This window comes from Spirochaeta thermophila DSM 6192 (assembly GCF_000147075.1).
Lineage (GTDB): Bacteria > Spirochaetota > Spirochaetia > Winmispirales > Winmispiraceae > Winmispira > Winmispira thermophila_A.
This window is the reverse complement of the sequence record NC_014484.1, coordinates 56,987-114,657: the sequence shown is the minus strand read 5'-3', so window position 1 is coordinate 114,657 and position 57,671 is coordinate 56,987. Positions and strand designations below refer to the sequence as shown.

45 protein-coding genes (2 of these 45 running past the window's edge) are annotated in these 57,671 nt (G+C 62.4%); 7 read left to right on the top strand and 38 right to left on the bottom strand.

The features are described 5' to 3' along the window. Both STHERM_RS00470 and STHERM_RS00465 read left to right on the top strand, forming a co-directional pair. Positions 1 to 883 carry the 3' portion of a glycoside hydrolase family 130 protein gene (locus STHERM_RS00470; protein ID WP_013312911.1) on the top strand. The gene continues 299 nt to the left of window position 1, outside the view, so only the last 883 of its 1,182 coding nucleotides appear in the window; the start codon falls outside the window, past its left edge; its stop codon occupies positions 881 to 883. A 105-nt stretch (positions 884 to 988) separates the two neighbouring features. Further along, a complete protein-coding gene (locus STHERM_RS00465) occupies positions 989 to 2,002 on the top strand; it encodes a LacI family DNA-binding transcriptional regulator (protein WP_013312910.1) in 1,014 nt (337 codons plus the stop codon). A gap of 40 nt (positions 2,003 to 2,042) precedes the next feature. Here the strand turns inward: STHERM_RS00465 and STHERM_RS00460 are convergent, their stop codons facing one another. From STHERM_RS00460 to STHERM_RS00425, 8 genes are all read right to left on the bottom strand, one after another. After that, positions 2,043 to 3,857, bottom strand: a complete 1,815-nt coding sequence (locus STHERM_RS00460) for a discoidin domain-containing protein (protein WP_013312909.1) — start codon at positions 3,855 to 3,857, stop codon at positions 2,043 to 2,045. 45 nt (positions 3,858 to 3,902) lie between these two features. After that, positions 3,903 to 4,523: a hypothetical protein gene (locus STHERM_RS00455; RefSeq protein WP_013312908.1), complete on the bottom strand. Its 621-nt coding sequence runs from the start codon at positions 4,521 to 4,523 to the stop codon at positions 3,903 to 3,905. 21 nt (positions 4,524 to 4,544) lie between these two features. After that, positions 4,545 to 5,402, bottom strand: coding sequence for a carbohydrate ABC transporter permease (locus tag STHERM_RS00450; RefSeq protein WP_013312907.1), 858 nt, complete (start codon positions 5,400 to 5,402; stop codon positions 4,545 to 4,547). After that, positions 5,402 to 6,331 carry a carbohydrate ABC transporter permease gene (locus STHERM_RS00445; RefSeq protein WP_013312906.1) on the bottom strand — a complete coding sequence of 310 codons (930 nt, stop codon included), beginning with the start codon at positions 6,329 to 6,331 and terminating at the stop codon, positions 5,402 to 5,404. The genes STHERM_RS00450 and STHERM_RS00445 overlap by 1 nt, the downstream gene beginning before the upstream one ends. Positions 6,332 to 6,387: 56 nt before the next feature. Continuing rightward, complete coding sequence (locus STHERM_RS00440) at positions 6,388 to 7,665, bottom strand: ABC transporter substrate-binding protein (protein ID WP_013312905.1); 1,278 nt, start codon at positions 7,663 to 7,665, stop codon at positions 6,388 to 6,390. Between the two features lie 33 nt (positions 7,666 to 7,698). Beyond that, positions 7,699 to 8,700 carry a glycoside hydrolase family 130 protein gene (locus STHERM_RS00435; RefSeq protein WP_041623079.1) on the bottom strand — a complete coding sequence of 334 codons (1,002 nt, stop codon included), beginning with the start codon at positions 8,698 to 8,700 and terminating at the stop codon, positions 7,699 to 7,701. 221 nt (positions 8,701 to 8,921) lie between these two features. Continuing rightward, on the bottom strand, positions 8,922 to 11,333 hold the full coding sequence (pbpC, locus tag STHERM_RS00430; protein WP_237223305.1) for a penicillin-binding protein 1C: 2,412 nt from the start codon (positions 11,331 to 11,333) through the stop codon (positions 8,922 to 8,924). A gap of 1 nt (position 11,334) precedes the next feature. Next, a complete protein-coding gene (locus STHERM_RS00425; RefSeq protein WP_013312902.1) occupies positions 11,335 to 16,854 on the bottom strand; it encodes an alpha-2-macroglobulin family protein in 5,520 nt (1,839 codons plus the stop codon). Between the two features lie 142 nt (positions 16,855 to 16,996). Between STHERM_RS00425 and STHERM_RS00420 the strand changes: the two genes are divergently transcribed. Beyond that, positions 16,997 to 17,986, top strand: a complete 990-nt coding sequence (locus STHERM_RS00420) for a beta-ketoacyl-ACP synthase III (protein ID WP_013312901.1) — start codon at positions 16,997 to 16,999, stop codon at positions 17,984 to 17,986. Here STHERM_RS00420 and STHERM_RS00415 read toward each other — a convergent pair. The 5 genes from STHERM_RS00415 to STHERM_RS00395 form a co-directional block, all read right to left on the bottom strand. Then, a complete protein-coding gene (locus STHERM_RS00415) occupies positions 17,976 to 21,434 on the bottom strand; it encodes a UvrD-helicase domain-containing protein (RefSeq protein WP_013312900.1) in 3,459 nt (1,152 codons plus the stop codon). The genes STHERM_RS00420 and STHERM_RS00415 overlap by 11 nt on opposite strands. Continuing rightward, the gene (locus tag STHERM_RS00410; protein ID WP_013312899.1) at positions 21,431 to 24,043 is read right to left on the bottom strand and encodes a PD-(D/E)XK nuclease family protein; all 2,613 of its coding nucleotides are present in this window, start codon (positions 24,041 to 24,043) and stop codon (positions 21,431 to 21,433) included. Before STHERM_RS00410 ends, STHERM_RS00415 begins: the two co-directional genes overlap by 4 nt. 120 nt (positions 24,044 to 24,163) lie before the next feature. Next, positions 24,164 to 25,279 carry a hypothetical protein gene (locus STHERM_RS00405; protein WP_041623077.1) on the bottom strand — a complete coding sequence of 372 codons (1,116 nt, stop codon included), beginning with the start codon at positions 25,277 to 25,279 and terminating at the stop codon, positions 24,164 to 24,166. Between the two features lie 30 nt (positions 25,280 to 25,309). Beyond that, positions 25,310 to 26,941 carry a hypothetical protein gene (locus tag STHERM_RS00400; protein ID WP_013312897.1) on the bottom strand — a complete coding sequence of 544 codons (1,632 nt, stop codon included), beginning with the start codon at positions 26,939 to 26,941 and terminating at the stop codon, positions 25,310 to 25,312. Between the two features lie 3 nt (positions 26,942 to 26,944). Next, on the bottom strand, positions 26,945 to 28,105 hold the full coding sequence (locus tag STHERM_RS00395) for a hypothetical protein (protein ID WP_237223303.1): 1,161 nt from the start codon (positions 28,103 to 28,105) through the stop codon (positions 26,945 to 26,947). A gap of 110 nt (positions 28,106 to 28,215) precedes the next feature. Here STHERM_RS00395 and STHERM_RS00390 point away from each other — a divergent pair, with 110 nt between their 5' ends. Beyond that, a complete protein-coding gene (locus STHERM_RS00390) occupies positions 28,216 to 29,979 on the top strand; it encodes a putative glycoside hydrolase (RefSeq protein ID WP_013312895.1) in 1,764 nt (587 codons plus the stop codon). Here the strand turns inward: STHERM_RS00390 and STHERM_RS00385 are convergent. Then, positions 29,976 to 30,872 (bottom strand): GGDEF domain-containing protein, encoded by an 897-nt coding sequence (locus STHERM_RS00385; RefSeq protein WP_013312894.1) that lies wholly within the window; start codon positions 30,870 to 30,872, stop codon positions 29,976 to 29,978. The genes STHERM_RS00390 and STHERM_RS00385 overlap by 4 nt on opposite strands. Positions 30,873 to 30,923: 51 nt before the next feature. Between STHERM_RS00385 and STHERM_RS00380 the strand changes: the two genes are divergently transcribed. Beyond that, positions 30,924 to 31,487 carry a manganese efflux pump MntP family protein gene (locus tag STHERM_RS00380; protein WP_041623075.1) on the top strand — a complete coding sequence of 188 codons (564 nt, stop codon included), beginning with the start codon at positions 30,924 to 30,926 and terminating at the stop codon, positions 31,485 to 31,487. Here the strand turns inward: STHERM_RS00380 and STHERM_RS00375 are convergent. The 23 genes from STHERM_RS00375 to STHERM_RS00285 form a co-directional block, all read right to left on the bottom strand. Next, positions 31,471 to 32,187 carry a phosphatase PAP2-related protein gene (locus STHERM_RS00375; RefSeq protein ID WP_013312893.1) on the bottom strand — a complete coding sequence of 239 codons (717 nt, stop codon included), beginning with the start codon at positions 32,185 to 32,187 and terminating at the stop codon, positions 31,471 to 31,473. The two genes, STHERM_RS00380 and STHERM_RS00375, sit on opposite strands and share 17 nt — an antisense overlap. Further along, the gene (locus STHERM_RS00370) at positions 32,184 to 33,761 is read right to left on the bottom strand and encodes a P-loop NTPase (protein ID WP_013312892.1); all 1,578 of its coding nucleotides are present in this window, start codon (positions 33,759 to 33,761) and stop codon (positions 32,184 to 32,186) included. Before STHERM_RS00370 ends, STHERM_RS00375 begins: the two co-directional genes overlap by 4 nt. A 39-nt stretch (positions 33,762 to 33,800) precedes the next feature. Continuing rightward, positions 33,801 to 34,184: a response regulator gene (locus tag STHERM_RS00365; RefSeq protein WP_013312891.1), complete on the bottom strand. Its 384-nt coding sequence runs from the start codon at positions 34,182 to 34,184 to the stop codon at positions 33,801 to 33,803. 45 nt (positions 34,185 to 34,229) lie between these two features. After that, positions 34,230 to 35,375, bottom strand: a complete 1,146-nt coding sequence (locus tag STHERM_RS00360) for an aldo/keto reductase (RefSeq protein WP_013312890.1) — start codon at positions 35,373 to 35,375, stop codon at positions 34,230 to 34,232. A 57-nt stretch (positions 35,376 to 35,432) separates the two neighbouring features. Beyond that, on the bottom strand, positions 35,433 to 35,903 hold the full coding sequence (locus STHERM_RS00355) for a GtrA family protein (RefSeq protein ID WP_013312889.1): 471 nt from the start codon (positions 35,901 to 35,903) through the stop codon (positions 35,433 to 35,435). Positions 35,904 to 35,914: 11 nt separating this feature from the next. Further along, positions 35,915 to 36,595, bottom strand: coding sequence for a CDP-alcohol phosphatidyltransferase family protein (locus STHERM_RS00350; RefSeq protein ID WP_013312888.1), 681 nt, complete (start codon positions 36,593 to 36,595; stop codon positions 35,915 to 35,917). A gap of 227 nt (positions 36,596 to 36,822) precedes the next feature. Beyond that, a complete protein-coding gene (locus STHERM_RS00345) occupies positions 36,823 to 37,299 on the bottom strand; it encodes a hypothetical protein (protein ID WP_013312887.1) in 477 nt (158 codons plus the stop codon). A gap of 164 nt (positions 37,300 to 37,463) precedes the next feature. Then, positions 37,464 to 37,997 (bottom strand): hypothetical protein, encoded by a 534-nt coding sequence (locus STHERM_RS00340; protein WP_041623073.1) that lies wholly within the window; start codon positions 37,995 to 37,997, stop codon positions 37,464 to 37,466. A gap of 116 nt (positions 37,998 to 38,113) precedes the next feature. Further along, on the bottom strand, positions 38,114 to 38,263 hold the full coding sequence (locus STHERM_RS11665; RefSeq protein ID WP_158304540.1) for an RHS repeat-associated core domain-containing protein: 150 nt from the start codon (positions 38,261 to 38,263) through the stop codon (positions 38,114 to 38,116). 20 nt (positions 38,264 to 38,283) lie between these two features. Then, positions 38,284 to 38,790, bottom strand: a complete 507-nt coding sequence (locus STHERM_RS00335; RefSeq protein WP_013312885.1) for a hypothetical protein — start codon at positions 38,788 to 38,790, stop codon at positions 38,284 to 38,286. After that, on the bottom strand, positions 38,787 to 38,954 hold the full coding sequence (locus tag STHERM_RS11825; protein ID WP_158304539.1) for a hypothetical protein: 168 nt from the start codon (positions 38,952 to 38,954) through the stop codon (positions 38,787 to 38,789). The genes STHERM_RS00335 and STHERM_RS11825 overlap by 4 nt, the downstream gene beginning before the upstream one ends. Next, a complete protein-coding gene (locus STHERM_RS11660; RefSeq protein ID WP_148223837.1) occupies positions 38,944 to 39,477 on the bottom strand; it encodes a hypothetical protein in 534 nt (177 codons plus the stop codon). The genes STHERM_RS11825 and STHERM_RS11660 overlap by 11 nt, the downstream gene beginning before the upstream one ends. A 261-nt stretch (positions 39,478 to 39,738) precedes the next feature. After that, positions 39,739 to 40,020, bottom strand: a complete 282-nt coding sequence (locus STHERM_RS00330) for an Imm74 family immunity protein (RefSeq protein WP_041623071.1) — start codon at positions 40,018 to 40,020, stop codon at positions 39,739 to 39,741. A gap of 27 nt (positions 40,021 to 40,047) precedes the next feature. Next, positions 40,048 to 40,656 (bottom strand): hypothetical protein, encoded by a 609-nt coding sequence (locus STHERM_RS00325; RefSeq protein ID WP_148223836.1) that lies wholly within the window; start codon positions 40,654 to 40,656, stop codon positions 40,048 to 40,050. Next, positions 40,634 to 40,795, bottom strand: coding sequence for a hypothetical protein (locus STHERM_RS11820; protein ID WP_013312882.1), 162 nt, complete (start codon positions 40,793 to 40,795; stop codon positions 40,634 to 40,636). The genes STHERM_RS00325 and STHERM_RS11820 overlap by 23 nt, the downstream gene beginning before the upstream one ends. A gap of 99 nt (positions 40,796 to 40,894) precedes the next feature. Next, a complete protein-coding gene (locus STHERM_RS11815) occupies positions 40,895 to 42,595 on the bottom strand; it encodes a hypothetical protein (RefSeq protein ID WP_013312881.1) in 1,701 nt (566 codons plus the stop codon). Between the two features lie 12 nt (positions 42,596 to 42,607). After that, a complete protein-coding gene (locus STHERM_RS00315) occupies positions 42,608 to 43,966 on the bottom strand; it encodes an RHS repeat-associated core domain-containing protein (RefSeq protein ID WP_013312880.1) in 1,359 nt (452 codons plus the stop codon). Then, positions 43,963 to 49,068, bottom strand: coding sequence for a toxin TcdB middle/N-terminal domain-containing protein (locus tag STHERM_RS12480; RefSeq protein ID WP_013312879.1), 5,106 nt, complete (start codon positions 49,066 to 49,068; stop codon positions 43,963 to 43,965). The genes STHERM_RS00315 and STHERM_RS12480 overlap by 4 nt, the downstream gene beginning before the upstream one ends. Beyond that, complete coding sequence (locus tag STHERM_RS12605; protein WP_013312878.1) at positions 49,020 to 51,908, bottom strand: FG-GAP repeat domain-containing protein; 2,889 nt, start codon at positions 51,906 to 51,908, stop codon at positions 49,020 to 49,022. The genes STHERM_RS12480 and STHERM_RS12605 overlap by 49 nt, the downstream gene beginning before the upstream one ends. Then, positions 51,892 to 52,170: a hypothetical protein gene (locus tag STHERM_RS00300; RefSeq protein ID WP_041623066.1), complete on the bottom strand. Its 279-nt coding sequence runs from the start codon at positions 52,168 to 52,170 to the stop codon at positions 51,892 to 51,894. Before STHERM_RS00300 ends, STHERM_RS12605 begins: the two co-directional genes overlap by 17 nt. Before the next feature lie 142 nt (positions 52,171 to 52,312). Beyond that, a complete protein-coding gene (locus tag STHERM_RS00295) occupies positions 52,313 to 52,954 on the bottom strand; it encodes a hypothetical protein (RefSeq protein ID WP_148223835.1) in 642 nt (213 codons plus the stop codon). Between the two features lie 13 nt (positions 52,955 to 52,967). After that, the gene (locus tag STHERM_RS11295; protein ID WP_052295649.1) at positions 52,968 to 53,690 is read right to left on the bottom strand and encodes a hypothetical protein; all 723 of its coding nucleotides are present in this window, start codon (positions 53,688 to 53,690) and stop codon (positions 52,968 to 52,970) included. A gap of 144 nt (positions 53,691 to 53,834) precedes the next feature. Then, positions 53,835 to 54,212, bottom strand: a complete 378-nt coding sequence (locus tag STHERM_RS00285; protein WP_041623062.1) for a hypothetical protein — start codon at positions 54,210 to 54,212, stop codon at positions 53,835 to 53,837. Between the two features lie 134 nt (positions 54,213 to 54,346). Here STHERM_RS00285 and STHERM_RS00280 point away from each other — a divergent pair, with 134 nt between their 5' ends. Both STHERM_RS00280 and STHERM_RS12475 read left to right on the top strand, forming a co-directional pair. Then, on the top strand, positions 54,347 to 56,131 hold the full coding sequence (locus tag STHERM_RS00280; RefSeq protein ID WP_013312873.1) for a DUF4954 family protein: 1,785 nt from the start codon (positions 54,347 to 54,349) through the stop codon (positions 56,129 to 56,131). A 15-nt stretch (positions 56,132 to 56,146) separates the two neighbouring features. Further along, a complete protein-coding gene (locus STHERM_RS12475; protein WP_013312872.1) occupies positions 56,147 to 57,229 on the top strand; it encodes an HD domain-containing protein in 1,083 nt (360 codons plus the stop codon). A 1-nt stretch (position 57,230) separates the two neighbouring features. Here the strand turns inward: STHERM_RS12475 and thrC are convergent, their stop codons facing one another. After that, positions 57,231 to 57,671, bottom strand: partial view of a threonine synthase gene (gene thrC, locus STHERM_RS00270; protein WP_013312871.1) — the end only. 867 nt of this gene lie beyond the right edge of the window; the window shows 441 of its 1,308 coding nt (coding positions 868-1,308); the start codon falls outside the window, past its right edge — the gene reads right to left on this strand; its stop codon occupies positions 57,231 to 57,233.

Sequence of the window (57,671 nt, the reverse complement as noted above, 5' to 3'; positions counted from 1 at the left end):
CGCCCTCGCCGAGAGCCCCGACGGGATACACTTCACCTTCACCACACCCGTGCTCATACCCGACGTGCCGGGAGAGACCAACCTCTACGACATGCGGCTCACCCTCCACGAGGACGGCTGGATCTACGGGATCTTCTGCGCCGAGCGGAAGGACCCGGAGGCCCCACCTGGGGACACCTCCTCGGCCGTGGCCCGGGCTGGTATCGCGCGGAGCAAGGACCTCGTCCACTGGGAACGCCTTCCCGACCTCGTCACCCCTTCTCCCCAACAGCGCAACGTGGTGCTCCATCCGGAGTTCGTGAACGGGAAGTACCTCCTCTACACCAGGCCCCAGGATGGATTCATAGAGACGGGCTCGGGAGGCGGTATCTGCTACGCCTTCTGCCACTCCATGGAAGACCCCGTGGTGACTGAGGAGCATCTCCTCGATCCCAAGCTCTACCACACCATCAAGGAGGTGAAGAACGGTGCGGGGGCCCCTCCTGTGAAGACCCCTGCAGGCTGGTTCCACGTGGCCCATGGGGTGCGGGGCACGGCCGCCGGGCTCAGGTACGTGCTCTACGCCTTCCTCACCGATCGCGAGGATCCCACCAGGGTGATCGCCCGTCCCGGAGGCTTCCTCATCGCGCCGGAAGGGGAAGAGCGGGTGGGCGACGTCTCCAACGTGGTCTTCTCCAACGGGATGATCGCGGACGAGGACGGGAGGCTCCTCATCTACTACGCCTCCTCCGACACGAGGCTCCACGTGGCCGAGACCACCATCGAACGCATGGTGGACTACTGCCTCCACACGCCGGAGGACGGCCTCCGGACCCACGAGTGCACCACGCAGCGCCTCTCCCTCATCGAGCACAACCGCCGCCTTCTCCGGTCCTCCTGCTGATCTTCCCTGCTGTTGTACTTTTCTCCCCTTGCGATATACAATGGTGGCATCGGGCATCCCCGATGCCACCGTGCGCACACGCATCCCTCGAGGTGGAGGTTCCCGGTGAAGATCACCATAAACGAGATCGCACGCCTCGCCAATGTCTCCAAGTCCACGGTATCGAAGGTTCTCAACGGCTATCCTGGGATCAACCAGAAGACCAGGGAGCGGGTCCTCAAGGTGGTGAAGGAGATGCAGTACGAGCCGAACACCATCGCCCGTGCCCTCTCCTCCAAGCGCACAGGGAACATCGGACTCCTCATCCCCCACACCCCCGAATACTCGGTGAGCGGCGCCTACTGGTCCACGTTCATATCCTGCATCACCGCATCAGTCACCGAACACGACTACCACCTCCTGCTCCTCCTCCCCCACGAGGAGGGGAGGCTCGAGCGCATCTTCAAGGCCGTGATCAAGCGGGGGATCGTGGACGGCCTCATCATCGGCTCCGAGTTCCTCGACAAGTACTGGCTCGGCGAGCTCCTCCACCACAGGATCCCCTTCGTGATGCTCGGTCGGAACCCGGAGTTCGTCCACTACGCGGTGGACATCGACAACAGGAAAGCCGCCTATGAGGCCACCTCCCACCTCGTCCAGCGGGGCTACACGAGGATCGCTCTCGTGGCGGGTCCCGAATCCTACTTCTACAACCTCCAGCGGGCCGAGGGCTACCAGGATGCCCTCCGCCGCCACGGGATGACCTACCACCGGACCCTCTACCTCCCCTACGAGAACTACCCTTTTGTCCATACGTCCATCGCCTCCCTCTTTGCCGAATCCCCCCCACCCGACGCCCTCCTCGTGGCGGCGGGCGGAGACTTCATGCTCGAGGTGCTGCAGGCCCTCGAGGAGACGGGACACCGCCCGCCCGAGGTCGGGTTCCTCACCTTCGACGACTACCGCTACCTCGACCACACCTCACCCCCCATCACCGCGGTGGCCCAGCCCATGGGCAGGATGAGCAGAAAGGCGGTGGAGATGCTCATGGCCCTCCTCAAAAAGGAAGAGCCCCCCGCAAAGGAGGAGCTCTTTCCCGCAACCCTGGTGGAACGAGAATCCACCAGGGGACCACGGTGAGGGAAGGACCCGGAGGAGCCTCCGGGTCCACGGTAAGGGGTCACTCCACCCGCTCGCCGTACACCTCCATCTCCCAGAGGGAGAATCCCCACTCCGTCCCCCGCGTTATCCCGTGCATGCGCACGTACGAGACCTCAACCGGATCGAACGAAAGCTCGTCCACATCCCCGTCCCCTCCGCGCACCTGGACGATGGGGAACCATGCCTTCCCATCGAGCGACCCGAGTATGTCGTAGTCCTTCCCGTAGGCCACCTCCCAGTGGAGTACGATCCTCTCGATCCGGAACCTCCCCTGGAGGTCGATCTGTATGTACTCGTCGTCCTCGTAGAGGCTCGACCACCGGGTCTTGAGGGTCCCGTCGTTCACGTACTCCGGAAGGTTGGGATCTTCCACACTGCTGGCCTCCACCGGCTTGAAGAGGGCGATGTTCCCCCTGTCCGGATCGAGGGCGTGGACCGTGAAGTAGAGACCCGACTCGTTCATCCCCGAGTCCTTCGCCGCGATGAGGACATCCGAGCTTCCCACCCGGGCCTCCTTGAGCCGTACCAGGGCCTTCCCGTCCTTCGTGAGGGAGACCTCCACCAGGGCCGGATCGCCCACCTTCTTCACCTCGTAGGAGAGGTCGTCGCCGTCCTCCTGGTCCTCGAAGACCTCCCTGAGATCGATCTCCTCGGCCTTCCCTACCTCGTTGACCGAGAGGATGAGGTGCGAGATGGGCTTCACCACCTTCGGGCTCAGATCGAGCCCCTCCCGGTTGAGCCGCGCATACTCGGGATACCGCATCGCCACCGCGGAGATGCCGGGCGCAGCATCGTAGATGTTTCCGAACCCGTCGTGGCCGGTCCAGGTCCACGAGAGGGCGCCCGCATACCCGTTCTCGATGAGCCAGAGATAGGCCTCCTCAGTGGTGAGGCTGGTCTTGGGTCGGAACCCGAAGCCTATCTCTCGTATCCCTTTGGCTGGAAATTCCGCTACTACGATCGGCTTGTCCAACTGCCAGTACGAGGCAGGGTGGTGGAAGGGCGAGACGCTCTCGTCCATGTGCTGGGGATAGAAGTGCACGCTGTAGAAGTCGAGGGTCCCCTCCGGATCTCCCCCTGCTGCGACGAGCCTGTCGTCCCTATAGTAGTTGATCATCCCTCCCACATCGGTCTGGTAGGCCATGCCGCTCCCGCAGGTGACGAGGGCATCCGGATCCTCCCGGTGTATGGCGCCGGCCACCAGATTGATGAATCGCTGCACGTACTGCATCTCTGTCCGCCTCGGCGTCCACCCGCCTCCTGGGAGCATGCCCTCCGGCTCGTTGAATACCTCCCAGGCGATCACGCCCGGATGCCGCTTCAGCATCCGCACCATGGGGACGAGGGCGTTCTCGATATAGGAACGCGTCACCTCCTCGTCCTCGATGAGCCTGAGGTTCCGCGCCTGGTTCACCCCCGACTGCGGCTGGAGCATGTCGAACGACCAGAGGCAGAGGATGAGCCCCACCCCTCTCGAGAAGGAGATGTCGAGGGCCCGCTTGAGGTTGATGAGGGCCTCCTCCGGCATCCCCACCACCATGCCGTTCTCGTCGAAGAGGGGGGTCTTGCTCCCGTTCACATGGAGCCACCACCTGAGTACGTTCCCTCCCGCACTCGCCACATCATCGACGGCCCGGGTGAAGCGGGCCTCGTCAAACTGTGTGAGATCGTTCGCGAAGTTCACCCACGCGAGGTTCATCCCGTTGAGGAAGACCCGCTTCCCGTTGTGGGGGAGGAGGGCATCGGGATCCACCCCTCCCTCGGGCACCCCGCTCCCCGTCACACACCCTGCGAGGAGCAGTGCACCGAGAAGCACTGTGTATATCCTTCTCATGGTTCCCTCCTGTGGAGGTGCGGGCCATCGAGGCCCGCACCCGGTTCATTTCTTTTCCAGCCGCACGTTGTCGATGAGGACCGAGCCCTCGAGGCCCTCCGGCCCCCAGAACTTGAAGGCCACCCGGCGTACGCTCTGGATGTCGGCCACCTGTGCGGTGAACTGCCAGTTGGAGGCCGCACACTTCCAGTTCGACCCCGTAAGATCGAAGTAGATGTTGCGGTTCTCCCCCGGTGCGAGCACCACCGTGGCCGACTCGTGCCAGACCCAGTCGGCACCCGTACAGAGCACGAGGGCCACCTCGAGATCCTCGTCGGTCTTGTTCACGAAGTCCACCACGAGGTTCTTGTAGGGGCTGAAATCGTTCATCTCCGGCTCTTCGGTGTAGAAGGTGGCCCCGTTCTTCCCGTTCATCCGGAACACACCCTCGAGCGATCCCGTGCCGTGGGTGGCTTCCTGCCGGTTCCACCTCACCTCGAGCGAGGAGTCGTCATCGTTCCAGGCATTCGCCACCGCGAACCAGAAGGGCGTGGTCTCGAAGTCCTCCCAGATCACCATGGAGTCCTGGACCTGGGCCACACCTGCCTCCTGGGAAGGCTGAGGGGCACTCGTGCACCCCGCCGCCAGGAGTACCAGCACGCCTGCGATCACCGTTACGCGTTGCATAATAGGCCTCCTGATAATACGTTATTTGAGCTCACCTATGTTGATCCCACGCTCGAAGTAGCGCTGGCCGACCCCGAAGATGAGGAGCGTGGGGATGAGCGCGATCACCACCGCCGCGAGCTGCACGGTGTACTGCACCTCGGTGGGGCTCTCGAAGAACATGATCCCGAGGGGAAGGGTGTAGAGCTCCTTCTTGTTGAGGTAAATGAGCGGTCCGAGGAAGTCCTTCCAGCTCCAGAGGAAGCAGTAGAGCCCGGCCACGAAGAGGGCCGGCTTCACCTGGGGGAGCATGATCGACCGCCAGATCCTGAACGTCCCGGCGCCGTCGATGAAGGCCGCCTCGTCCATCTCCCGGGGGATCCCCACCATGAGTTGCCTGATGAGGAAGATGCTCCAGGCCCCTCCGAAGAGGTGAGGGACGATGAGCGGATTGTAGCTGTTGGTCCAGCCGATGGCCCGGTAGAAGATGAAGAGCGGGATCATGGTGACCTCGGTGGGGAGGAGCATGGTGCTCAGGAGCACGATGAACAGCGGCCCGCGCAACTTGAACTCGAACCGGGCGAACCCATAGGCCACGAACGCCGAGGAGGTCACCTGGAGCACGGTCTGGACCGCCCCGAGCCAGAAGCTGTTGAAGATGTACCTGAGGAGGGGGACATAGGTGAACGCCTTCACGTAGTTCTCCCAGTGGAGGGGCGAGGGGAACCAGATGGTCCTGAAGTCCGTGGAGAAGTACTGTCCCATGTCCTTGAGGGACGAGGCGAAGAGCCACGCAAACGGGATGAGGACGAGCACGGCGAGGATGGCCAGGAAGAGGAACCCTCCCCACCTGACGAGGATGCGCTCGTTCCGCAGGAACCCATACGAGGAAACCCGCATCACACACCTCCTTCCTCACTCGAGCCTCTCATGTACCTGATGATCACCACGGTGAGGGCGAAACCCACCAGGAAGACCACCCATCCTATGGCCGCGGCCGACCCCATCTCCCAGTACCGGAAGGCCTTGGTGTAGAGGTAGAAGACGAGGAAGGCGAGAGAGTTGTCCTTCCCCATCATCACCGACCGGGAGCCGCCTATGTTGGCGAGCGCGGCGGGGAGGTCGAAGATCCTCAGGCCGTAGATGAGCCCGCTTATGAGCTGGAAGAGGAGCACCGGAGAGAGGAGGGGCACCGTGATCCTGAAGAGCCGCGTCCACCATCCGGCCCCGTCTATGGCCGCCGCCTCGTAGTAGGATCGGGGGAGGTTGGTGATCCCCGCGAGGAAGATGATCATGCTCGCCCCCACGGTCCAGAAGTTCACGATGACCACGCTCCAGATGGCGAGTCCGGGATCCCCCAGCCACTCGACCTGACCGAGCCCCAGCTTCTTGAGCACGAGATTGATGAGCCCGTAGTTCTCGGTGCCGAAGATGGGTGCCATCATGAGCCCGAGGGCCACCGGCATCACCAGGGAGGGAAGGAAGAAGAGGACCCGGAAAAAGCGCCGCCCGGGGAGTTCCGGTTCGCTTATGAGGGCCGCCATGAACAGGGAGAGGAGGAGTCCCCCGCCTACGCCGAATATCATAAAGATGAGGTTGTTCCTGAGGGCCAGGAAGAAGACCTCGTCCTCGAGAAGCTCTCTGAAGTTCTCCCAGCCCACGAAACTGGGGGTACCCAGCAGGTCCCACTTCGTGAGGCTTATGTAGAAAGAGTAGGCAATGGGGAATACCTGGAGGAAGAGGAAGCCTATCACCCAGGGGAGGATGTAGAGGTACCCCATCCTGTTCCGCCTCGCCAGGAGCCTGGATACCGTACCTGTACGTCTCATACAGTCCACTCCTTGAAAAGGCGGGGAGAGGGGGTCCTCTCCCCGCGAGATCTCCTTCAGCCGTAGATCTTCTTTATGATCTTGTTGCCCTCTTCCTCGATGATCCGCACCGCCTCCTCGGCGGAGATCCTGTCCTGGAAGAAGTCGGTCATCGTGGCCTCGAGGAGACTGGTAAACTCGTCCGTGGGCAGCATGGGGCCGGTGATCACGTAGGGAAGGTCGGAGAAGAAAGCCTTCATGTAGTCGGGAGATATCTTCATGACGGTCTCGAGGTACTTCGCGTTCGCCGGCAAGTCACCGGTCTTGGCGAACTCGGGCTGACCCTCACCGCACATCCACTTCACGAAGGTCCACGCGGCATCGACCTTCTGGCTTCCCCGGTAGATGCTGAGGAAGTTCACGTATCCCCGCGTGGCCCGCTGCTTGCCTGCGGGATAGGGAAGCGGCGCAGTGCCAAAATCGATCCCAGCATCCTTGAGAGGCGGTATTCCCCACCCGCCGGTGTGCATGAAGGCCACCTTGCCGGTTGCCACGGCGGAATCAGGGGTGCCCCACGGCCCCGCCCACTCGGTGCTGTAGGGAGGTTCGAGCTCTTCCTGGAAGAGGCGCTTTGCGAGCTTGAGGGCGGCGATACCTTCAGGAGAGTTGAGCATCACCCGCGTGGGCCGGATATCGTCGTCGAGGATCTTGCCACCCATCTGGACCACGAGGGCCTGCCACATCTCCAGCCAGTGGAAGTGCACTGCGGCCTGCACGATCTCACCCTGGGCGTTCTTCTTGGTGAGCACCTTGTAGGTCCTGATGAACTCATCCCAGGTCATGGGCTTCTCCGGATCGGGATACGGCACGCCCGCCTCGTCGAGCAGCTTCTTGTTGTAGATGAGGGCCCGTACACCCACACCGATGGGCATCCCGTAGATCTTGCCCTGGTAGACCACCGCGGCCCTGGTGCCGGGCTGCATCTCGTCGAGCAACTCCTTGGCACCGGGAAGGTCGTCGAGCGCGAGGAAGGCCCCCTTGGTCACGTACGGCGACGAGCTCTGGTGCGACATGGAGAGCACGTCGGCCGCATCACCGCTCACCACGGTGGTGCGCACCTTCTCCCAGTACGCGCCCCAGGGGAGGAACTCGGTCTCCACCTTGATCTCCGGGTGGGCCATCATGAAGGTGTCGACCAGGGCCTGGAAGTCCTTGGCCTCCTGGGTGCCCGCCCACCGGGTGTACCGGATGGTCGCCTGGCCCCCTGCACCGCCTCCCTGCTCCTGCTGGGCCCCCGCCCAGAGGAAGGAAGCGGCCATGAGGAACAGCACGCTCAACAGCACACATCGTTTCATGGCTTCTCTCCTTTAGATATGGTGTGCCCGGGGCTACGCCCCGAGATCGGTCGCCTTGATGAACTCGATGAGCTCGTCCACATACGCGAAGGCGAGCGCCACCACGGTGTCCGCCCCGCCGTAGTAGACGGCGAGCCTCCCGGTCTCCCCGTCGCAGAGCACCGCGCAGGGGAAGACCACGTTCGGTACATCGCCCACACACTCGTAGTACGCACGAGGCGAGAGCAGGTAGTGTGCGCTCCGGTAGCGCACCTTCCAGGGTTCGTCGAGGTCGAGGAGGGCGGCCCCCATGCTGTAGACGAACCCGTTGCACGAGGTGAGCACCCCGTGGTAGAGGAGGAGCCAGCCCTCGCTCGTCTCGATGGGAGCGGGCCCCGCCCCTATCTTGGTGTGCTGCCAGAGGCTCTCCACTCCGCGGGGACCCATCACATGGCGGTGCCTCCCCCAGTACTTAAGATCAGGGGATTCGCTGTAGAAGATGTCGCCGAAGGCGGTGTGGCCTGCGTCGCTCGGCCTGTGGAGGAGGGCGTAGTTGTCGCCTATCTTCCGGGGGAAGAGCACGCCGTTGCGGTTGTAGGGCATGAAGGGGCTCTCCATCTGGACAAAGGTCTCAAAGTCGTCGGTGTAGCCCAGTCCTATCCCCGGACCGTGGTACCCGTTGCACCACGTGATGTAGTATCGGGAGCCCAGCCGCACCACGCGGGGGTCGTACTTGAACTCGCTTCGGGGGAGATCGGGGTGTTCGGGGGTGAAGCGAATGGGCTCGTCGTCGATCTCCCAGTGGATGCCGTCCTCGCTGAACCCGCGTCTGAGATCCATGCGGCGGGCCGTATCGTCCACCCTGAAGACGCCCGCGAACCCTTCCTTGAAGGGTACCACCGCGCTGTTGAAGATGCTGTTCGCCCCCTTCGCATGGTCCCTGGTGACGATGGGATTCCCCGAGTACCGCCAGACCACCTCCCGGGAGCCAGGGGGACGATCCTCCCAGGGGATGTGGGGGAGGGGATCTGCGACAACGGTGTACCTCGTACTCATCGCTGCTCCTTCTGAAACCGGTTTCTCATTCGAACAAAAAAATACTCGTATCTGGTCCCATGATAACATATTCTGGTATCCTGTCAAGCAAAAAAACGATACCTCTCATCTCTTGAGGGACCGTTGCTCCCGATTCATGCGGCCGGTGATCCATCTTTTTACTTGTTTCATAAAGCATTGTGCGCAACAACGACACCACCCACCCCGCCCCGCAGAGGGCATCACCGGGAAGAGAAACCGGTGTTTACCTCCGTCCCCGGCCGCACACCGGACTCCTCCACCCGAAACCGGGCGGAGACCCCGAGCCCCTCCCCGTCCATCACGTAGAGGGTATGCCACCCGGCGGGAGGGGTTATGGCGATCTGGTGGGGTGCCCGGGTGACGGCCACGAGCTCCCCGTCGAGGTGCCAGTAGAGCACGGCCCCCTCCCTGCTGTGCACCGCCTCGCACACCACCGCCTCCCTCCTCCCGTCGAGATCCACCGGTATGTAGACCACCGCACCGTCCGAGGGGTAGGCGAGGGAGAGTTCCGGCCGGAAGCTGGAGCGCGGCGGAGGCGGATCCCTGTAGACGTGACCCGATCGCTTGTAGTACCAGGCCTCGAGCGGGGGGAGGACGAACCACACCTCGTGGCGCATCCTGTCCACGGGATAGGTGCTGCTGTCCACCTGGTGTTCGCCTTCTGCATCCAGGTGGAGGAGCTTGTGGTACGTACAGAGGGGCGCCCTCCGCGAGGCGGAGGGGAGCATCTCCACACGCACCTCGGGGCAATGGGGACCTGCACGCATCCCTGAGGTGGCACAGACGGCGACCGGGACCATCCGATCCACCGGCCGCTCGAACCAGGTATCGGGAAGGGGGAGCTCCCGCAACACGTCGAAGAGGAGGGGGCCCGCCACCCTGGCTCCGAGGAGCTGGGGGTTGCCCCTGCCGTCGGCATTCCCCACCCACACGGCCACCAGGTACGCCGGCGTGATCCCCACGGCCCACGCATCCCGCTGCCCCCAGCTCGTACCGGTCTTCCACGCCACCTGCCGCCCTTCCACGAAGTGCTCCCATCCCGCCTCGTTCTCCGGACGCACCAGGTGGGCCATGGCCTCGATCACGTACCACACAGCCGCAGGGTCCAAGATCTGGGTGGGCGAGCGGGCCCGAAGGGTCTCCTCCTCCCCGAGGAGGTACCGGTGCCGCAGGAAGGATCGGTCTCCCTTCCCGAGGGCGATCCTCCCGAGCCCTCCGTAGAGCTCGGCGAGGTCCCAGAGGGAGAGGTCGACCCCTCCCAGGATGAGGGAGAGGCCGTAGTGCTCGGGAGGATGGGGAAGGCGGAGGCCGAGTCGTTCGAGCATCCCGTAGAAGACGCGGTACCCGTACCGGGCGAGGAGGATGGTGAAGGGCACGTTGAGCGACTCGATGAGGGCCTGATCCGCGGGCACCACGCCGTAGTAGGTGCGGTGGAAGTTGCGGGGCGAGAACCCGCCGTAGGAGACCGGGACGTCGGATATCAGCTGGTGGGGGAGGAGCAGGCCCTCGCTCATCATCATGCCGTAGAGGAAGGGTTTGAGGGTGCTTCCCGGGCTGCGCGGGGCCGAGACGCAGTCCACCTCAGGGCCGTACTCGGGATCGGGCTCCGGCGTGTTGCCCACATAGGCCCTCACCTCGCCGGAGGAAAGGTCCACCACGAGGACGGCCGCATTGTGGATCCCCCGGGGTGCGAGCCGGTGGTGGTGCAGGGCCACCACGCGCGCCGCCTTGCGCTGGATCGAGCGGTCCACCGTGGTGAGGAGGCTCTCCCCGGCATGCCCGTCGGAGAGGGCCCGGAGGAGGAGGTGGGGGGCCTCGGCGGGGAAGGGGTGGAGGCCCGAGGGGAGGGGCTCGGCGAGGGAGGCCCGGAGGAGGGGGGGAGGGATGTGGCCGGCCTCGGAGAGCCGGAGGAGGAGCCGGTTCCTCCGCCCCCGCACCTCCTCACGGCCCTGGGGGGTGAAGGCGTCGGCGGGGTCGCGGGGAAGCACGGCGAGAAAGGCGGCCTCCGCCCATGAGAGGTCGCCGAGCTCATGGCCGAAGTAGCGCCAGCAGGCCGCCTCTATACCCACGATGTTGCCGCCGAAGGGGGCGTGCGCAGCATACAAGAGGAGGATCTCCTCCTTGGTGTACCGCCACTCGAGGCGGAGGGCGTACCAAACCTCTATCACCTTGTCCAGAAGCGTACGCGAGTCGGGCTTCCGCACGAGGCGGGCGAGCTGCATGGTGATGGTACTCCCGCCGCTCACCACGCGCCCCGCCCGCAGGTTGAGCCATGCGGCACGCAGGAGTGCGAACGGATCCACGCCCCCATGGAGGAAGAAGCGCCTGTCCTCGTAGGCGAGCACCGCTCGGACATAGGTCTCGGGCAAATGGTCCGGTGGGGGGAACCGCCACTGGTGGTCGTCGGCGATACGCACGTGGAGGAGCCTCCCCTCCCTGTCCTTGAGGACCGTGCAGTAGGGATCGGAGAAGAGCGGCTCCGGGAGCGGGATGAGCACCAGGAGGAAGACGAGGAGCACCGCCGCTCCCAGGATGAGCCCCGTGCTTCGCCGCAGGGTCCGTTCATCCGCTGCAGGGAGCTCGGCGCGGAGCGCCTCCCCCCACCTCCTCACCCTATCGAGCGGCCTTGACCACATCCACGAACCGCGAGGCCGTCTCGGCCTGGATCTCCGCCTCATACATCAGCTCGCAATGCACCCCCGGCAGGAAGTAGCGGCCCTCGTAGGCGGCGTTCGCGAGGAAGACGAAGGTCTTCTCCGCCCCGGGACCGAGGTCGAAGAAGGTGTGCACCCTGTCATCCCTGTAGTCCTGATAGTCCCCGGTGGAGGTCCCCTCCGCCACGGGCAGACCGAAGAACCGCCTGTTGATGAGCTCCCACCCTGCCGGCATCGTCACCGTGAGCGCCACATCGCGATACACCCTGGAGGTGTCGGGGTTCTTCACCGTCACCTTGACGATCACATCGGTGCCCTGCGGGAGGCTCCCTACATCGAGGGGACGCCCCTCCGTATCCAGGAAGGAGGCGCGCACCTCGAGATCGCGGGAGAACCCCTCCCTCTCCTCTGCAGGAGGATACCCCGAGGAGATCACCCGAACGTAGAGGACTCCCTCCTCGCCGTTCTTCACCTCTAAGGTCCCGGCCTCGCCCTGCAAGGGGATCGATGCCACCACCTTCTCGCTCACCACATCCATGCCCTCTCCGTTCCACATCACCTCCACCCGCGAGAGCTTCCCTGAGGCACCGAAGGATTCCACGTACCGGGCGATCGCCGTAAGGGAGTACGCGATCGTCTGGGTACTGAGCCACCTTCCCGTTCCCAGCTCCTTTGCGATCTCCTCGAGCACCTTGAAGGCCTCCACCCCGTCCCCCAGGAGCACGAGCGCCTCCAGGCCCATGGCCCGGTCGCGCAGCGGGGTCCCGTACGTCTCCCAGTCATAGTACCGTCCCCGCACATCGAGGTAACCGGAGGCCCGTTCCACCAGCGACCTGGCCATATCCATCTGTCTGAGGATCGCATAGGCCGCGGCGAGACGCCACGCCGTCCGGTTGGAGAGCTTCTCCCGCTGGGCGAGCCTGTTCATCGCCCCGGTGTGCGGAGAACCGGCCGCCGCGAGGGTGAAGAGCCTGTAGGCCTGGATGAACTCCCTGGTCTCACCCTCCTCGTTCCAGGCCCCCGCAGCCTTCTTCTGGTAGGAGAGCCAGTCCTGCCACATCTCCTCGGGCACGTGGTAGCCCTTCCTCCGTGCCTCGATGAGGAAGTGTCCCACGTAGGACGTGACCCACGGGTGCGCCTCCCCGCCGGGCCAGAACGCGAACCCGCCCTCGCTCGTCTGGAACGAGGCGAGACGAAGGATGGCCCCGTTCACGTTCGCCTGGATCTCGTGCTGACGCTCCTCCGTGAGGTCCACGAGCTCCGGGAGGTGGAGCTGTGCAAAGGCCCGGGAGGTGGTCTGCTCGGCACACCCATAGGGATACCCTATGAGATAGGAGACTCTCTGCTCCAGGTTGAGGGAGGGTAGACGGGAGAGCTCGAGCACGTGGGAGGTCGTCCCCGGGATACCCACACGTTCAAGGGAGAACGAGTGGGCACCTCCCTTCTCGAGGAGGGCCTCCTGCACCACGGTACGAAGCGGTGAGGGCGACACCACATCCATTTCCACCGTGCTCCTCATGGAGAAGCGCCCGGAGGTCACGAGGGCATCCACCCTGCCGACCCCCAGGCGATCCGCCCTGAGAGGGTACGAGACGAGATACTCACCCGGCTCCGGCGCATCCACCACCTTCCGCCCCTCCCCCTCGAGCGCGAGGGTGCCTTCCGTCTCCACGCGAACCTCCACCTTCCCCACCGCCTCCTCGTCCACCATGATCTGGAGGGGCATGGAGAACCGATCGCCCGCCTTCGCCACCCTCGGAAGGGTGGAGAGCACCATGAGCGGGGCCTTTACCGGCACCGCCTTCTCGGCCGCACCATACGCCCCCTCGTACGCCGAGACCACCATCACCCTCACCGACCCCACATACTGGGGCATCCTGAGCGTGTGGCGACGAGAGGCCCCTCCTTCCAGGAAGAACGGCCCTTCCACCATGACCACCGGAGGAAACCGGTTCGCCCGTTGCTTGGGCACCTCCGCCATCCCCTCTCCGCCACCGGGACGCAGGATCCTCCCTCGCTTGAGGATCTCCGAGGCCACCACCTCCCCATACACGTCCCACAACCTCAAGAGAAGGGCCTCCTTCCCGTAGAAGTAGGAGTGGGGATCGGGGGTCTCGAAGTTCGTGAGATCGAGGAGCCCCTCATCCACGAGGGCGAGGGAGTAGACCATGGGCTTGCCCGACCGTTCGGAGATCACGATCGTGGCATCCTGCTCGGGAAGGAAGTAGTCGTCGCACGCGATCTGCGGTTCGAGCACGGTCTGGGGATCCACCACCGAGACGTATTGTACGCCGTAGAGCCTGAGCGGCCTGTCGTTCGATACCTGTCCGTAGGGCTGCACGAGGAAGACATGGATGTACAGCGTGGGGGCCATCTCCTTGGTCACCGTGAACGACACCTCGGTCTTCTCCCCCGACCCTTTCAGTTCCATGGTCTTCAGCACCCTGCTCCCCGAGGAGAGAAAGACATAGAGGTGGGCCTCAGGAGAAGAGGGGATGGTGAACCGGACCTTCTCCCCCACCGTGTAGCTCTGCTTCTCGGGTTCGAAGAAGAGGAGGGCAGGCCCCACCTCGGAGGGGACCTCCTCCCCCCAGTTCCACCACACGTACACGATCTTTCCCGCCCGGTGCCCGGAGACGGGATCCTCCGCGAGGATGAGGTACCGCCCCCACCTGGGAAACGACATCTTCACATGCCCTCTCCCGTCCTTCCCTGTGGAGACCTTCCAGTCCTTGATCCTCTGTGCATGGTAGCGCGAGAGGAAGTTCCCCCTCTCGTCCGACGTCCGCTCCCACCACCACCGCCAGTCGAGGCGGTAGAGGATCACGTGGATCCCCTCCCTGGCGACAGGCTTCCCTTCCTCGCTCACCGAGGCCACCTGGAGGGCATACTCCCTGTTCGCCTCGTACTCCGCCCACTTGTTCTCCGTCTCCCCCTGCACGTCCACCCCCACGTATGATGCGTAAGGCGAGACATTCACCGAGGTGGTGTTGATACTGAAATCCCCTCCCTCCTCGTAGGCCCGACTCACGAAGAGCGCCCGGAGCATGCCCGGTGCCTCGAGATCTCCCTTCAGCCCCATCGTGAAGGAGGCCTTTCCCTCGGCGTCCACCCGGCCGTCGAACACCACCTCCTTCTGCGCGTGGAAATCGGCGGTGGGATCATCGAAGCTGAAATTGGGAAACCCCTCGAACCTGGTGCTCGCCGAGGAGAGGATCCGCTCCACCTGGAGCCTCAACCCCTTCCCGGGGGCGCCGTGGAGCCATGAGACCTGGGCCGAGACCGTCACCTCTCCTTTGCCGAGGGAGAGGGTCTGCGAGGGGAAGGCGAGGACGGTCCTGAGCCTGTTGGGCTTCACGGTCTCCACTCTGAGGGACTTGTAGAACCGCCTCTCGCCCACCTGTACCTCCGCCGACCAGACACCGGTGGGGTCCTCGGGCCTCGTCGAGAGGTCGAACCGGTAGACCCTCCCCACGTGCTCCCTCACGACGAGACGCCTCCTCACCTTGCCCTCCGGATCCTTGAAGACACACACCACCGGATAGTTGTCGGGAAGGGTCCTCTCCCTGTCCTCGAGGATGAAGAAAAGCGGAATATCATCTCCCGGACGCCACACACCACGTTCGGTATAGACGAATCCTTTGAGTCCCTCGGAAGAGGAGATTCCATCAATCTCGAAGGCGGAAACGTCCAACGCGGTATCACCCCTGAGGATGAGGTACCCCACCTCCTCCCCGCTCCTTCCCACCAGGAGGTAGGGGGACGACGTGCAGGGGATCCGCACCACTCCTGCCCCGTCGGTCTTCCCCGTGCCGCACGGCTCGCCCTGAAAGTCGTAGGCCTCCACCTCCACGTTCGGAAGCGGCAATCCCGTGCGTATATCGGTCACAAACGCAACGGCTTCCTCCTTGGAACGCAACGCCACGAAGCCTATGTTGGAGACGAAGATGAAGGCGGACTTCTCCCTCCTCCTCCCGTAATAGGCCCTGTGATAGGGGTCGTCCCTGCGACGCCAGTCGTACTCCAGGTAGGTGGGCATGCCTTCACGGTACTCATCCTTGGTGGGATCCCCGTACACAGGAACCATGAGGGGATCATCCATCTGGGCGGCCTCTTCCTCGGTAAAACCCACGAAGTGGGAAGGTCTGAAATTGACCGCCACCCAGTAGACCGCGCCGGGGGTGAGGTCCACCAGGTCCGTGAGAGGCAGCCTGAAGGTGGCCCACTCGAAGGGATCGAACGAGGGATCGTCGTCCAACCTCACCGTGGTACAGGCCACCACCTTACCCACATACATGAGAGGAGAGGAGCCCCACCAGTCCTCCTCCCGGAACCCCGCATGCGTGTGGAAGAAGTGCACGATGTTGCCGGGATGCACCTCCACCACGGTCACGTCCACGGCCCTGAGGCCCCTCGCCTTGAAGGGGAAGTAGGCCTCCTCCACCCCTGGCACGATACCTCCCGGCGAGAGGAGCTCCACCTCGGGTGCGGGAACCTGAAAGACCACCTCCTGGACGTAGACCCTGCCCAGTGCGCTTCCCAGGCTCGAACGGAGATCCTTCGAGATCCGCACCGTGTACTTTCGACCTGAGGGAAGTGGGAAGTAGATCGAGAGGATGTTGTCCTGGCGGACGAGACGGAGAGGTTCCGCCCCCTCGATCCGGACGAACCCTTCGAGGGACTGATCCGGATCGAGGGGGAGGGAAAAGACCACATCCACCCGCCTCGCGTTGCGATCCACCTTGGAGGAGAGGACCTTGAACTCGCTCTTGTTCGATATCTCCACCTCCGTCTCCACCGACCCCTCTCCCCCGAGGGCGGAGAGGTCCACCCTCAACCGTGCCCGTGCCCCGGTCTCCCCCCTGGGTATCCCCGTGACCCTGAACCGGTGTTCCTTACCCTCGTGTTCCCACTCGATCCTCCTGAACGAGACGCCCTGCACGGAAAAACTCTTCTCGAGGGCATCCTCGGCGACGACATCCGATGACTCGAGCGTCCCGGTGATATCCACCTCCTCGAGATCTCCTCCCGCCCTCAGCACCACCTCCTCGAACGAGGCATCGAGGGGTACGATCGAAAACGAGAACTCGAACGTGTCGGGTACCCCTTCCTCCTCGGGGAAGAGGCGGGAGAGACTCACCTTGCACCGGTAGGTCCCGCCCGATGTCCACTCACCCTCCGGCTCGAACCGGAGCGTGAACTCATCCACCTTCCTGAGCGACCCCTTCACCGAAGGGGAAAAGGAGAGCAGCCCATCCTTCACCACCGCGCCGTGTTCCACCCCCGGGAGGATCTCCTGAGAGAACTCCACGGTGATGGAACCCTTTCTGGAGATCTCCCCTGTGGTATAAGCGGAGATCCAACGGGAGGCCGACACCGCGGCCCGTTCCTTTTTCTCCCCTCCACAGGCAGCGAGTACCGCCAGCAAGACGATGAGCCATGCGGCAGGGATCCAGGGGGTCAACCTCTTCTCTCTCACGACTCCCTCCTTTTTTCGAGGAGCACTCCTCTTTCCAGTCTAGTGCCCCTCAGGAACAGCGTCAATTCCTTTTTTTCGGCCATTGACCGAATAACGACTCTCCTTTATCTTTGCTCACATATTCCCTGAAGGAGTGCATCTGATGATGACGCAGCCTGCCATCCTCTCCACCGGGTCCTACGCGCCTCCCCGGCGGCTCACGAACGAAGAACTCGCCACCATGGTGGACACCTCAGACGAGTGGATCCACTCCCACACCGGGATCAGGGCCAGACACATCGCCGCAGATCACGAGGCAGCCTCCGACCTCGGAACCATCGCAGGCTCCCGGGCCCTCGATGCGGCAGGGATTTCCCCTGAAGAGGTGGACATGGTCCTCGTGGCCACCTCCACCCCCGACTACCTGAGCTATCCGGCCACCGCCTGCATCATCCAGGACAACCTCTCCTGCACACGGGCCGCGGCCATGGACATCACCGCCGCGTGCACCGGCTTCGTATACGGCCTCGAGACCGCTGCCTGCTACATCAAGGCCGGGCGGGCACGCTACGTCCTCGTGATAGGGACCGAGGTGAACAGCAGGATCCTCAACTGGAACGATCGCAACACCTGTGTCCTCTTCGGCGATGCCGCCGGCGCCGTACTGGTAGGTCCTTCCCCTGATAGCACAAGCAGCATTGAAGACAGCGTGCTCCGCTCCCTCGGCAACGACGCCCTGGCCCTCCTGAGGCCCAAGGGCGGATCCCGCAGTCCCCTCACCTTCACCCCTGAGGAAGAAAAGGACTTCTACGTGCAGATGAACGGCAAAAAGGTCTACCTGTTCGCAGTGAGCGCTATGGGCAAGACCATCGAGAAACTTCTACGGAGGAACGACCTCACGATCGACGACATCGCCTACATCGTCCCCCACCAAGCCAACGTCCGCATCATCCAGGCCTGCTCCCAGCGCCTGGGCATACCCATGGAGAAGTTCTACCTCAACCTGGAGGAGTACGCGAACACCTCCGCGGCCTCCATCCCCCTCGCCCTCGACGAGATGAACAGGAAGGGGCTCCTCACACGGGGGGATCGCATCCTCACCGTGGGATTCGGTGCCGGGCTCACCTACGGAGGCAACCTCATCATATGGTGATCCCCAGCCTCCCCCTCACCCACGCCGCCACCTCCTCCCACTCCCCCTCCATCCCCCACACCCCCCGCCACATCCGGCCCCCCGGCACCCCCAGCACACACTCCACCCGTCTCCCCGGCCATACCCTGCTCGCGATGAGCCCGTACAGGAAGAGCTGGGCCCGGTAGCGCTCCACATCCGGCTCCTCCTCGGTCTTCCACTCGTAGATCCGCACCACCCCATCCCCCACCCACACCGCATCCATCACCCCATGCAACACCCGCCCCTCCCACTCCGCCACGCACTCCACCTCCCACCCCGCACCATTCCCCAGCACCTCCCTGCCCACCTCGCTCTCCGCCCACCTCCGCACCAGCGCGGCCGCCTCCTCACACACCCTGTCCACCTCCCCCCACTCACCATCCCCCCCCCACGCCAGCGCCTCCCCCCTCAACGCCTCCCTCACCCGCCCCTCGTCCCCCAGTCGCGCCCACAACACCATCCCCCGGTGCACCAGGCTCCCGAACACCGCCCCCCTCCCCCTCGCCTCCCCCCCTCGCTCCGCCTCCCACTCCCCCGCGAGCACGCTCACACTCAGCACACCCGGCCTCACCCCCCCGACCCCCTCGTCCACCTCCTCATACCACCGCGCCGCCTCCTCCCACCGTCCCCCCCGGCTCCCCGAACCGACCCGCTCCCGCAGCTCCTCCTCCGTGATCCCCGGAATCCTCTCCGGATCCCGCCACTCCACCCCCGCGATCCCCTCCTGATCGGCCTTGAACCGTACCTCAGGCTCCTCGATCTTCGCCTCGAAGAGAAGCGACATGAACGAAGGGACCGTTTTCTTCGACCCGTCATCCGCCCCATGCTCCTCCTTACCCACCGCACCCCTCCACTCACCGGTGATGAGAAGGTGAGACTGCGCCCTCGTGAGCCCCACATAGAGGAGCCGAAGCATCTCCTCCGCTTCCTTTTTCTTCATCTCCTCCGCGGCCCGCCTGTAGAGGGGGTTCTCTTTCTTCCCCTCCTCATCCCCCTCGAACCCGAAGGCAGGTACCCCCTCCACCATGAAGTACGGCATCTTCCCCTCCCCTTCCCGACGGCTCTCGGCCCCACACGAGGCGAGCACCACCACGGGAAACTCGAGCCCCTTCGCGGCATGGATCGTCATGATCCGCACCGCATCCTCTCCCCTCCCCTCCTCCACATCCACCCGGCCGTAACGACCGAGCTCCTCTTTCACCTCATCGAGACACCTCGCAAGCGGCCTCTCCTCCCACCTCCGCACGAACGCGACGAGCTCGTCGTAGAACCTGAGAAAGGGGTGGAGCTGCTCCCGGCCGAGGAGGACCATACGATACCCGCAGTCGACCCACAGGTACCTGAGGAGACGCTCGTGCGGCACCCTGTCCCTGTGCGACACCAGCCAGTCGTATATCTCCTTGCCCCGCTCATACCGTTCCACCCTCTCCCTCAGGAGCTCCTCCTCATCCCCCAGCATCTCTTCCACCTCCTCTCGGGAAAGGGAAAAACACCCCTCCTCCCGCTCGATGAGCCTGAGGATGTCCCTATCCGACAACCCTACGAGCGGCCCCCTCAACACCGCGGCATACGAGAGGAGATCGTGCGGGTACACCGCGATGAAGAGCCAGGAAAAAAGATCGTTCGCAGGAGCCTCGAGGAAGAGATTCCTGCTGTAGGCGGCCGTATAGGGTATCCCGTGCGCCCTGAAGGCCCGCTCGAAGGCGAGCTGGTTGGTCCCCGTACGCATGAGCACCGCGATATCCCCGTAGCGCACCGGCCGCACCTCCTCCCCGTCCCGCACCACAAGCTCCCCTTCCTCCACCCACCTCCGGATACGACCGGCCACCCACCACGCCTCCGCAGTCCCCGCATCCACCAGATCCCGCCCCTCCGCCCTCGCCTTCTCCTCCTCTTTCACGTACACACCGGCCTCGATCCGTGGCGTGAAACCCGCACCTTCCCTCCCCGCCTCGGCAGGGAGAAACTCGATCCCCCCCCTCATCTCCTCCGGGAAGGCCCCTGCCATCCTGTTGACGGCATCGAGGAGACCCGGCTCCGACCTGTAGTTGTGCGGGAGCCTCATCACCTCGCCATGGGAGGACCTGTTCGCCCTCTCTTTGAGATCGAGGAACACGCCCACATCCGCCCCCCTGAAGAGATAGATCGACTGTTTCTCGTCCCCCACCACGAAGAGCTTTCCGGGCTCAAGATCCTCGAACGAAGGAACCCCGTCGCCACACCGCCCCTTGCGTTCGGCGAGCAGGAAGAGGAGATCCCGCTGAAGGCCGTTGTTGTCCTGGAACTCGTCCACAAGGATGGCGTCGAACCGGCCCTTGTAGAACTCCCGCACCTCCTTCTCCTCCTTGAGCAGCGTGAGGACCAGGTGCATCACATCCCCGAAGGTGAGCAGGTTACGCTCCTTCTTGAACCGCTCCACCTCTCCGTGCCACTCCGCGAGCACCCCAAAGAGTGAGGAGGCCTCCTCCCTCCGCTCCAGGAGCGAGACCAGATCCCCGGCGACGGCGCTGAGCGAAGACGAAGGAGGTTTCTTCCCCACCCCAAGCTCTTTCTTGAGCGTGTCAATCGCATCGCGTAATTCATCAACCCTGAGGCCTTTCAATGAAGAGGCCACCTCATCCAGGGCCTCACGCCATTCTCTCACCACCTCTGGAACCAACCCACTCCCCCCTTCCCGCCGGGAGCGCACCCGATCCCACGCCGCCTCCACAACCTCCCACATCGTGCCGGCATCTATGAGCTTCCCGATGCTCTCACTCACCTTCTTCTTCTCGCGTTTCCTCTCCTCCTCGAGGATGCGAGCCTCCCGGGCGCACTCCCGCACGAAATCCCCGCACCTCTCCATCCCCTCATCCACCGACGTGAAGGCCTCCTCCACCTTCTCCTGATACCACTCCTCCCACTCCTCCGGATCCGGGACAGCCCCTACCATGGCGTGGTTCCTCCCGTAGTGGCACAGGAAGTCGTTCACCACCCGATCGAGCCCCCAAGAATGGATAAGCCGGCGCACCCCCGGACGATCCTTCTTCGAGAGGAGGAACGAGAGGGCCCTGCTCTCGAGCCCCTCCAGATCATCCGCCGCGCACATCCCGAAATCCGGTCGTATCCCGAACCCAAGGGCATGGGGCCGCAGGACGAGGGCGCAGAAGCTGTCGAGCGTGGAGATGTGCGCGTTCTCGAAATCTTCCAGCAATCCGTGACTCGAACGGGCGAGCCCACGGATCCCCTGTGAGATCCGCTCGTGCATCTCCGCCGCAGCCTTTCGCGTGAAGGTGAGGGCGAGTATCCGGGAAGGTTGCACTCCGTTCCTCACCAGCCTGAGGTACCGCTCGGTGAGGACCCGGGTCTTCCCCGAGCCCGCCCCCGCGATCACCACCGCAGTCTTCTCCGTCTCCACCGCCCGTCTCTGATCCTCGTTCAGATTCATTCCGCCTCCCTCACGGTATAGCGTACCCTGCACACCCGACGGAACGGGCATCCCCCCGCCCGTGTGGTACAGATATCGCGATCCTCCGCATAGGAGATCTGTCCCCCCTCCATCCTTTGCCCGATCTCCACAAGCGTTCGCTCGAGGCGCTCGAAGAGGTCCTCAAGTCCCTCGTCGTCCCGGTACATCTGCGTGTTCCGGTTCCCCCTACTGACCAGCCGCTTCCTCAGGGAGAGCACCTCGTCCTTTTCCACCGACACATAGAGGGCGTCCTCCACGAGCCGTTTCTCCTGCTTCTCGAGGAGCAGGGCGTAGAGGAGAAGCTGCATCTCGAACCGTCGTCCTTCTTCGAGTTTGTCCGGATGGGGGAAGGAGGGGACGTTCGTATACTTGAAATCGAAGAGCACCGGGTTGCCCGCACCGTCCTCCACGAGGAGGTCGAGCCTCCCCCTCAGGGCAAGCCCCTCCGCGATCGGCGATCGTTCCCACCCTTCGATCCGCCCCACCCTGGCGCCCCGAGCAGGTGGCGTACCTGAAAAGAGCCTCTTGAGCCGTTCGATCACGCCCTCGAGCCGTGCAGTGACCCGATCCGCGACGATCTCGATGAACTCCCTGACCACCGCCCCGTGTTTCTCGAGCTCCTTCTCCACCCTCGCCCGGAAGCCCTCGGGAAGCCTCACCTCTGAGAGGAGCCTCCCCACATAGGGAGAGAAGACCTCCTCCAGCAACGCGTGGTACACGATCCCGAGGCTTCGCCGATCGATGAATCCAGGACGGAACGAAGCCTCCTCCAGGCCTCCCACCCGCTCATACCAGGCCCTGAGCCCGCACTCGTAGAAACCCTGCACCACCGTAGGGGAGAGGAGGAGTTCATTCCCCTTCCGCATCCCGTGCCGTTCCAAAAGCTCCCCCGCCACCCCTCCGAGCGGCTCCGCCCCTTTCCCCCACCGTTCCCGCACCTTCTCCGCCCGCCGAAACCCATCCACCATCGCCTCCACCGGCCGTACCTCCACCACCTCCCCCCTCCACACCCTCTGCTCCACCGCAAGGGGGTGGTCCTCGACCATCCCCCGCTCCTCCACGGTCCCCTCCAGGAGGAACACCGAAGGCACCTCGTGGGTGATCTCTTCCTGCACCCGGTGCATGCTCATCCTCGCCCCGCTCCTCAGATACGCATACACGAACGACTCCGTGAAGCGCCGGGTGGAGACCCCGAGCCGCCCCCGCTCGTCTTCGGGCAGGAACTCCACAGGGATCGAGGCCACCTCCACCCCCTCTGCCGAGGCCCCCAGCACCCATTGCCTCACCCCCACCGCCCCTGCACTCACCCGATAGGGATAGACCGGCACCCCTTCACCACCGCCGGGGACATACGGCACCGCCTTCAGGGCCTCGATCCACACCTCCCACGGCCTCCCCACCCTTACTCCGGTCCTGCCCTCGAGCAAGGAGAGCTGGCCGAGGAGCCCCCTCGCAAACCCCCACGCCCGCTGCTCCGCATCGTCCGCCCACGCCCCCAGCCACCCCTGCACCCACGAGTCCAGGGCCTTCCGAAGCGCACCGAACGATTCCGCCTCCATCACACCTTGCACGGCCCTGAGGAGCTCACCCACCCTCCCCACCTTCTCCCATCCTTTCCGTCCCCACACCTTCCTCTCCACCGCCTCCCTCACCGCCTCACCCCACCCCTCTTTCCAAGGTACATCTCCGGCGAGGAGCAGGTCGCGCACCGAGTCGAAGTCCCACCCCGTCCGACGGGCCTCGTCCATGAGGAAGAGGAGGCGCACCCCCGGCACCTCACGCAAGGCCCTCCCCACCTCCGGTGAGAGGGGGATACCGAGGAGATCGGCCTCCTCTGCAAGGAGCCCCAAAAGCCCCCTGTCCGCCAACACCAGCTCCACCTCTTCCCCCTCCTTGAGCGCATCCCTCACCTCCATGAGCGCAGCCCGCACCTCGCTCACCGCATCCGGATAACAGACGAGGACCGAGGCATCCTCCGGAACACCTGCACGCAGCGAGAGCCCCAGCCAGGAAGGCCCCAGGACCTCCCAGGGGACCCCCACCGCGGTGTAGAGCTCAGGATACACCACCACCACCCGCTCCTCGGGCGCCCTCCCCTCCTTCGCCGCCCGCCTCACCTCCTCCTCGGTCTCGTAGAGCCCTGCCTCCTCGAGTACCCCCCTGTATCCCTCCGCGAGCCAGGAGAGTGCCCGATCCCAAGGGGCATCGCCCCGCCCACCGAGATCCAGGAGGAGGATCTCCGGAAGCACGGAAGCGAGGAACCCCTCGAGCCCGCCGCGTTCCCACACCTCACCGAAGACCGGCGCAAGGTAGTCCTGAGCCTCCTCCCGGGAGAGGAGCACCGCTGCTGCCCACACCCGGTGGAGAGGCCCTGCAGGGATCTTCCCCTGGCCGACGAACCGATCCCTCACGAACCGATCCCACGTGTGGAGCCGTCCCGCATCGATCCCCCCGCAGCGGCGGGCCAACGCCGCCAGGAACGAACGCCGCACCACCTCCGAGGGGAAGACCACGCACCACCCCTCATCGAGAAGACGACCCACCCGTTCGGACACCTCTTCAGGACGGTCGCACACCTCTACCTTCATCGAAGACTCCTTTCGGGCTCATCATGGTCCGGGTTCTTCACGAGGCTCTCGCACGTACACGTTACACGAAAGGATGTGCAAATTCTGCACATCCTCGATACAAAAACCCACACCCGTTTTCTACTCACCCGTGAGGGCTTCCACCAGCTCCGCCCCGTGCTCCCTGAAGAAGACCCGCGCGTCCTCCACGAGGGCCCTCACCACGTCCAGGGCGGCACGGTCCTCGGTCGGCCCCTGGCCATGCGTCCCCGCCTCCCTGGTACGCTCCAGCACCTTCTCGTAGAGGAGGGCACCATCTTCGATGCGCACGAGCCGGATATCCGCCCTCCCCTCGGCTACGTAGAGCTTGTAGGTCCTCCCCCCCATCTCCAGAGGGAAGACGCCGGTGGACTCGACGAGCACGAGGAGGGCATACGCCGTATCCTCGGTCTGCTTCACCTGCTCGAGGGCATCCCGCTCCCCCCTGAAGGCCTGAATGAAGAGCCCGGATGAGAGGTCACCCTCGTACAACTGCACGACATAGGGGATACCCGCGAGGGCCTCCTTCAAGACCTCGGCGATCCTCCCCTCCTCTTCGCCCGGCCGCACCAAGGGAATGAGGACCACCTTCCGGGACGGCGCTCGATACACGAAACGCACCACGAGCCGGTCGAAGACCATGCGGGGATCTCCTTCCCCCACCACGACCCGGGCCTCCACGATCTGTTCCTCCTTGGGATCGTCGAACGAGAGGATCACCGTCCCTGCCTGCCCGTATTCATTCGTGCGCACCACACGCTGCGAAAGCTCCCCCCCGCCGCTCACGAAGGAGAACACGACCGGCACGTCCGGCACCACCACCTTGCCGCCCGCACCGGTATAGGAGAGGATCACCTCGGGTTGGAGCTCGACCCCGAGCGTGGAGGCCGTCCGCTGCGTGAGGCCCTCCTCCAACCACGGGCTCGCGGGCTCGAGCAAGAGCCGGTCTTCCAGGCTCTCGAGTCTCTCCCTCACACGGGCCGCGAGATCCTCCCTTCCCTCGGCCTCGGCCCGGGAGAGGGCCCTCGCCATGAGCGAAAGCCCCTCGGAGAACGCCCCCTCGTCGAACAGGGAAGAGGCCCGGCCTATCATCGCCTCGATCTCGTCCCCTGCAGAGTCCACAGGGAGAACGGCCGACTCAGCCCTCTCGCCGGGTGACGTCGTACAGCCCGTCACCACGAAGAAGAGCACCACGCACACATGGTACCACCGTTTCATCGTCACCTCCTTGCCTTGGGGATCCCTCACTCACGAGCCTGGCCTTGCCGCCATGTCCTCGTGCTGCTCCCGGATCCATTCGTCGATCCTGTAGGCCGGGAGCGTGAACAGCACCTCCGAAGCCCTGGTCTCCCGGGGGAAGAGGAGGGAGAGCTCCTCCCACGCCCGCACCGCAGGGGCACGCATTGCCCGGTAGAGGTGAATGGGTCCTACGATAGAGAAGAACAGTCCCCCGAAGGCACAGCTCCACTCCGCGAATGTATGGTTGTTCGCCTTCCGTATGCGGTCCTCTATCTCCCGATGGAGACGGGCGGCCTCCTCGGGTGTATCCGCCGCGAGATAGTCGGGATAGCGTTCATAGGCTTCCGCGAGCAACTGCGCGCTGTTGTCGGTATAGAACAGGTAGACCGCAGCGATGTCGAGCGATATCCCCAGCGCCGTCTCGAGTATCGGCAGCACGAGGTCTCGTCCTCTCACCCCCTCACGGAGGTACCGCTCGTCCATCCTGTTCATGTGGAACCAGAGCCTCTCGTACCAGATCCTCCACGGATCCCTCACGAAGACCAGGAGGGGTCTGAGGGAAGCATAACGGGCCATCGCCTCTCCGAACCGGGACTCCCGGAAGAGTCGGAACACGTGGTACACCTGGGAGAGAAGGGCCTCCTCTGCACAGATTGCGAGGGCATCCCTCACCGCCGGATCGGACCTCACCTCCTCCGGAAGAGCCCCCTCGAGGGCCCTGATCCGCTGGAAAAAGAAGGGATCGGGGTCCAGGACCCGGCCCTCCACCTCCCTACGAAGATCCCCCACCTGTACGAGGGCCCTGAAGGCCCTCCTCCTTTCCCTGTAGGCTGCCAGCGAGGGAGCAAAGGAGACGTCGCCGAAGAGGGCCTCCCACTCGGCGAGGAGGGCTTCGAGCCGATCCCTCCGCCCCTCGAGGGCGGCACCTCTTATCCGATCCTCGAGGCCCTGGATACGCCGTTCCTCCTCGGGGAGAAGGCGCGGGATGCTCACGATGATCTTCCCCGTATCTGAGGCGGCCACGTCCACCGTGCCGCTCTGGATCTCCACGATCCGGCCGAAACGTCTCTGGCGCACCCTCCACGAGTGCGAGCCTGCGACCAGGGGGGCGAGGACCTTGAGACGGTCTCCGAGATCCACACCGTCCACCTCGAGCTGGAAACGACCGGGCTCCCCGAGATTCTGGACCACGAGCCGGCCCAGAGGCACCTCCCGTCCCAGAAGGATCGTGAGCACCTGTCCCATGGGAGCGACGAGGGCCTCGAAGAGGGCCTCTCCCCGGGAGATCCTCACCGAAGGGCCTCCGATGGCCGTGCCCCCCTTTGTGTCGTACACGAAGACGCTCAGGCGGTAGCCGTCGGCCCCCTCGCTGAACGAGAGTCTGACGAGGCGCTCCACCCCGTACTCCCGACCCACCTCCCGTACATCCCTCCCGGCATCCTCACCCTTCACCACTACCGGTTCGGTCTCCTCGAGTATCGCGAGATTACACACGAGGGCCCGGAGAAAGGTCTCCTTCACCGCGCGGGCCTGCACCTCCCCTCCAGAGAGGTCGTAGGGGACCACCCCCACCCTCACCGGTGCAGCGCAGAGGGTCGCCGCAACGAGGATCGAAAGCACGACGGGACACACCTTCCTCATGCATCACTCCCGTACGAAGAGCGTCCCCGGACTCACTCCATCGGTGTCGGCATAGAACACGAGGTACTTCTCGCCCGTGGAGACAGCCGCAGCCTCCACCCCCGTGGTGTATGTGTACACCGCGTAGGGGCTCCCCACCTTGTCCGAGGAGAGAGCCGGGTCCTTACGTGCCATCCTGAGCACCCCCGCCTCCTCGTAGAGGAGTCCCCAGCCGTCAGGTTCCCCCCATACCCCATAAACACCCCCGGCGGCCGGGAGCCCCCAGTCCCGCGTCCACAGGACCTGCTCTCCTGCTACTGCAATCCCCTGGAGGTCGCTCCCGTCAGTAGACAGGATGAGGTACGCCCCCAGCCCCTCACCGAAGGCCACCGGGAAAGGCCCTATCCCGGACAACGTCGCACCGAAGATGCCTCCACTTCCTACCTCCAGCGTATCCTGGGAGAGGGAGAAGGAGATACCGTAGATGGACGTGGCAGTGACCCCATTGTCGTCCCCTACCACGAGGAGTCCACCGCCCGTGCCATCACCCGCTGCCGAAAGGCTCACCACAGTCCCGCTCCCGGGTCCCAGATCCAGGTCCTGCACCACCACCGCAGGATCGCTCGAGCTGTCCAGGAGGACCAGGTGGATATCCCCCGTCCCATCCACGTACCCCACCACCCACCTCTCCCACCCCACCCACACCGGCTCGCTCACCGCAGCGAGCCCGGTCACCCCCCATCCCGAAGACTGGAAAGCCGACTCCACCTGGAGAGCCCCGTCCGAGGCCTCCACCACCCCCACCCACACCTCCCCCCCGTCCTCCACCACCAGGGTGCACGAGCCGTCCCCACCCCCCATCCTCACACCTGAGGGCACACTCCCCGTGTAAAGCGCGCCCGCCCCCGCCAGGAGCTCCCCCTCTCCGGAGACCACACACGCGCGCACCTCCGTAGCATCAACCCACGCCACCACGGCCTCCCCCCCGGTCCACGCAGCGGCGAGAGGTGTGAAGATCGAGGCCCCAAGATCCTGGGGTACGCTGTCCTCGTTGAGCAACTCTATGGCGAATGTGTCGGCGTTTTTTCCATAAGGGTCGAGAGGGTTGCTGAACTCGGGAAGGAGGAATCCACACGAAGAGAGCAACAGGAACATCGGGAACACGCACCACGGTACACGCTTCACAGGAACAACATACACCAAAAGGGAGGAGAGTTCAAACCCTTCTTTTTTTCGGGTCTTTCTGGTACTACTATATCCACGCGTATACCCACGCCGGACGTACAGGAGGTATCGTGCGCAGGTTCGTCTCCGCCCTCTGTTTCATCCTCGTCGTCTTCCCCGCGTTCCCCCAAGAGGTCCCCCGCTACCGCCTCACCCCCACCACCCTCTTCACCTCGCTCGACGGAGGCGCCGCCTGGCAGGAACACCCCCTCCCCGCCCACCTTTATCCCCTCACCACCCTCACCTGGGACCGCACCGACCCCCACACTCTCATCCTCGCCACCCAACACGAGCTCCTCGTCACACGGGATGCAGGTCTCACCTGGAAGACCCTCGACCTCCGCGGCCCCCTCAACGCCTCCACCCACATCCGCGCCCTCGCGCTCACCGGGTCATCCACCCTCCTCGCAGGCACCTCCTTCGACGGCCTCTTCCGAAGCCGCGACGGCGGCGTCACCTGGGAGGAAGTACCCCTCCCGGAGGAACTTCCCTTTTACCTGGGCGGCGGATTCCACGAGGAAGTGGCGGGCATCGCCCCCCTCGAGGACGGCATCGCCATCCTCCTCGGATTCGGGAAGGGAGCCTATCTCCTCCCGCCGGGATCCCCCTCACCCCGCCCCATCCCCAATCCCGTCCTCATCGAACGGCGGTTCCCCGAGTGGGGTCTCGACCTCCAGAAGATCCTCAGACAGGGCGAGGTCCTCATCCTCCCCGATCAGACCCTCATCACCCCCGTCGTGCGAACCGCGGGAAAAGACCCGCAGCGTACACGGCGCAGGGAAAAGGCCTCGGGCAAACACGCCATCTATCTCCGGGCCCCTCTCGCCACCCCCGAACACCTCCCCCGCTACATCGAGCTCCTCGAGGCACACGGCTTCAACGCCGTGGTCATCGACTTCAAGGACGAGAACGGCTCCCTTCGCTACGAGAGCTCCCTCCCCCTCGCCCGCGCCATGGGCGCGGTTCGCCCCCTCTTCGACGCCCGTACGCTCATCGAGACCCTCCACGCCCACGGCATCTACGTGATCGCACGGCTCCCCGTGTTCAAGGACAAGGCCCTCGCCCTCTACGACGGCGGCACCTATGCCTTCCTCGACAGGAAGACAGGAAAGCCCTGGGGCGTGTTCCGCACCTACACCGACGAGGAGACGGGCGAGACGAGAACCGAGCAGGTGGAGTTCTGGGTCGATCCATACAACGAGGAGGTACGCGCGTACAACGCCGCCATCGCCGAGGAGGTGGCCTCCCTCGGAGTGGACGAAATCCAGTTCGACTACATCAGGTTTCCCTCCGACGGCGACACCTCCACCCTCACCTCCCGCTACAAACGGCCGGACGAGACCCCCACCGATGCCCTGATCGCCTTTCTCTCCGACGTGAGGGACAGGGTCTCCGTACCCATCAGCCTCGACGTCTTCGGATTCAACGCCACCAGCAGGACGAGCTACCTCGGACAGGACATCACCCGTCTCTGGCCCTACATCGATGTGCTCTGCCCCATGTACTATCCCTCCCACTACAGCAAGGCCTTCCTCCCACACCTCCCCTACCTTGAAAGGGCGAGGTGGATCTACCGGGAGAGCACCCTGAGGGCCCGCGAGATGACCGAGGGCCAGATCCTCATCAGGCCCTACGTCCAGACCTTCCTCATCGGAGGGGAGCGGAGTTTCGAGGAGGAGACCTACTACACCTACTTCAAGCGCCAGATCCAGGGGGTCATCGAGGCGCAGGCCGACGGGTTCACCTGCTGGAACGCCTCGGGCAACTACTACATGATCCCCCCCGATTTCACCCTCCGGCCTCCCGAACCCACATCGGCCGCCCGGCTCGACTAGTCCACGAGGAAGATCCGGTTCTTCCCCTCCGCCTTTGCCTTGTACATGGCCTGATCGGCCCGACGGACGAAGTCCTCTATCGCATCCCCCTCGCGGTACTCCACCACCCCCACACTCGCCGTCACCTTCACCTTCTCCTTCCCGCGGAACGAACAGACCTCTATGCGCCTCCTCACACGCTCGGCCGCGACACACCCCTCTTCGGCACCGGTCTCGGGAAGGATGATCACGAACTCCTCACCGCCGTACCTGTAGGCCGAGTCGTTCTCCCTGAGCGACTCCCTGAGCACCCGTGCCACCTTGCGCAGGACCCTGTCCCCTGCGAGGTGCCCGTAGGTGTCGTTGAACCGTTTGAAATCATCGAGATCGATGAACAGGAGCGAAAGTGGCCTCCCGTAGCGACGACTCCGCGCAATCTCCTCCTCCAGCCTCCGGTAGAAGTAGCGGGCGTTGTAGAGCCCGGTGAGGTCGTCGGTGATGGAGAGCTCGATCAGCCTGCGCTGTTTCTCGGAGAGTTCCGAGATCGTCATCCGATACATTCTGATGAGGAGCATCACGCCGATGGTGACTCCCGTGAGGGCCACTACGTAGAAGCCATTGAGCACTGCGATGACCACGGATCCCGGCCAGAAGGCCGCGGCGAGGAGCTCCCCCCATACCGCCACCACGAGGGCCCAGATCCCCAGGAAAAGGGTGAGCATATACCGAAGCTGCACGAACTCCTTCCTGAGGAGTACGAGCCACGTGAGGGCGATGACGAGCATCGCCACCCTGAAGAACATCCACACATCCCAGTACGGCACCTCGAACGGGAAGCTCACCCAGAAGGCCAGAGCCTCCACAACCATGGTCGCCACGAGCACCACAACCGCATGGTATGTTCGCAGTCTCATCTTTCCTCCTCAGTATGGACACCCTCGGCCCTGGTCAGTATAGTGCAAGCCATGCCGCTTTTCATGGTCACAGGACTCGCCGTGAGCCTCGCGATCGACGCGTGTGCGGCCGCAGCCTCCCTCGCCTGTTCTCACCCCGGCCTCAAGAGGAGGATCCTCCTTCTCATCGCCCTCTCGTTCGGGGCCTTCCAGGCCGGCATGACCTTCCTGGGCATCTTCACCGCTTCCTCCTTCATACACCTCATCCAGCAGTGGGACCACTGGATCGCCTTCCTCCTCCTCGCCGTCACGGGGAGCAAGATGATCCGCGAAGGACTCCTCTACCGGGAGGAAGGGGCGTGCAGGGACGCCGACCCCCCGAGCCTGTGGAAGGTGCTCTCGCTCTCGGTGGCCACCAGCCTGGACGCCCTCGCCGTGGGACTCACCCTGGGATTCCTCTCCCGCGCCTTCCTCCTCCCCGTGCTGCTCATCGGCCTCGTCACCCTCGGCCTGAGCTTCCTCTCCGGCCTCGCCGGGAAGTATCTCGCCACCTTCATCGAACGCTATGCAGAGATGGCCGGCGGACTCGTCCTGTGGGCCGTAGGGATCCGCACCCTCCTCACCCACCTCCTCTAGCGGTCCGCAGGGCCTCGTATGCCACCGCGTTCTTCCCGAAGAGGAGGAACGCGATCCTGTAGGTTCCATAGGCGAAGAACGGAGCGGCATACACGTCGATAGTGTAGTGCATGTGCATGAGCAGAACGCAGGCCGCCTCGAGGAACGTGGACCCGAGGAATGCCCACGAGAGCGGACGGGACGAGTGCCTCACGAGGAGGAAGGAGAGGAACATGAAAGCCGTGTGCCCCGAGAAGAACAGGTCGTTCTCTATGGGATCGAAGGTGTCGAAGATGGCATCAGCGGGTGCCGTGAGGGCGGTGGTGGGAAGCCCGGCGAACTTGAGAGCGTAGAGCAGGGAATACACCTTGAGGTAGAAAGGCAGCCGTTCGGGACAGGTGAGCACCACGTGGAGCACGAGGAGCGTACCCATGAGCACGATATACGTGGAGACGAAGAAATCGAGGTTGTAGGGACCTGCGAGCTCGAGGATCCTGTCGGGGATGGGGTTGGGAGGCAGGGCAGCGAGATACTCCCGGAGCCACTCCAGGTACACCACCCGTACGAGAAAGAAGAGCAGGCTCCCGGAGGCGAGGAGATCCCCCAGATACCTCTTCGAGGATAACAGAGGGCGGACACGACTCCACCACCCGAGGAGAAATGAACGTCCATGATCCTGCACCGACATTCGGCCGCTCCCCTCTCCATGATCGGCACTCATCCGGCCCTCCCTCCTTTCGCGAGACTCCTCCCCCCTGCCATCACGCCGAGGATCCGCTCCGCCCCCTCCCGTATCTCCTCGCCCGCGGGGCTGTACTTGAAGGCGAAGAACACCCCCAGTCCCGCGTGCAGGGCATCGTGGAGCACGTTGCTCAGGAGCTTCACATAGGCGGCCTTGTGGGGCTCCCCTCCCGGCACCCGGAACAGGAACCGCTGAAACCCCCATCGTTGGACGAGCCTCGAGACCTGCTCCATGAAGGGGGGGAAGAGTCTGCCCACGAGATCGACGTACTTCTCGTGGTAGAGGGCGTCCTTCGAGACCAGGTACCTGATCTGAGCCGCCCTGTCCCGCCGGATACGCCCGCCCTCCTTCTTCAGCGGGACGAAGCCCCTGATCAGCCGGGCCACGGAGGGGTTGGCCGCCAGCATGTGGAGGGCGAGGGAGGCGAGGAGCATCCCCCCCAGGTTCCTGAGGAACCCATCCCTCATCCCGTAGGGGAGCAACAGGGTGAGCACATCCCGCACATGTTCGTAGAGCACCCGATCCGGAACACTCCGACCCTCCACCCGTGCATCGAGGAGCCCTCTCACCCGGCAGAGCGCCCTCCATAACGAGGTCCTTGCGAGCATCTCCGCGAACCGCACGAGCTCGGCCTTTCCCTCGACGAGCCGTTCCACCTCCTCCACCCCGAGAAGCCTCTCCATGCTCGAAAGAAACGAGCGCGCCGCATCTCCGGCATCCAGGTCGGGGTGCTCGTGCAACCACTTCGTCCACAGCGACGTGACATGAGAGGGGAGGGAGAGACGTACCGCCCACAGATCCAGGAGTCTGCGGGAGAGCACCTCGAGGGTCTCTCCCAGACGAGCATCGAGCACCACATCGAGCGAAGGTTCGGCCTTGAGGAGGTCGAGCGTGGCGTCGTACGGTACACGGGCCACGGTGAGGATACGCTCCCGCTCAGAGTGCGAGAGACGCATCTCCTCTGGAGCGAAACGGTTGTAGGTCCCCACCACATCATCCGGGAGGAAACCATCCCAGACCGACGGACTGTACCGGTTGAACCAGAGCATGGCCTTCGCAGAAGATTGCACATCGAAAAGCGCCCTCAGATAGCCGCCGGTGGATACGTGGGCGGTGGGTTCCGAGGTGGTCACCACCAGGACGTGTGAGAGACAAGGGAGGAAGGCGAGGCTCTCCTCCTGTGAGATCCCCGGCGGAAAGTCCACGATCACCACGTCATAGCGGGCTTCGACCTCGTGCCACAACGAACGGAAGACCAGATCGGCGATCCTGTCCGGCGCAGGCCTGAAGGAGGAAGGCGGAAAGAGGAGGTGGAACCTCGGAAGGTACCGGTAGGACGCATCGTCCAGTCCGGCCCCGTCATTCGGATACCTCACCCCAGAGAGTTCGGAGAGGGGGATGTCCAGGACCACGTGGAGATTGGCGAGGGGATCGAGATCGAGGAGGGCCACCCTGAGGCCCCTCCTCGCATACCAGAGCCCCAGGTTCACGGCCGTGGTCGTCTTCCCCACCCCGCCCTTTCCCGAGGCTACACCCAGGACATACGTACCCATCGTCTGGAGTATACGAGACCTCCCCTTCCCGTGCAATAATCACCTGAAGATGAGACGCAGACGCTCCTCCAGCACCTTGAGCCGGACGGGCTTGGCGATGTAGGCATCACACCCCGCGCGCACGGCCGACTCCACCACGTGCCTCTGCGTGTCCCCGCTTATCACCAGTTTCTTCGAGAACCATCCCCCACCGACCTCCCGCTCCCTCCGGATGAAAGACGCGAGCAGCGAGAGGCCGTCCTCGTCGGGAAGGTGCAGATCGACGCTGATGCAGTCGTAGGGAAGCCCCTCTTCGATGGCCCTCTCGAAGAGGACCCGTGCATCCCGTCCGGACGGAGCACTGTCCACCGCTCCATAGCGGGAGAAGAACGCGGAAAGTTTCTCCCGGGAGAGAAACTCGTCCTCAACCACCAGCACCCTCATAGTATCAAGTGTGGAACACCTCTCCCGGGAGCGCAAGCCTCTTCCCTACACCTCGAGGAGCTCCCCCGCCTTTTTCAGCCAGTCGATGATCTCGATCTGCTGGGGACACTTCGTCTCACACTCGCCGCACGCCACACAGTCCGAAGCCCGATGCCCCTCCGGGATCCACCTGTAGGCCCCACGCGCGTTCCCCACGTTCCCGAAGATCTCCGCATCGTTGTAGATCTTGAAGATCCGAGGAATCTCCACATCGTGGGGACAGGGCTGGCAGTAGTTGCATGAGGTGCAGGGGATCACCTTGGAGGACTCGAGCACCTCCCTCACCCGCACGATCACTTCCAGATCTTCGGGGGGGAGATTCCCCGGCGCGCCCCCCTCGGTGGAGGCGATCCTCACGTTCTCCTCCACCTGCTCGATGGTACTCATCCCGCTGAGTACGAGTGAGATCTTCGGATTGTTCCAGAGCCACCTGAGGGCCCACTCCACAGGCGACCACGGCCTTCCGCTCTGCGCCCACACCGGCTCCAGCCTGGGAATCCTCCCCGCGAGATATCCCCCGAGGAGGGGTTCCATCACGACCACCCCCAGCCCCCGCTCGACCGCATAGTTGAGGCCCTCGGTGCCCGCCTGCTCGTACTCGTTCATGTAGTTGTACTGGATCTGACAGAAATCCCACCCTTCTCCCAGAGCGTCCACGTATCTCTTGAACTCGGAAATCTCGTCATGGAAGGAAAACCCGATGAACCGGATCGCCCCCTCTTCTTTCTTCTTCTGAATCCACTCGAGGGCACCCGAAGCCTCCACCCTCCTCCAGTTCTCCTTGTTGAGGGAGTGGAGGAGATAGAAATCCACGTAGTCGGTCTTGAGCCTCCTCCGCTGTTCGTCGAAAATCCTGTCGAGATCGGCCCCTGTCTTCACCTCCCACATGGGCATCTTGGTGGCAAGGAAGACCCGATCCCTCAACCCGTGTCGTTCCAGGACATTCCCCACGAAAGGCTCGCTCCTTCCTCCGTGATAGGGCCAGGCCGTATCGAGGTAGTTCACCCCGTGCTCGATCGCATAGAGGAGCATCCTCTCGGCCTGCGTCTCATCGATCCGGCTGCCGTCCCCTCCCTTCGTGGGGAACCGCATACAGCCGAACCCAAGCGCAGAGACCTCGACCCCGGTGCGTCCCATCGTCCGATAGTACATAAAACCTCCTCTATGTAGCAAAAATCAAATCAGATTCGATAATGATAGCACGCGAACCTATTTCTCGACACCCCTCGTCCAGCCCGTTTCGGGGTCGAGCAGGAGCCCGTCCTCATAGGAGTACCCCCCCTTCTTGAAGACCACCAGCTCCCCGAGAAAGAAGTTGATCACGCCGGAAACCGTGAGGGCACCCAGGTTACACCACACCACGTCCCAGTGAAAGAGCCGCTCGAGGAGGAGGAGGAGGACCATCTTCACCCCGAAACCGAAGAGCACGGAGAGGTTGTAAGGGAGGAGCCTCCGAAAGAAGTCCGCCGGCCCCCGGTGGCGTATCCGCTTCCGCCATATCCAGAAATAGGAGATCGTGTAGTTATGGAGCATCGCCACCTCGAACGAGAGGGCAGGGGCGACGAGGTATTTCCCTACGTAGGAGGAGAACAGAAACGTACTCGCCAGCCACAGCACGAAGGTGTCCACCCCCGTTCCCACCAACCTGCTCGCGAAGAACTTGAGGAATCGCACGAACATGAAACGACCTCCTATGAACGGGGAGGATCGACCTTCTCATATTCCCTGCGCGCCGTGAGGAAGAAGTAGAAATAGAGGAAGAAAAGGACGAGAGCCACCACCAGGGCGAAGAGGTCGAAGTACTTCATGCCGATGCCCAGGACCCTCACCGATGGGTTGTCCGTAGGGATGAAGTAGAAGAGCCCATTGAGTACGATGATACCCAACCTGAGCTCGGTAGGACCGAATCCGCCGTAGGAGATCTTGAAGACCTCGCGGAGATAGGTGTTGATGTACGTGAAGATACTCAAGAGATAGTACCCGATGAGTATGAGGAGCACCACCGAGAGGGAGACGAAGGGAGAGATCCCCGCGCCGATACCGATCACCAACGCGGTGAGTGCATCCACATTGTGATCGAGGAAGAACCCGTAGGTGGGCCGCTGGATCTTCCGCACCCTCGCGAGGGTGCCGTCGAGGCTGTCCCCGAACCAGTTGATCACGAAGCCCAGAGAAGAGACCCAGAGGAACCCCTTCCCCCAGGTGGTGAGCACGTAGCCAGCTCCCGCCACGAGGGCCCCGAAAAACCCGAACCACGTGAGGTGATCGGGGACCACCCAGCGCGGAAGACGGCCCGCGATCCACTCCAGCGCCTTTCGCTCCGGTCCGCTGAGAAACGACTCTTGAATCCGTCTCGCATCCTTCCGTTCCATGAGAAAATACTACGCCATTCTCCCCGATCCGGCAAGGAGAAGGGGGTTATCCTCTCCACCTGGCCGAGTACGGACAGTACGCTGTTCCATGGGTGGCCGCATCCCCTCCGAATCAGGGCGTAAGGTGCAAGCCTACCTCTCGGAATTCCTCTCCCCCAACATCATACCCCCTCCCCCTCATACCACATCACCTCCTGGCTATTCTCTCCTAAATAAAGAGCAGTCCCCTACTCACCTCTCCTCTCTTTTCTCCTCTCATCTAAAAACCTCTCAAAACCCACCCTCTCTTCGTCATGCTTTTGAAAAAAGTCCATAATGTCTTCAAAATATTTCTCGCTATACTCAGCGGATATGTCAATTTTATCAATACAGTCCTTCATATCCACATCTATCGGTGAGAATAACTTCGCTTTTGGCATGAACAGTTGGGTTTTCCTTCCTGTCTTTTTATATATAATGTATTCCAGTAAGGGAAGCATGTATATTCTCGATTTTTCATCAATAGAAGAATACCATATCAATTCAATAAGTGTCGCATATGATATTGGATGAACTTTAAACACACATAAAGGATGAGCATACTCCAGCCCAAAACGGTACGTCTTCACCTCAAAGCTCCGCTCCTCAAGAAAATGGAATTTGTCTTCCGCGTACGTCACAAGAAACTCGGCTCTCTCTCGTATAGATGATCCCTCCCATCTCATAGCAATCCCTCCTTACTATTCGGTTGTCCGAGGCGGTAACAACATGGTGTACTCTCTATTCCATGTGTATCCAGCGGAAAGCAACATACCAATTTCCCTCCCCAACCAGGGTCCCTTCTCCGTATCATAAAAATTAATCCCTGTGTCCTTACTATATGCTTCGGCTATGGATGGATCAAATCTCCCTGCGAACAATACCACATCCCCCTCTCGATGATACCCTCAATGTAGGCTCTGTTCTTCTCCTTCGTCCACCCCTCAGACGGAAGATAGTTCGCGCCTATCTCCATCGCATACTTCTCATAGATCCCCATCCCTTCGCTTCCCCCCTTCGGCCCTATCACCGACACATCACTCCCAGGATTCGCAAGAAGATACGTGTACACCTCCCTCACATCCGCCTCACTATACCCCTTCGCCAGCATCCCTCCTGCCGCAACGGCCGCCCTCATGTACGTATGGGCTGGCACCTCGTACCGCCTCTCAAACAATCGCCTCGTCCCCACTATCGATGCCTTCACCCCCGCATACCAGTTCCCCGGGCTCTTCCAGATAAAGGCTGCCCCCTTCAGAAACAGTCCATAGTGAGGAAGTCCTCTCTTGTTGACGAACTCTCCAAATGAAGTGAAAGCGGCCCCCACCTGCTGAAGGGTATTCCATGTCTGTTGGAGGACATTCTCTCCCCCATCCGGATCCACGTACCGTAAGGGGGGTGTAGCTGCAGTAGCCGTACCATATGGTCGCCTCGGCAAGGCTGTACCCACTCCGGGGAGCGCCGTCCTCCATGGGGGAGACGAGCCGCGTCCCCTCAGGATCAGGACTTAAGGTGCAGGCCCACCTCGGCCCGGTAGTACCGCGCGCCAAAGTAGTACAGCCCGCTCTCTTCGTCCCACTCCTTGCCCGCATACCGGTACCGCACCTCGGGCCGTCCCGCCCACTCGTCGTGCGCCCACCGCCACTCCACCCACAGACCATCCTCTCCTCTTATCTCCCGCTCTCATCCTCCTCTGCCTCCCCTCCTTCATACTCACGTAGTATTTCTTCCACCAGCTCTCTCAGCTCATCATCACTCAAGGGTCGATATTCCAACTGCTTTATTTTTTTTCTTTCCTTGAATACACAGATTTCTTCAAACTTCTCCTTCCCCTTCACCCCACATTGGGGACACACATCTTTATACCGGTGGGCATACTCACATCCTAATGAGAGGGCAGTTAACTTCCTATATATCTTATCAATAATATCATAAAATCTATTGATCCTCGTTTGCTCATCCAAGGATTTAGTGCCTAAAAACCTTTTAACGAGGTCGGCTATTTTGTTATAGATTTTATCTTCATAAGCATTATAGTAACGTAACTCTCCCGTCTTTATACACTTTACTACTCGGTCAAAGGTCATATCCACATCCTTCCACTCTTCTTTGAACACATGTCCACAGTTGCTGCACTTTAATACATACGTCTCAAAAGGCATTTCCTTTTCACTCATTCAAGTCCTCCTATGTAGTAGACTCCTTCAAACCGTAGAATACTGGGATCCTTTACTGCGTAGCACACCCCTCCAGGATTCTTCTCACTCCAGTATTTTATCGCCGCCGCACCTCCAGGTAAACTCTTTTCCTTAAGCAGTGCAGGAACATGCTTATGCTTCATTCCGTCTACATACCCATATTGTGCGGCTACTGCTGGATCTGTCAGATCCCAGTATCCTTCTCTTATCCATACTAAACTTTACCACAAACTCTGCTGAGAATTTTGTCTCAGCCAGAGCAGTACCTGGATCTTCGGCTACATAGAACGCCAGTCCAAATCTTGCTTCCGGGTCACCATGGTTTTCATAGTCTATAGCTGCTGCTCCTCTTCTGGTGAGTTCTTCTACAAAGGCCCTTGCACTCGTTGCGTGATACACATAGTCACGCCCTGATGATTCCGCCAATGCATCCGGTATCGCTATCGAGGAAGCTCTTGAGTCCTCCCTTATCCCTTCTGCCATGAGTGCGGCGCCACCAAGCACTAATGTTCCTGCAGCTCCAAACGATGCAGGATCGTTCCATGTTCCCCATCCTCCCGTAACCGCATCCTCTACCACCGTTCCCACAGCAACAACAGCCCCACCTACCATCATCCCAAAACCAGTTGCTATCTTCGCCCAATCCGCCCTCCCATCCGGATCCACGTACCGTAAGGGGTTGTAGCTGCAGTAGGCATACCATCCTGCACAGGTAGTACGTGTACTTCTCTCCTCGACGAACTTCCCTTATGTTATCGCTTCCGCAGAAGGGACACTGTGTGGAACAAGGAAGAAGCTCTTTCTCCCTCCAAGGAGGAAATCGTTCTCATTCTATCGGCTACAAGCCGTGAAAGGAGCACTACGTCCACGTGTGTGCCACCTCTCTCCTTTCAGTATACCATTAGATGGAGAAAGAAAGATAATCACCTATATTATTTGGACATTTATATTTTCAGCTGATAACAACATCTTTATCTTTTCTAGGATTTGATCCCGCTCGGGTTGGGAAATCCTAATATCATGATATGGCGAATCCCAATTAGTTATTGCGTCTTTATATATTACAAAGCCTCCCTCTCTTGCTAGGAGCTCTGAATTGAGAGTAAGCTTTTTATCTCCTTCTTTATATTGGAGTGTGTCTTTATTCAAAATCACAATACTAAATCCTTCATCACTTACTATCTTGTGAGACCATTTCTTTCGTATCATTTCTCACCTCATCTGTTTGTTTCTCTATCATTTCACCAGCTTGTAAATTATCTCTACACCATTCTTAGCCAAAATAGGATACTCCTGAGTAGCCCAAAAACTCTTTAACGATAACCCAGCAGCATTTTGAAAACAATATACCACACCCTCCGCTCCTGCTGCAAATCTTCGAGAAAGGACTCCCCATATCTTAACCTGAAGATTCCTGGGAAGAAATCTCCCTATGTTCTCCATTATTCTACCTCCAATCGACATCTCCAATGTTATACCCCCATGCTCCTTTGCCCATTCCATGGCTGCTTTCCCCGCTACTTCTCTACCTCCAGACCAAAAAACCCTGACCTTAGAGGTAGGTGTCTTACCCACAACAGAGAGCCCCTTCCCAGGGAGAAAACCCCCACTTACTACCATTAACCCCGCCTGCCCATACACCACCGCAGCAGGCTCTGCCATCGCAACCTGCTGCTGTATCTCCTCCACCGAGGGTAACTCACCCCCTACCGCCCTCCCAAACAGCCAGTTAAGTACCACATCATCCGTGACCGGTGAACCTTCCGGCCGCTGCGCCTGCCACTCATAGAACCTCGCATACACCTGTTCATCAGTAATAACATCATCCCTCCCATCCGGATCCACGTACCGTAAGGGGGGTGTAGCTGCAGTACCCGTACCACATGGTCGCCTCGGCAAGGCTGTACCCACTCCGGGGAGCCCCGTCCTCCATGGGGGAGACGAGCCGCACTCCCTCCAGATCAGGGCTCAGCCACAGGCCCACCTCGGCCCGGTAGTACCGCGCGCCGAAGTAGTACAGCCCGCTCTCCCCACTCCTTGCCCGTATGATCAGATCCCTAGATTCCCCTACTCATAATTCTCCTCAATAATTCTCCTCAATAATTCTCCTCATAATCTCCACCCAGTGATGTAAATGGAGCCCAAACGCATTATCGAACTCCACTATAACTTCTTCCTCCCCTCTCCACTCCTCCTCCCCCTCCTCCACCTTCACCCACTCCCCCTCCTTCAACTCCCATACCACATAGGGCCCCTCCCCCACCACCACTGTCGTTTCCTCCTCTTCCATCCACACCCCTCCACACTCAATCCGCCCCTCCTCTATCTTCACCCGCCTCACCAAATACCCAGGTATAGGAAGCCTCCACCTCGTCTTTAACTCACCTTCCCACTTTATTATGTCTACCGTGTACTTTCCCTCTTTGTGCCATCCCACATCCACAAGCTCCTCCTTCCCATCCCCATCCACATCTACCACCCACATCCCCCCTTCATACCACCCCCCTTCTACCTCTACCCCCACCCCTTCCCCTTTCAGCGTACCCTTCCATATCCCCTTCAGCGTACCTCCTCCATCAGGCTGCCACCGAACCTGCTTCTCCCCTCCCACTTCCACCTTGTCGTACACCTCCACCTCATCCCCCTCCACCCTCACCACCGCATACCACTCCTCAACCCTGTAGCTCTCCTTGTTCCTCCCCTTGTACTTCACCAGATACCACACCCCCTCTCCCCACCCCTCCCCCTCAAACCGCCTGTACCATGTCGGCAGCGCCTCAGGTTCCCCGTTCACCTCCCACACCCCAGGATACGCTCTCTTCAACACCCTCCACTCCGCATCACCCTCCATCACCTTCACAAGCCCCTCCCACCACCGCCACTCAAACCGCATCTTCCGCTCCCACTCCCGCCTCCAGATCCGCTCCCCTTCCTCCTCCTGCCTCCTCACAAACGCCTCATACGCCTCCTTCTCCACCTCCTCATACCCACGCTCCACCTCCACCCACTCCCCCTCCTCCTCGTCCCACACCCACTCCACATACGGCCTCACACCTCGATACGCCTCGTACTCCCACCCCTCCCTCCCCCCATACACCTTCACCCTCCCAGGCCGTATCACCACCTCCCCTATCCCATACCCATGCTCCTTCACCACCTCAAGAGAAAGATCAAATGACTTTTCCCTCTCCCATCTCTTTTGTAACACATTGTACCCTGTTACAAGAAGACTGGACTGTCTAAATTGCGTATGTTCCCACACCTCTATTATCTCTTCCAACCCATCCATATCCACATCCACCACCCACAGGGGACCAAGCCGCCTCCCCCCCTCCACCCTCGCCGTCTCGGCAACTGGCAGCCCCGAACTCTCAACAAAAAGCTCACACTCAATGAATCGATCATCCCAATAGCACTCCTCCCACACCTTTCCCTCGATGCCCCACGGCCCAAACCGAAACGATACCACCGCCCAGATAACTTCTGAATCGTTAACCGGTGACACTCGATAATCCCTGTAGGCCACCAGAAACTCCCGCTGCCCTTCCCCTGTGTACCTCCCCTCAACCGCCCCCTCATACAGCAGATCCATCCTACGATGTGGCTCCCTCTCCCACCCCTCACCCAACAGAAACCCCTCTATCCCCCCCTCCACCCGTGCCCACACCCCCTCCTCCTTCCTCACCACAGACCCTCCCCCCTCACCCCCCACCTCCTCCCCTCCTACCCATCTCCCACACCCCACCACCAAAAGTACCACCACGATCAGCACTCTCTCTTTCATCGCCCTCACCTCCTATTCAAATTGTCTCGGATAGTAAAAGTAGTATACATCATCTTCACTCACAGTTCTTCCAAATGCCTCCTTGAATGTCTTACTCGTCCCTGCGTTCGCTCCCGTCCCTGCGTACCGAATCTCCCCAGGAGGATGATGCGGCGAGACCGTCTCCATGTGCCCTATCCCCCCAGGATTCCTCCACCCCGCTATCACCAGATACCCCTGATCCGCCAGCTCGATCGCCCTCTCCTCGCTCACCCTCACAAGCCCTCCATAGCCTCCCGCTACCCCAAGCACCTCCATTAGCTCCTCTAGCTCCTCTGTGATCGCATGCTCCTTCATGTTCCCTACTGCAGTGTTCGCATTCACCCAATCCCACCTCTGACCCCCCGTGATGAGGTCAAGAGGTACCCCCAGTGCCACCGCCATCTCGTACACCGCCACGTTGCACCATGTCCGGTCCTTGTTGTTCCTTATGGACTCAGGCATGTCATCCTCACGCTGGAAGGGCCCTATCCCCCCCCTGTGATAGTCTTTGTGGAACACTACTGCCCTCTGGACCCAGGAAAGGTACTCAGAAGGATGAAAAAGGGACCACAGAGTCGTCAACATCCTTCTTCTCGATACGTAGTTGCGGGCGGATGTGAGCCATATGGAGTCCCTCCCATCCGGATCCACGTACCGTAAGGGGTTGTAGCTGCAGTAGGCATACCATATGGCCGCCTCGGCAAGGCTGTACCCACTCCGGGGAGCGCCGTCCTCCATGGGGGAGACGAGCCGCACTCCCTCCGGATCAGGGCTCAGCCACAGGCCCACCTCGGCCCGGTAGTACCGCGCGCCAAAGTAGTACAGCCCGCTCTCTTCGTCCCACTCCTTGCCCGCATACCGGTACCGCACCTCGGGCCGTCCCGCCCACTCGTCGTGCGCCCACCGCCACTCCACCCACAGCTCCCCGTACGCCAGGTACACCCACTTCCCCACCACGTTCCCTCCCCCGTCCGTCAGCACGCTCACGCTCCCCACCAGGTCGCTGTGCACCCACCGCGCACTCTCCGCCTCCGTACCTCCATCACCCCCTTCCACGCTCCCAAGCTTGCTCACCACCCGCTCCTTCCCCACGTACACCTGCTTCACCTCCAGCCACTTCCCTCCTTCCTCCACGTACTGCATGTACGGCCCAAGGTATACCACCTCCCCCAGCCCCGTCTCCTTCCTCACCCGCTCCCCTCCTTCGTCGTACCAGTACCGACCCCACTGCCCTCCCCCTTCATACGCCCTCAGACGCCCCCCGCTGTCCCACCGGTACTCCCGGTCCGCTCCTCCCCCTCCCCCTCCCACCGGATCCACCAGCCCCATCGCATACTCCACACGCTTCACCCCTCCCCCACCTCCTCGATCGCCACCTCACCCGCCTCCACCACAGGACGCTCCCCCCTCCCCTCCGCCACAAGCCGCCCACTCCGGTCATACCCGTACCACATCTCACCCACCCGGCTCACTCGGTACGGCGCACCCGCCTCCCACTCGTACCGCCTCACATACGTGTGCTTCCCCTCTTCCCTCCCCCTCTCATCCACCGCCCTGCTCCGCTTCTCCTCAAGCCGCCCCAGCCTGTCAAACACCCACTCCTGCTCGTACCTCCCCCCTTCCTTCGCCTCACTCCCCCCTTCCCTCACCTCATACATCCCTTCAGCCCTCACCAGCCGGTCGTACGCGTCATAGCCCCACTCGTGCACCACCTGCCCCCACCACCCCTCTTCCTCGAGCCTCACCAGGTCTCCGCTCCTGTCCCACTCCCACGCAAGGTCCCTCACCACCTGCACGCCACTGTCCCTCATCACCTCGGCCTCCACACCCACCGGCCACCCTCGCGCATCGTCGTACACCCACTCCTCCTCCACCCCGTTCCCGTACCGCTCGTACACCTTCCTCCCCCGCCCGTCATACCCCACTTCATCCACGTACCGGTACGTGTACTCCCCATACCGGCCTTCCACCCGCTCCACTTTGCCCCCCCGGTCGTACCGGTACGTCACTTCTTCTCCGTCGGGATACGTGAGCGAGGCCACCTGCCCAAGGTACGTGTACCGGTACCGGTACGTCCCTCCTACTTCTTCCTCTCCCCACTCCGCCCCAGGGCGCTTCACCACTATCCGCTCCTCTTCCACTTCGCCCATGGGCCCATACGTCCTCCCCTTCTTCACCCACGGGCTCTCCACTCCCACAAGCCGCCCCGCATCCTCTTCCCAGGGAAGCGCGTACCGATACGTCACTTCTTCGCCTTCAGGATACACCTCCTTCACCAGCCGCCCCCACCCGTCGTACGCGTACTCGATCCGCTTCCCCTTCGCCCCCAGCTCGCTGTCGCTCTTCGCCACCAGATGGCCCCCCAGGTCGTACCAGTACCTCACCACCCCGCTCTCAGGCCGCCCCTCTTCTTCTACCTCACCCAACAGGTTGTACCGCCTGAAAAGCACCTCGTTCCCTTCAAGGTCAACGACCTTCGTGAGCCGCCCCATCCGGTCCCACTCGTAGATGAGGCCTACCTCGCCCTCCGGTCCGCGTTTCTCCACCTTCCTCACCAGCCCGGCTGCATCACGGTACCACCGCTCCACCCGGCCTTCTGCATCCACCCGCTCCTCCACCACCAGCCCGCCCTCCATCGCGTACGTCCGCCGCTCCTCGGCCCCGTCCGCATAGCGTACCGCTACCACCCGATCCTTCGCGTCGTACGTGTACCGTACCGGTGCCTCCAGCCCACAGGCCGACACGTCCTCCCACGTGGGTATCCCTTCACCGGCACGCCACACGGTCTGGCCTCGCGCCACAGGCCGCCACACCTCGTCCCACTCCTCCACCCCGCTCACCCGCCACCCGGCTTCCTTCCCCCCTCCCGTCCACCGCTCCCCACTCACCGCGACGTACAGCTCCCTCCCCAGCCCGTCCACCCACCGCACGGTCACCACTTCCTCATCCCCCCCTCCCATGTACACCTTCTGCCGGGTCACCGCATACCACGGCTCATCCCCACTGTGGTACTCGATCCGTACCGCTCCCTCATCGTACGGGGTGTCCACCGCCACCAGCCTCCCGCGCCCGTCATACCGATACCTCACCCACGCTCCACTCGGATCCTCTTCCCTCACCCTCACCCCCCACCACAGGTCCCACTCGATCCTGCTCTCGTACTCCCCACCCTCCCTGCTCCCCTCATAGATCACCACCGGATACTGCCCCGCCTCTTCGTCGTACTCGTACCTCACGTAGCTCCCGTCGGGATACTCCTTCCTCTCAAGGTTGCCCCGCTCGTCGTACGCCATCCGCCACGTCCGCCACTCCCCTCCTCTCACATAGGCTCTCACCTCAATGAGCGATCCATGCTCGTCGTAGCTCCCTTCCCTCAGCCACAACAGCTCACCCCTCTCGTCGTACACCTCGATCCGCTCAGGGTGCGCGCGCAGGTACCGCCCCCCTCCTATCTCCGCATACGTAAGCTCCGCTACCTTCTTCCCCCCGCCCCACTCCTCTTCGTACCGCTCAATGTTCCCCCACTCGTCGTACTCGTACCTCACCACCCGCTCCACCGCTTCCCCTCCCTCGTACGACCAGTGACGCTCCTCCTCCACGTACACAACGTACCGCTTCCCCCATAGCCGCTCCTTCTTCACAAGGTACTCCGCCTCCTCCAGCACGTGCCCATCCGCGTCATACACCACCACCTCCTCCACCATGCCCCGCAGATAGTAGTCGTCGTTCCGGTACTTCCTCACCTCACGACGCCCGTCAGGTCGCCTCACTTCCACTTCCCTGAACCCGTAGAACAGCCGCTCCACCCGGTCGTACCGCCCCCCTCGGTACCGGTATTCCTCCCGGTACGTCCGCTCACCTCGTACCGCACCACTCTCCCCCGCATCGTACTCCACCGCCACCACCTGCCACTCCTGCTGCGGCATCTCCACCGTTCCCCCTACCTTGCCCCACTCAAACCGCACCGCCCCCCCGTACGGATACCTCACCTCCGTAAGCAACCCCACCTTCCCACACAGGTTCCGCCTCACCTCAAGCGGCTGCCCAGGGACCTTAAGCACGTGGTCAACCGCCCCGTCCCCGTCTATGTCCACCATCTCCACGCTCACCCCGTCACTCCCCAGATTCCCGTCAAGCCCAAGGCTCACGGTGACCTCCGCCACAAAGAGGTCGGCACCCACCGAACCTTCCACCCCTACACTCAGCGTGTACCCTTTGCGCTCCGTGAGCGCATCCTGCACCACAAAGGGGTTCACCGCACCAATCACATCAGCAGCCCAGGTGAACGCCGCATCAAGCGCATCCCCTATGGTGCTCTCTATCGCACCTCGAATCGTCTCATCCTCAAAGCACGAGACCACCGCCTCGGCGGCACTCTCCAGTACTCCGCTCAGAGGGTCCGCCCAGCTCCCCGGCACCGTAAGGGCGACAGGTTCCTCCGCAAACCGGTCCCCAAGGTTCACCCACACGAGAAACCGATCGCTCCCCGCCTCCTTCCTCACCAGATCGGGAAGGCCGTCCCCCGTAAGGTCGTAGAGCCCTTCCTCACTCCGGTGCTGGGTACCGCTTATCGAGACCGTCCCACTCACACTGTAGATCCCGTAGGTATAGCTCAGCCCCACCGCACCCCCTACCGTGGCACTCACACTGCTCCCCAACCCCCCCTCGACACCTACCACTTCCTCCAATCCTCTCCCGAATATCCCCTTCTCACTCTCCTTCGTGCCTCCCTCCCACGTCTCTTCCTCTCCCCACCCATACCCCTCCCCCACCCGTACCCGATACCCTTCCCCTCCCTCCCCCACCCAGTCAGGAAGCCCATCGCCTGTAAGATCGACAAGCCCCGCCTCCTCGTCACTCACCCCCACACTCAGCTGCACCGAAATACCACCTCCCGCATCCTCCACCTTCGGAACCACCTTCCGCACAATCCCCCTCGAGTCCACGGCAAGAAAGATCGAGGGTACCGTGCGCTCCCCTCCCCCCCAACTCATCCCTCCAATCGGCGCACTCCACCCACGATTCCGATGCCACCCCACTGTCCCCTCCCCTTCCACCAGCCCCACCCTCCCTATCACCTCCTTCATCCCAAACCCACTCCCCGTCCCCCACACCACCTCTACCTCCCCATCCTCCCTCACCGTAAGATGGTCCGGATACCGATCCCCGTTCACGTCCATCACCACCCGCTCCTGCTTCCCCCACCCCTCCTGCATGCTCACCCCGTTCACGTACGTCTTCTGCCCCCCCGTCGCACTCACCGCAAGCGGCGGAAACCCTCCACCACCCCCTCCCCTCGTCACCTCATACGCATCACCCCCATGCCTCACAAGCCGCACCACTCCCCCCTCCCCCAGGTAGCTCGCGTACGTGTACACCACTTTCCTCATCTTCTTCTGTCCGTCTTCCTCCACAAACTCAGCCCCCTCCCTCATACTCACCGGCCCCACCCACTTCGCTTCCTCCTCTACTTCCTCCACATCTCCCCCCTCCGTCTTCCCAAAATACTTAAGGCGTACCTCATCACCTTCCCTGTTCGGATCCATCGTCACTATGTACGGAAGTGCTTCACCCCCACTCTGCCCCTGGGACTCAAGCGCTTCCCTGCTCACTTTGCTCGCATCAAACTCATAAAACCCGTTCCAGATCCCATACGTCCACCCATACTTCCCCCCTCGAAATACCTCACCCTCGTATGCCGCCACTTCCTCTCCCCCTCCCCCCACACCAAACACATCTTCCTCGCTAAGATCCTCATCGCTAAAAAGGTGCACTACCCGCTCCTCTACCTCCCTCCACCCTCCCTTCCACACAGGTACCTCAACGACCAGCCCCCTCCTCACCCCTCCCCACATCCCCTCACACCACCCCCAATCCTCATCCTCCCTCCCCACTACCTCCTCCCCTACCTCCCACTCCCCATCCGCATAGTACCTCACCTCCCCACTCCCTTCCTTCCATGCCACCACCCCCAGCCCCTTAAGCCACTTCGCCGCCGCCTCTTCCTCCCCTGCCCTCACCTTCCACACCCCCTCCTCCTTCACCCGCTCATAGTACTCACTCCGCCGCTCAAGCAGGTACATCCTCACCACCCGCTCAAGCAGCGCCCGCTCCTCTCCCCCAAGCCCGCGCCTCACATACACCCACCCCTCGTCCGCTTCCTCAAACCACTCCCGTCCCCCACTCCCCACCTCCTCCTCTACGTACCTCAAAAACTCCTCCTTCTCCCCCGCATCCACTTTCACCACCCGCCACTCATCACCACACTTCACCACCACCCCCTCCTCCTCCCATCCCACACTCCCTAATGCCGCTACCACCGCCTCATACTCCTCCTCCCCCACCCCCTCCTTCAGCACATACCTCCCCCCTTCCTCCTCATACCACCCCTTCTGCTCATCACTCAGCTGCTCATACATCTCCTCCGAAAGCTCCTCACACCCCCTCCCCATACCTCACCCCCCCCTACCTCTTCCCACAGAAGCGCCTCATACGCTCCCTCCTCAATCGGGACCGCACCCCCTTCCCCCTCCCACCGATACGCCTCACTCCACCCTCCCCGCTCTATCTCCACCTCAACCCACCCATCACCACGCCTCACCCCCACCTCCCCAAGTTCCTCCACCTCACCCCCTCGCTCCTCATACCCCTTCCATCGCCCCCCTTCCTCCTCCACCCACACCTTCCCCCACTCTCCCTCCGCCACCACAAGCCGCCCCCCTCCCTCATCCCCTTCACCCCCGTCCCACTTCCCGTTCTCCTCTCCATACCTCCCTCCATACCCCACATACTTCCTCCCCCCCTCCTCCTCTACCCACCTCCACTCATACCCATCCCCTATCCTGTACCCCACCACAGCCTTCAGCTTCTCCACCTGCCCCCCATACCACTCCCTCCACAACCTCACCACCACGTCAGGATCAAGCTCACACCTCACCTCGTTCCCATCCTCCCCCACCACCACTACCTCCTCCTCCCCCTCGCGATACGCCATCGTCGCCCGCCCCTCCTCGTACGCGTAACACGCCATCATGTACGCTCCCTTCTTCACATCCACCTCACCCCCACCTGCCTCCTTCACCGTCACCTCCTCATCCCCATACGACTCCACCACCTCCTTCATCTCCACAAATCGCACCTCCTTCGGAATCACCCATAGGTGCTCCCTCAACCCAGCCCTCACCTCCTCCCCCTTATCCCCCTCCACTATCTCCCTTAACCCCTCCTCCCAGTTGCCCCGCCGCACCACTCCAACGACAGTACCTTCATCATCCCTCACTACCTGATATACTTTCAACCACGGATTCTTCTCATCTTCATACGAGCCCATCCACTCCTGCCACCCCACAGGTGCCACGTACTCCTCCCCCCGCCACCCCACATCCTCATACAGCTTCACCTTCCGATACCTCACCTCAATCGGTACCTTCACCTTCACCCCTACCGGTACCTCCTCCCCCTTCACCACCACCGCCCACACAAGTTCTTCCCCTACTTCCACCCTCACTTCCTTCACCAGCTCCTCCCCTACCCCCACCTCCCCCACCTTCTCCACCCCCCTCTTCCCCCGCTTCCACACTTCACCTACCACACCCCCCACCTCAGGCTCCACCTCCTCTACCCCTACCCGCACCTCCACCACCCCACTCCTCAACACCTCCCACTTCCTCACCACCTCCTCCCAATAGTACACCTTCCCCTCTTCCCCACCCCCCTCCTCTCCTCCTACCTCCCCCTCCAACGCCCTCCTCTCAAACCCTCCCCCCGTGTTCTTCCAGTACTCCCCTCGCCCCGCTTCCACGATATCCACAAGCCCATCACCGTCTACATCCACAAACCCACTCCCCCGCCTCGTCTTTCCCCAACTCCACAAGCCCCCCACATTCACCGGCCCCACCCCAGCCCACGCCCCCACACTCATCTCCCACTGATCCTCATCCCCTATCCCACTCCCCACCCCCGCATCCTCGTGCGGCCCCTCAAACCCTCCCCCTGTGTTATACCACACCTCCAACACCCCCCCTCGCCCCACCCTCACCACGTCCACCTTCCCGTCCCCATTAATGTCCACTACCGCCTGCTCCACCCACCCCCCTCCCACACTAAACCCCATGCTCGCCCCCACACTCGCCACCGGAGTCCGCTCTATCTCCCACAAGGGCTTCCACTTAAGCCCATACAACACCGCCTCTACCGTCAGGTCCATCCCCATCCCCCAACTCCACCGCTCGGTCACCCTCCCCCCTACACCCTCCCCCACCCCTCCCCACTCCTCCTCCACAAACCCCTCATACGCCCCGTCCCCATCCACGTCCGTAAGCCCTTCATACCCCATCTCGTACCGGTACCACTCCTCTCCACCCCTCCCCACCACCACCGCCTTAAGCTCACTCGCCCCAAATACGTTCTCCTCATACTCGCACCAATACCTCACCACCTCCTCACCCTCCACCTCAACCACCACTTCCTTAAGCCGCTTCGCCCACTTCACCCCCTTCCCTCCCCGCCCGTCCACCCGTACATCCCCACGCCCCTCCCACTCCACCTCCACCCGATACGCCCCCTCCTCAGCCCCCCACCCCACATACCTCACCTCAGCAAGATACACCCCTCCCCACTCGTCCCGCTCATACAGCCACTCCACCCGGTTCCCATACGCGTCCTCTTCCTTGCTCTTGTACCAGATGTACGTCCCCCCTCCACCCTCCACCTTCCCCCCATTCCCCCCATACCTCACCACCACCCCGTCCTTCCGCCTCACCTCCCACTCGTCTCTTTGATCATAATACTCCACCTCCTCATACCCTCCCCCCTCCCGCCTCCTCCGCCACTCACCTCCCCCTACCTCCACAAGCTCCTCCCCCTCTAGCTCTATCCGATCACCCCCCTCATACCTCGGTACCCCCCACCGGTCACTCCGCTTCACCTCCCCCACCTTCAACCACCACCCCTCCCCCACATTCCCCCACCCCTTCCCCACATACCTCACCTCAAGCTCGGGCCTCATCCCCCTCCGCCCCTCCGGCACCCACAACGGTACCCTCACCCCCTCCCACCCCATCCCACCCACTCCCCCTACCCCCACCTCCACCACCCCTCCTTCCACCTCCCCTACCCCCACCCCCTTCACCGCATTGATGTCCACTTCAAGCGGCTCCACCCCCTCCGGTACCTTCAATACCGCCGCCACCATGTCCGTAAAGTGCCTCGTCTCCACCACCACCCGCCCCCCTTCCGCCTCCCCCTTACCCACAAGCCGCCACCGCCCACGCCACTCATCGTAGTAGTACACCCGTACCTCCCCCCCCCACCCCCTCCTCCACCGGTATCACCACCTCAACAGGCTCCTCAAATACAATCCCATCAGGATAAAACCGATACCCCGCCGCCCCACCCGTCACGTTCTCCCGCCACTCACCCACCTCCTCCACCTCCCACAACGGCTCGATCCTCACTTCCACCTCACCCCGTACCGCCCCCTCCGGTACCCGCACCTCAACTCCACCCCACCCCACCACCACCCCTCCCCCAGGCCCCACCACCCCCTCACCCAACACCCCCTCCTCCCCCTCACCCCCACCCCACACACCCCATAAGCACTACACACACCCCACACCCCACCACACCAACAACCGCACCCTAAGGGTATCGTTGGTTCTTCTCATACACTACCTCCTTATCATGCCTGCTGATCCCCTACTTCACCTCCCGAAACTTCACCCTCACCCCCACCTCCGGAAACTCATCCTCAGGTGAGATCACCACGATATATCCATACCGCCCCCCGGTCCTCACCGGTGGCTCATCATCCTCCATCCTCGTCACATCCGCCCCATTGCACCTCACCACATACCCATCCCCGTCCCTAGACACCCCCAGCCTGTTCACCTGCCCATATCCCCTCTCTATCGCACTGCTTTGCTTCCAGCCCTCAAACGCCTCGAACACCCCGTCCACTACCTCCCCCACTATGTACTCCCCCTCGATGGTGATGAGGACTACGTACATTACCTCATCCCCACCTTCCTCCCCCTCGTTGAACACCACCCCATATCCCGCTGCCCCATCCCCACACTCCTTTACCACCTCGACCTCCCACCCCTCAAACGGATCCTCCTCCCCTACCCCTGCCCACATCGTCACCCCCGCAGACCCCCAGTCATCCGGATCGTTCGTTTCAAAAACCACCCACCCATCTTCACCCTCAACAAAAAGGTCCTCCCGCTCCTCAATCCCTCCTCCACCCACCACCCCATCCCAGCCCCCTTCCCACAGCTGTGCACACCCCATCAGCACAAGCCCCAGTCCAATACTCAGCACAACATCTCTGTACCTCATATGTACCCCCATGTCATTGCACATCCAACAACTGAAGCATATAGTCTTCGACCTTCCCCCCCACTACTCCACCGCCGAGAAATTCCTCCTCATCCGGTCGTATGCACAGGTAGATGTACCGGTCTTCTGTGGTGGTATTCTCCAACAGCAACGTCTCCTCTTGCACAAGCCGATGAGGGAGCTCGCCTTCCACTCCTCCAATAAAATCCGTCTGGTCTCCCTGGTTGATCCCCTCCTGAAAAAACTTCACCTGCGCACTCCACCCGCCAGGAACCTTTACCTTGTACCAGTCGAGATCCCTCACCTCCTGTCCATCAGAGCCGCGGTAGTACCACGCATTCCCTACAACCGTCCTCCTCTCAAATGAAAGCTCCTTCGCACTCTCCTTCCTGTCATTCGGCTCGTCCCCATCCTGCCTCACCACGCCCGCCACCCCCATGCGATCCCTCCCCGGCCCAAAGACACGCTCCCCTCTCACCTTCAAAAGTCGATAGTAGTACCTCCCCTCCCCCTCAAGCCATCTATGCCAGTAGCTCGTCCCCTTCCCTCGATACACCTCCTTAAAGACCTTCTCCCCAAGGCCGTCTTCTGCACACTCGAGGATATACTCGTCCGCTCCGGGATCCTCTTCCCACTCCACGTACACCGCATACTCCTCCACAAAGCTCTCCACTTCCACCTCGCACGGCCCAGGATCGCTCCACACCTCCGTGAACACCGAAAGCCCACCTTCCACACATCCTCCGCTCACTACCACGAGCAAAAGTACCGGCCCATATCTCCAAAATCTCAATTTTCTCACTTTTCTCCATCCATCTCCTTTGCTTGTATGCACTTATCCTCTTTATCAGTATACCATGCCGTCGTCCCCTGTCAAGTTTCACAGGCTACACCTCACCCCTATTCCCATTCTCATCCCCCACCACGGATCAGCGTATGAGACCACCTCCCCTCCCACCGATACCCCCACCTGCCACCCTCCCCCCACCTCATACCACGCATCCACCCCCATCCCAGGCCCTACCACCACACTCACTATCCGCTCCGTATCCCCATACTTCTCCTCGTGTACGAGGACATCCACCCGAACCAACGCCTCCACGTGCACCTCACACATCACCACCCTACTCCCCCAGTGCCACCCCCCTCCACCCAACACCTCTATACTGTGTAACATACTCTTCTCGTATCCCACTTCATTGGTACATACCCCATACCCCACCCCCACCCGCCATACCTTCCCCCACCTCTCCACCACACCCTCCCTCCCCCACCCCTCACCTTGAGATTCCCACCATACCCTCAACGCCCCAATCCCCATGATGATATAGAAAAGATCATGAGTCCTATAGCCATTGCCCAATCGAACAAAAACCCGTACCATTTTCTGCTATGAAAGACTGGCGCGCCATCCTCGAACCCCTCGCCGCAGAGGCCCCCATCCCTCCCGACCCCTCCTCACTCCCCTCCCGCCCCCTCGCCCCCACAGAACGCGCCGCACTCGAGGCCCAGGGCAACCGGGCCGAGAACTGGGAGGCGATACGCGTCCATCCCTCCTTCACGCCTCGCGGCATCTGGTACTCCACCTTCAGAGGATCCTGCTACCTGGGCCTCTTCGAACCCTCCGACCACGACCTCTTCCCCGAGGGGATCTACCACTCGGTGATCCGCCACACCGTGGTCTGCTCCCACGCCAGGATCCACCACTGCCCCCTTCTCTCCAGCCTCTACATCGACGAGGGAGCTGAGGTGATCCACACCACCAGCCACACCCCCTCCCCCTTCTCCGCCGGTCTTCTCCCCACCATCTCACCCGGCATAGAGACCGGTGGGCGCGAGATCACCCCGTGCGACGTCCTCACCCCTGACCTCGCCATCGCCCTCACCACCCGCCCCCTCCCCGGTGGCCTCGAAGAGGCCTACGCGAACTTCCTCACGCACTACCGGGACACCACCCTCTTCCCCTTCTCCTACATAGGCCCTAAGGCCCACGTGGCCCACTGCAGTACCCTCTCCTCCGTCTACATAGGCTCGCATGCAGCCGTCACAGGGAGCAGCCTCACACACGTGACCATCCACTCCTCCGAGGAGGCGCCGACCCTCGTGGGAGAGCACACCACACTCCAGGAGGCGATTCTCCAGGAGGGCGTCCACGTGACCACCGGCGCCGTGGTGCGGCGGAGCCTCCTCATGGAGGCCACCGGTGCGGAAGACCACGGCAAGATCGAAGGGAGCATCGTCCTCCCCAACACCCACATCGCCAAAGGCGAGGTCACCGCGAGCCTCGTCGGTCCCTTCGTGGGCTTCCACCATCAGTCCCTCCTCATCGCCGCATGGTGGCCCGAGGGAAAGGGGAACATCGCCTACGGCGCCAACGTGGGATCCAACCACACCTCACGCCAACCCGACCAGGAGATCTGGCCCGGAGAGGGGATGTTTTTCGGCCTGGGTTGCAGCATCAAGTTCCCCGCCCACTTCAGGGACGCTCCCTACACCACCATCGCCACCGCGGTGATGACCATGCCCCAGCGCATGGAATACCCCTTCTCCCTCATCACCCAACCCATCTCCTACCCCAGCGAGGTGCCCACGGCCTACAACCAGCTCATGCCCGGGTGGATGCTCACCGGCAACGCCTACGGCCTCTTCCGGAGCGAGGAGAAGTTCCGCACCCGAAACAAGGCGAGACGCTACCGCCCCGAGTTCGAGATCTTCCGCCCACGGATCCTCTTCCTCATGGACAGAGCACTCGACCGACTCTCCTCCATAGGAAGCCCCCGACCGTTCTATCTCCCCGAGCACCTTCCCGGAATCGGCAAGAACTACGTCACCGAAGAAGACAGGCTCGGAGCCTTGGAGGGCTACCGACTCTTCCTCGAGTACGGCATCCTCCGCATCCTCCTCGGTCTCTCCTCGTGTGAGGACGCCACCTGGCACAACGAAATCCAGCCACTCGTGGAGAAGTACCACCTTCCCGAACAACGAGAAGCGCAGATCCCCCGATACCTCGAACTCCTCGATGCGGTGTGGGACCGGATCGAAGGATCGAGGCACAAAGACGCCGTACGGGGGAGACGCATCATCGACGACTACCTCACCACACATCCGGAAGAGGACGCGGTGCTGTCCACGCTCAGGAAGCGGTTCGACGAGGAACGGAATCGCCTCACTCACTAGGAAAAGGAGCGCGTCGTGAACCCCCAGGATGTCCTCGCCTCACTCCACCGGGCCGGTCACCGACCCCGACTCGCCGGATATTCCGCCCTCGACCGCTACTTCAAGGTGAAGGGAACCCCCACCCACCTATGGATCCAGAGCACCGCCGAGCTCGTCGACCTCGCCCGCCTCTTCGAAGGACTCGAATACCCCGGCCTGGAGGGAGTGGAGGCGGCCCTCAGCCTGGAAGACACCCGCATCTACTTCCTCACTCCCCACACCCCCCCTCCCCACCCCCTCCTCGCCCTCACCCACGACCCCTCGCGCGACGCCTTCCAGGCTCCCGACGCCCTCTACCCCCTCCTCCGCTCCCCCACCCTCGCCCTCTCCACCCCCTTCACCCTCACCGACGCCCTCACCTGCGCCGTACTCCTCTCTCGCTACCCCTACACCCCACCCCCCACCCTCCCCACCCTCATGCCCTCCCCCCGGCCCGCCATCGAAACCCAGGCCGCAACCCTTTCCCTCATCCTCACCGGCCAGACCCCCTGGCACGGCCTGGCCCTCCTCTCCCGCACCGAAGCCCTTCCCCGACTCTGGCCCCCGCTCGCACGACTCCGCGACGTCCATCACGTCAAGGACTACCACCCAGAAGGGAGCGTATGGGAGCACACCCTCGAGGCCCTCAAGCACCGCAAACGCCCCGACCTTCTCCTCTCCCTCGCCATCCTCCTCCACGACATAGGCAAACCAGACGCCGTACCACACGGCACCAACCGCTTCCACCTCCACGCCAACATCGGCGCCCGGATCGCCCGCACCTTCCTCCGAGACCTCGGCTTCCCCTCCTCCCTCCAGGACGACGTGGCCTTCCTCGTGCGCTACCACATGCTCCCCGGCGCCCTCCCCCGCATCCCCCCCCAGAGCATCGCCGAGATCCTCTCCTCACCCCTCTTCCCCGTGCTCCTCGAACTCTACCGGTGCGACCTCTCCTCCACCTTCCGCGGCCCCCAACCCTACTACCAGGCCTGCAGGGCCTACCGCTCCTTCCTCAAGGCACGACGCAACCCCTTCAGGGACCCCCGGCTGAGACGCCTTATCAAGCTGTACGTGGAATGACCTACCCCCACAAATCGAGGAGGAAGGACTTGAGCGCCTCCAGGGTGTTGGGGATCTTCACGGCCCGCTTCTCCTTCGCGAGCACCTCCTCCAGCTGGGGAGGGAGGGGAGGCCTGATCCCCAGCGCCTCCTCGACCACCTCGAGGAACTTCCCCGGATGCGCCGTGGCGAGCGTCACCACCGGCGCCACCCCCCTCTCCCGTTCCAGGAGGCGCTCCGATGCCTTCACCCCCACCGCCGTGTGAGGATCGAGGAAGACCCCCCGCTCCCGCCAGTACCGGGCGATGGTATCGAGCGTCTCCTCGTCGGTCACCCGTTCACCCCGTATCACCGCGGCCATCCGGCGGTGATCTCCCTCGAAGAGGGCGAGGAGCCGCTCGAAATTGCTCGGATTGCCCACATCCATGGCATTCGAGAGCGTCCTCACCGACGACCGCGGCGT

Excerpts from the sequence above, each read along its gene's own strand:
- STHERM_RS00450 (WP_013312907.1), bottom strand. The coding sequence starts at position 5,402 with ATGCGGGTTTCCTCGTATGGGTTCCTGCGGAACGAGCGCATCCTCGTC.
- STHERM_RS00445 (WP_013312906.1), bottom strand. The coding sequence starts at position 6,331 with ATGAGACGTACAGGTACGGTATCCAGGCTCCTGGCGAGGCGGAACAGG.
- STHERM_RS00385 (WP_013312894.1), bottom strand. The coding sequence starts at position 30,872 with ATGAGACTGCGAACATACCATGCGGTTGTGGTGCTCGTGGCGACCATG.
- STHERM_RS00455 (WP_013312908.1), bottom strand. The coding sequence starts at position 4,523 with ATGCAACGCGTAACGGTGATCGCAGGCGTGCTGGTACTCCTGGCGGCG.
- STHERM_RS00335 (WP_013312885.1), bottom strand. The coding sequence starts at position 38,790 with ATGAGTGAAAAGGAAATGCCTTTTGAGACGTATGTATTAAAGTGCAGC.
- STHERM_RS12480 (WP_013312879.1), bottom strand. The coding sequence starts at position 49,068 with ATGGGGAGGGGGTGTGAGGAGCTTTCGGAGGAGATGTATGAGCAGCTG.
- STHERM_RS00460 (WP_013312909.1), bottom strand. The coding sequence starts at position 3,857 with ATGAGAAGGATATACACAGTGCTTCTCGGTGCACTGCTCCTCGCAGGG.
- STHERM_RS00370 (WP_013312892.1), bottom strand. The coding sequence starts at position 33,761 with ATGGGTACGTATGTCCTGGGTGTAGCCTCGGGAAAGGGCGGGGTGGGG.
- STHERM_RS00330 (WP_041623071.1), bottom strand. The coding sequence starts at position 40,020 with ATGATACGAAAGAAATGGTCTCACAAGATAGTAAGTGATGAAGGATTT.
- STHERM_RS00345 (WP_013312887.1), bottom strand. The coding sequence starts at position 37,299 with ATGAGATGGGAGGGATCATCTATACGAGAGAGAGCCGAGTTTCTTGTG.
- STHERM_RS00400 (WP_013312897.1), bottom strand. The coding sequence starts at position 26,941 with ATGAGGAAGGTGTGTCCCGTCGTGCTTTCGATCCTCGTTGCGGCGACC.
- STHERM_RS00365 (WP_013312891.1), bottom strand. The coding sequence starts at position 34,184 with ATGAGGGTGCTGGTGGTTGAGGACGAGTTTCTCTCCCGGGAGAAACTT.
- STHERM_RS00295 (WP_148223835.1), bottom strand. The coding sequence starts at position 52,954 with ATGAGGTACAGAGATGTTGTGCTGAGTATTGGACTGGGGCTTGTGCTG.
- STHERM_RS00435 (WP_041623079.1), bottom strand. The coding sequence starts at position 8,700 with ATGAGTACGAGGTACACCGTTGTCGCAGATCCCCTCCCCCACATCCCC.
- STHERM_RS00360 (WP_013312890.1), bottom strand. The coding sequence starts at position 35,375 with ATGTACTATCGGACGATGGGACGCACCGGGGTCGAGGTCTCTGCGCTT.
- STHERM_RS00410 (WP_013312899.1), bottom strand. The coding sequence starts at position 24,043 with ATGAAGGTAGAGGTGTGCGACCGTCCTGAAGAGGTGTCCGAACGGGTG.
- STHERM_RS00420 (WP_013312901.1), top strand. The coding sequence starts at position 16,997 with ATGATGACGCAGCCTGCCATCCTCTCCACCGGGTCCTACGCGCCTCCC.
- STHERM_RS00440 (WP_013312905.1), bottom strand. The coding sequence starts at position 7,665 with ATGAAACGATGTGTGCTGTTGAGCGTGCTGTTCCTCATGGCCGCTTCC.
- STHERM_RS00405 (WP_041623077.1), bottom strand. The coding sequence starts at position 25,279 with ATGAAACGGTGGTACCATGTGTGCGTGGTGCTCTTCTTCGTGGTGACG.
- STHERM_RS11825 (WP_158304539.1), bottom strand. The coding sequence starts at position 38,954 with ATGAAGCATAAGCATGTTCCTGCACTGCTTAAGGAAAAGAGTTTACCT.
- STHERM_RS11815 (WP_013312881.1), bottom strand. The coding sequence starts at position 42,595 with ATGAAAGAGAGAGTGCTGATCGTGGTGGTACTTTTGGTGGTGGGGTGT.
- STHERM_RS00415 (WP_013312900.1), bottom strand. The coding sequence starts at position 21,434 with ATGAATCTGAACGAGGATCAGAGACGGGCGGTGGAGACGGAGAAGACT.
- STHERM_RS00280 (WP_013312873.1), top strand. The coding sequence starts at position 54,347 with ATGAAAGACTGGCGCGCCATCCTCGAACCCCTCGCCGCAGAGGCCCCC.
- STHERM_RS00380 (WP_041623075.1), top strand. The coding sequence starts at position 30,924 with ATGCCGCTTTTCATGGTCACAGGACTCGCCGTGAGCCTCGCGATCGAC.
- STHERM_RS00350 (WP_013312888.1), bottom strand. The coding sequence starts at position 36,595 with ATGGAACGGAAGGATGCGAGACGGATTCAAGAGTCGTTTCTCAGCGGA.
- STHERM_RS00375 (WP_013312893.1), bottom strand. The coding sequence starts at position 32,187 with ATGAGTGCCGATCATGGAGAGGGGAGCGGCCGAATGTCGGTGCAGGAT.
- STHERM_RS00355 (WP_013312889.1), bottom strand. The coding sequence starts at position 35,903 with ATGTTCGTGCGATTCCTCAAGTTCTTCGCGAGCAGGTTGGTGGGAACG.